The following is a 55,928-nucleotide window of genomic DNA, read 5'->3' as shown; positions in this document are numbered from 1 at the left end:
GCATGCATCTGGTTCCCGAGGAGCGCGCGCACCGGCGCACCATCGACGAGCACACCGTCTGCGACGCCATCGAGGGCATCGGCGACGCCGCCCGGGTCGCCGAATGGTCGGCCAGGTTCGCGCTGCTGGGCGAGCCCGGCCGGCTCACCCTGCTGCTGGCGGTCCACCACGGCGGCCCGATCGCCGTCACCGACCTGGCCATCGCCACCGGGATCTCCGACACCGCGGTCTCGCAGATGCTGCGGCTGCTGCGCGCCTCGGGCACGGTCACCCCGGACAAGGACGGCCGCGTGGTCCGCTACCGGCTCACCGACGCCCGGACGGCCGCGCTGCTCGACTCGCTCGGGTCATCCGCCGTCAAGACGGCAGGTGTGGGCGCCGAGTCGGCCACCGCCCACGGGTGACGAACCGCGCCGCCGTGGGGCCTCAGCTCCCCTGCTCCTCCTCGACGCTGCGGTTCCACTCCCGCTTCGTCGACTGCCAGCCGTCCTCGTCCTGACCGGTGCGCCAGTAGCCGGAGATGGAGAGCCGGTCCATCGGGATGCTGCGCTCGACCCGCAGCAGTCGGCGCAGCTCCTTGACGAAGCCGGCCTCGCCGTGCACGAACGCCTCGGGCAGGCCGGTCGGGAAGTCGAGCCCGGAGACGGCGCGGACCAGGGCCTCGCCGATCCGTCCCTCGCCCCGGTGCAGCCAGGTGATCTCGGCGTCGGCCGGGGTGGGCAGCTTCTGCTCCTCCTCGGGACCGGCCACCTCGACGAAGACATGCGCCCTGGCCCCCTCGGGCAGCTGCTCCAGGGCGGCGGCGATGGCGGGCAGCGCGCTCTCGTCGCCGACCAGCAGGTGCCAGTCGGCGTCGGGGGAGGGGGCGTAGCCGCCGCCGGGTCCGCCGAAGTGGATCTCGTCGCCGGGCTGTGCCCGCGCGGCCCAGGGCCCGGCCACTCCCTCGTCGCCGTGGTGGACGAAGTCCACCGTCAGCTCGCCCGTCTCCGCGTCCCAGCGCCGCACGGTGTAGGTACGGGTCACCGGCCAGTCCTCGCGCGGCAGTTCGGCGCGGATCAGCGCCGGGTCGAAGGGCTCCGGATAGACCACGCCCGGGCGCGGGAACTGGATCTTGATGTAATGGTCGGTGAGCCCCCTGGTGGCGAAGGCCGCGAGGCCCTCGCCGCCGAGGACGACCCGGATCATGTGCGGCGTGAGCCGCTCGACGCGCTCCACCCGGCCACGGTGGGTCTGCTGCGGTCGGCGCTCGGGTCGGCCTGCCATAAACACTCCCTGGGAACTTCGAACCTGTGATCCCCATAGTGCAGGGGATGGCTCGGCAATTTCCGAAACCTTACCTTTCCGCGTATTTCCAGCCAGGGAGACTGTGCTCATGTTCGCGATGCTCGACCAGCTCGCGGCCCTCGGGCCGTTCTTCGCCCTGCACAGCCACCACGGGGACGCACCCGCCCGCCCGCCGTGGCAGGAGCTGCGCACCCTGGTCGAGGACCCGCGGCTGCTGCGCGAACGCGCGGACGGTGTGCGGACCCGCCTCGCCGCAGCCGGAGCGCAGAGCCCCGCCGCCGTCGAACTGCGCGTGGCCGCCTCGGTGACCCAGCTGGGACTGACCGCCAGGCTGGTCTCCCCGGCCCTGGCCGTCGCCGTGCTGTCCGGCGCCTGGCCGCGGCCGGACCTGGAGCTGCTCCGGTGGCAGCCGGTCCCGGGCGGAGCGTTCCCGCTCTCCTTCGACGCCGCCGCCTTCGCCCCCGGCACACCCGACGACCTCGTCGACGGTCCGGTGAGCGCCCTGGTCCAGGCCACAGCCGCGCTGTCGGTCTCGCCCAAAATCCTCTGGGGCAACGTCGCCTCCGCGGTCAACGGCGCCGCCACCGTCCTGGCCGGCGGCCGTCCGGACCTGGCTGCCGAGACCCGTGCCGCGGCCGGCCTGCTGCTGGCGCGGCCGGCCCTGCGCGGCACCCACGCGCCGGACGCCACCGTCGGGAGCGGGTTCCGGCGCCGCAGCTGCTGCCTGATCTACCGCGCCGCTCCCGGCAGGGCCGGCGCGTTGTGCGGGGACTGCGTCCTCGCCCGCTGACCGGGACCGTCGGGATGACTCTGGACAGCAGCGGTGGGTTGCCAGGCATGCAGGGGGCCGACCCACACGGCGGTGATGCCGCTGATGTAGCGGGCGCCGCACACGTCGGTGGGGACGACGAGCTGCGGTCCGGCGGCGTCGAGCGGACGGGAGTCGATCCTGGTGGCCAGCAGGATCTGCTGGCCGCTGAACTCGGGGTCGATCTCGGCCCAGGACAGCAGCACGAAGTGCCCGTCGGCGCCGGTGATGGTGATCAGATGCCCCAGCCGGCCCTTCCGGTTCGCGGACACCAGGTGCAGCCCGGCCGCCCGCAGCACGTCCCAGAGCTTCGGCCCCTCGAAGGCGTGGTGCTGCGGCCCGCTGGTGCGGCAGTCGAAGCTGACCTCGGCCCGGTGCGCGGGCAGCTCCCGCAGCTGCTCCACCGTCAGTTCCCGGGGCTGGGCGAGGTGTCCGTGCAGGCGGACAGCAGGGGTGGGACGGCTCATGGCTGGGGTCCCCTCTCGACGCGCGCGCCGTACGGCTGAGAGGCAGGTACCCGCCGCCGGGTGCATCGAATCGCGGGTACGGCACCCCAGGGGGTCATTGCCTGGTATATGCAAGGGCTGTGCGGCATCCGCCCTTGCAGATGCCGCACAGCCGGGAAATGTCGGCGCGTCAGACGGTGGCCAGCGAGACCTCGGTGGACTTGATCAGCGCGGTGACCCTGGTGCCCACGGTGAGGCCGAGGTCGGCGACGGCGTCCTTGGTGATCGCCGCCGTGATCTCGCCGCCCTCGACCGCGATCTTGACGGTGGCCATCGCGCCGCCGGTGGCGACCTCGGAGACGGTGCCGGGGATCTGGTTGCGGATGCTCAGACCGGTGACCGGCCCGGTGGCCAGCGAGACCTCGGTGGACTTCACCATGGTGCGCACCGCGGTGCCCTCGGCCAGCCCGAGTTCCTTGACGGCTTCCAGGGTGATGGCCGCGGTGATGTCCTGGCCGCCGGTCAGTCTGGTCCGCACCGTGGCCATCACCTCGCCGGGGGTGACCGAGGTGACGGTGCCGGGGATCTGGTTGCGGATACTGAGGCTCATGGGGGGCCGATCCTCACGTCGAGGGGAAATGTCAGCTGTTGATCTGCTGTGTCCCCTTTACCGTAGCGAGCATCCACCCCCTGCGCGCGGGACGACGCCGCCCCCGCCCCGGAGAGGGCGGAAACGGCGTCGCTCCGGCCGACTTCAGCAGGTGAGATTACTGCCGGGCGAGACCCCGAGGATCGCGGCGTAGGACTGGTACTTGGTGACCCGGTCCTGCATCTCGGCGGTGTTCTGACCGTTGCACTCGATGCTGCCGTTGATGCTGCGGATCGTCTCTCCGAAGCCGGCGCCGTTGACCATGGCGTTGTGCGCGGTCATGGTGCCGGGGCCGTTCTGGGTGTCCCAGTACCAGAGGGCGGTCTTCCAGGAGATCGCGGCATCGGTCGCGACCAGGCTCGGGCTGTCGAGCAGGTCGATCCCGAGGGCGTCACCGGCCGCCTTGTAGTTGAAGTTCCAGCTCAACTGCAGCGGGCCGCGGCCGTAGTAGGAGGACGTTCCGGCCGGGCAGCCGTAGGGCTCGGAGGCGAGGCAGTAGGTGCCCCAGTCGGCGGTGTTCTGCTCGACGATGTAGACCAGCCCGCCGGTCTCATGGCTGACGTTGGCCAGGAACGCGGCGGCCTCCTGGGCCCGGACGGTGGTGCTGCCGGTGGCCGCGAACGCGGGGTACGCGCTGAGCGCGGTGACCAGGCCGCTGTAGGTGTAGAAGGAGTTCCGGCTCGGGAACATCTGGTTGAACTGGGCTTCGCTGACCGGGAATCCGGTGGTGGCGGGCGGTGTGGTGGTGCCGCCGCCGGAGGTGCAGCTGTACGGGGACCAGTACCAGGTGCTGATGACCGGGTCGTAGCCCGGGTTGTCATGGGTGGCCTGGTAGTAGAGGCCGTTGCTGTACTGGACGATCGTCCCCGCCGTGTACGAGGTGCCGGCCACCCAGGCGGGGTAGGAGCAGCCGCTGGCCGGCGTGGTCGGCGGCGTGGTCGTGCCCCCGCTTCCGCAGGCTCCCTGGTCCTTCCACACGCCCGCGGATCCACCGGGGGTGTCGTTCTGGGTCCACCACTGGGCGAGCCAGTTGTGGCTGTTGTACGAGGCGACGTTCCCGTTGGTGTAGACGGTCGTCGAGCTCCATCCTGCCGCGCAGCTCACCGTGGCGGCGGAGGCCGTGGGGAGTACGGCGGCGACGCCGAACGCGATGGCGAGGGCGGAAAGCAGCGCGAGTAAGCGGCGCTGTCGGGGCATGGGTCACTCCTTCGTGCGGGTGGGGCCGCACGTCATGGGGGACGGTTTCGTCCCCTTGGAAGCGCTCTCAACGGGGACGTGGTGAAGACTCAACCCTATTGGTCTATACCTGTCAATGGCAGGAGGGCTTGACTTTCCCACGTCCCCGGGAACATGCGCCGGAGCGGACCGCTGCTGGGGCGTCGCCCCTACGGGATCCAGGGGGCCTTGTAGGTGCCGGTGTCGGCCAGGAAGGCGGTGAAGTCCTCGGCGGCCCACTCCTCGGAGATCCTGCCGTTGTGCAGCCGGTAGAGGTCGGTCGCGTCCCAGCGCACCGCTCGCCCGCTGGCGGGGATGCCCAGCAGGGGCCCGGTCTGCGTACCGGTCACGACCAGGCGGACCACGACCTCGTCGCCCTGGCCGAAGATGTCCTGCACGGAGGCGTGCAGGTCCGGCAGCGAGGTCACCACCGCGGTCATCAGGCCGGTGACGTTGTCGCGCCCGGCGACGGTGCCGACCGTCCCGCCATGCCATTTCATGTCCGCGGTCAGGTACTTCGGCGCGTGGTCGCCGTGGTGTCCGTCGAGGACGTCCCGCATGAACGCCTCCACCACGGCCTCGTTGGCCCGGACCTCCCGGGAGTCCCGGCCGACGCTCTGGGTGTCGGCCGCTTGGGCGCCGGCTGTCCGGGTGCCGGTCGTCTGGGCGTTGGCCGCGGAGCCCGTGACCGTCAGGCCGCCGACGGCGACCGCGGCCAGGGCCGCTCCCAGGGCGATGCGTTGCCGCTTGTTCATGACGCTCTCCTTGGTTCTGCACCCCGGTGCCGGGGTCGCTGATCCGACTGAAATCACTTTAACACTCAAGTCATATGAGTGCGTAAGACTTGCTAGGAGACGTCCAGGTGGCCAGCTTTAACTTGACTGTTCATGTGAATGGGGCTTGCAGCAAAGGACCCCGCCGCACGATCTGCGGCGGGGTCCTTCGGGGGCCGGGTCAGCGCGCCGGCGAGTCGATCCGCTGCACGATCCGCTCGGCGTCCTGGCCGAGTCGGCGCAGTCGCTCGGCGGAGAGGCTGTCGATCACCAGGTGGCGCACGAAAGCCACATGGCCCGGCGCCGCCTCCTCCAGCTTGTGCATCCCGGGCGGCAGCAGAATGGCGTTGGTGAAGCGCCCGTCGGTCGGGTCCGGCTCACGCCGTACGTAGCCGCGGGACTCCAGGCGCTTGGCCAGGTGGGACAGGCGCGACAGCGACGCGCTGGTCCGCTCGGCCAGCTCGCTCATCCGCATGGTCCACTCCGGCGCCTCGGCGAGCATCGCCATGGCCATGTACTCGATCATGCTCAGGTCGGCGTCGCGCTGCAGCTGGCCGTCGATGGCCCAGGGCAGCCTGGTGATCAGGCGGACCACCGACAGCCACGAGGTCAGCTCGCCCGGCGTGAGCCACAGGTCTGCCTGCTCATCGGTCTGTGGCGAGTGCTCGGTCGTGGTCATTCTGCGAGAGTACCAATCCCTTGTGGTTGCTTGACTCTTCAAGGTGTCCGGTCGGACCTGACGCTCAGCCGGCGAGATCGGCATGCATCTCCCAGACGAGGATTTCGGCGGGCTCGGAGGCGCTGACCCGCTGTCCGCCGGTCGCCGTGAACCGCACGGCGTCGCCTGCGGCGAGCGGGCCGGCGCCTTCCAGGTCGACCGAACCGCGGGTGACGAACAGGTGCAGGTACGGCGCCTCGGGCAGCTGCACGGGCTGTCCGGGGTTCAGCCGGGCCGCGTACATGGCCGCATGACGGTTCCTGATGCGGATGGCGGCGGCGCCGTCGTGCTTGGCCATGCCGGAGGCGACGGTGACCAGGCCGCCGGAGAGGAGCTCGCCGTCGATCTCCAACTGCTCGTAGCCCGGCGTGATGCCGGCCTCGTCGGGCACGACCCACATCTGGACCAGGTGGACCGGGTCGGTGTGCGGCGCACCGCCGAGCCGCCAGGAGTCGTTCTTCTCCGAGTGCTGGATGCCGGTGCCGGCGCTCATCCGCTGGGCGAGGCCCGGGTAGATGACCCCGGAGTTGCCGGTCGAGTCCTGGTGCACCAGCGATCCCTCCAGTACCCAGGTGACGATCTCCATGTCCTGGTGCGGATGGGTCTCGAAGCCGGTGCCCGGCCGGATGACGTCCTCGTTGTGGACCAGCAGCAGGCCGTGGTGGGTGTTGTCCGGATCGTAGGGCCGGCCGCCCACCCAGAAGGAGTGTCGGCCGTGCAGCCAGGAGAGCCTGGTCTCCGACCGGTCGCCGGCGCGGCGCACGTCGACCAGTGGTGTCTGTGTGGTGTTCATGGGGGCACGTCCTCTCGGCCAGTCCGGGTTTACCTATATTAACATGAATATTCAAGTTATTGAGAGGTCTTGACTTGGCAGATCCTGTGGGCAGGTCTAGGGTTAACTTGAACAAGCAAGTTGGAACCTCGTCATCATCAAGACAGGAGACCAGCGGCCATGAACATCGCACTCACCGGAGCAACAGGCTTCGTCGGATCCCACGTCCTCACCGAACTGCTCGAACACGGCCACCAGGTGACCGCGCTCGTCCGTGATGCCGCCCAGGCGGACGCGGTCGCCGCGCGCGGCGCCACCCCGGCCGTGGTCGACCTCCACGACCGGGCGACGCTCGTGCGCCTGCTCGGCGACGCGGACGGGGCCGTCCACACCGCCAGTCCCGGGGACGCCACCAGCGCGGACCTGGACTCCGCCGTCGTCGACGCGGTGATCGACGCCTACGCCGGAACCGGCAAGCCCTACCTGCAGATCAGCGGTCTGTGGGTCTACGGCGCCAATTCCTCGATCGACGAGGACTCAGCCTTCGACGCGCCCGCGCTGGTGGCCTGGAAGGAACCGATCGAGCGGCGGGCACTGGAGGCGAAGGACGTGCGCACGGCCGTCATCGTCTCCAGCGTCGCCTACGGCGACGGCGGCGGAGGGATCCCCGGACTGCTGCTCGGGTCGCCCCGGGACGAGGCCGGGAAACTGGTCATGGTCGGCACCGGGCGGCAGCACTGGTCCACCGTGCACGTGGCCGACCTGGCGGAGGTCTTCCGACGCGTTCTGGAGGACGAGTCGGCGCGTGGCTACTACGTGATCGGCAACGGTCAGAACCCGACGGTGGCCGAGCTGACCGAGGCCGCCGCCGTCGCCGCCGGCGCCCCGGGAGCGGTCCCCGGTTCCGACGACGAGGCGCGGGCGCGGCTGGGCGACTACTTCGCCGAGGTCCTCCTGCTCGACCAGACCGCCGTCGCGACCAGGGCCCGGACCGAGCTGGGCTGGTCCCCGTCGCGCCCGTCCCTGGTCGAGGAGTTCCGCAACGGCAGCTACCGCAACTGACCGCTCCTTCCGAGGGGCCCGCCGGCAACCGGCGGGCCCCTCGCGCTGAAAGCGTTCTGAAAGGTAGCCCCCGGTAGCTTCCGCCGTGAAGTTGACGGGGCCGTCCGGCCATGAGCTACCTGGAGGACCGTATGGACACGCTGAGCACGTGGGTGACCCGACATCGACTGCTGGTGGGGTTGCTGTGGCTCGTGGTCACGGTGGTCGGCGTCGTGCTGGCGCCGTCGGTGTCGGGCCGGCTGGTGTCCGGCAACCACCTCAGTGGCGCCGCGTACACGGCCGACCAGCAGATCGCGAAGCAGTACGGGGGAGCCACCTCGGACCCCGGTGTGCTGGTGCTGAATCTGCCGTCCGGTCAGACCGTGCAGTCGCCCGGAGTGCAGACCGAGCTCAAGGCCGTGGATGCGGCGGTCGCCAAGGCGGCACCCACCCTGCGGACCGTGTCCTACGCCACGACGGGCAGTCAGACGCTGGTGGGGACGGGTGGCACCAGCACGATCGTGTTGGCCTACCCGCCGCACGACGGTGACGACATGGACACCACCGCCGTCGACGCACTGACCGGCGCGGCGAAGGCGGCGGCGCCGAACCTGACCGTCCACGGCACCAGCCTGAAGTCGCTGGCGGCGGGGAACACCACCTCGGGCAACTCCAGCGTGCTGGGCGAACTGCTGGTCGGCGCGCTGGGTGCGCTGCTGGTGCTGGCCTGGGTGTTCGGGTCGTTCCTGGCGTTCCTGCCGCTGATCATGGCGCTGGTCTCGGTGCTGACGATGCAGCTGCTGATCTACGGGTTGACGTTCGTGATGCCGTCCTCCTCGCCGATCGGCCCCTCGGTGCAGTACATCGTGGCTCTGCTCGGGCTGGGGCTCTCCATCGACTACTCGCTGCTGATCGTGACCCGCTGGCGCGAGGAACGGGCGGCGGGCCGGTCCAACGACGAGGCGGTGCGCGAGGCCATGAAGCGCGCCGGGCACTCGGTGTGGTTCTCCGGCCTGGTCGCCTCGCTGGGCCTGTTCGCGCTGATCGTCGTCCCGAACTCCGTGGTGCGCGGCATCGGCATCTCGGGTCTGTTCATTCCCTCGACGGCCACGCTGGTCGCGCTGACCCTGCTGCCGGTCGTGCTGTCCAAGATCGGCCCGAAGGTCGACTGGCCGCGTCGCAGCTCCACGCGCGGCGCCAGCCGCTTCTGGACCAGGTGGTCCGTCGGGGTCATCAAGCACCGGGTGGCCGCGGCCGTGGTCGGCCTGGGCATCCTGTGCGGGCTGGCCGGGGTCGCCGCGACGATCAACATCTCCCAGCCCACCAGCAGCGCACTGGCCAGCAGCGGCAGTTACACCGACGGCCTGGAGGCCCTGGAGGCCAACGGGTTCCCCAGCGGCACCCTGACCGCCGTCCCGGTCTGGGTGCCCCGGGCGGTCGACGCGGCCCCGATCGTCACCTCGCTGGACAAGGTGTCCAGCCTGCACGGCGCGGTCACCCCGACCGACGCGTCCTGGCGGGTCGGCGGCAGTGCGATCGTGATCGCGATCCCGCAGCACGAGGTCGGCAGCTCCCAGGGCGGCACCTCCCTCGGCGACATCCGGAACACCGTGCCCAAGGGCGCCCTGGTGGGCGGCGAAGGGGCGCTGAGCATCGACCAGGTCGACTCCACCTACGGCGCGTTCCCGCTGCTGTTCGCGATCGTGGCGGTCGTGACCTTCCTCCTGCTGGCCCGAGGACTGAAGTCGATCCTGCTGCCGGCCAAGGCGGTGCTCCTCAACGCCCTGTCGGTGGCGGCGTCCTACGGAATCCTGGTGCTCGTCTTCCAGCACGGCTGGGGGATGCAGGCCCTGTGGGGAACCAACTCCTACGGGGTGGTCGACAGCTTCGCGCCGGTGCTGATCTTCGGATTCCTGTTCGGTGTCTCGATGGACTACGAGGTGTTCATCCTGTCCCGGGTCCGCGAGGGCTACGACCGCGCCGGCTCCACCCACGACGGCATCGTGGAGGGGATCTCCCGCACCGGTCGGCTGGTCACCAGCGCCGCACTGATCCTGTTCTTCGCGCTCGCCTCCCTGTCGACGGCCAACGACATCACCGTCCGTCAGATCGCGGCGGGACTGGCCGCCGGCGTTCTGCTGGACGCGGTGGTGGTACGGATGCTGCTGCTGCCGGCACTGGTGTCGCTGTTCGGCAGGGCGAACTGGTGGCTGCCCGACTGGGCCACCCGCCTGCTGCGCCTCACTCCCGCGGGAGCTGCCCAGGAGCCGGAGCGGGTCCCGGTCCCGGCCAGGGACGCCTGAGCGATGCGGGTCCTGGTGGTCGAGGACGAACAGGCCATGGCCGAGTCCCTGACCTGGGGACTCGAAGCCGAGGGGTACGTCGTGGACGTCGCGGACAACGGTCCGGCCGGGCTGTGGCAGGCCCGCGAGACGCCCCACGACGTGATCATCCTCGATGTGATGCTGCCCGGCCTGGACGGCTACCAGGTGTGCCGGCGCCTGCGCGAGCAGGGCCTGTGGACCCCGATCCTGATGCTCACCGCGATGGACGAGGACCTCGACCACGCCGAGGGGCTGGACAGCGGAGCCGACGACTACCTGGCCAAGCCCTTCTCCTACCCGGTCCTGCTCGCGCACCTGAGGGCGCTGACCCGGCGCGGGCTCGCGGCGAGGCCGGCCGTGCTCACCGCCGCCGGCCTCGCCCTGGACCCCGCCAACCGCACCGTGACCCGGGACGGCACACGGCTCGATCTCAGCAGCCGCGAGACCGCCGTGCTGGAACACCTGCTGCGACGCAGGGGCCAGGTCGTCTCCAAGGCCGAACTCCTCGACCACTGCTGGGACACCGCCTTCGACGGCGGCCCGGCAGTGGTCGAGGTCCACATGCACCGGCTGCGCCGCAAACTCGACCCCACCGGCGCCAGGCCGGTCATCACGACCCTGCGCGGCCAGGGGTACCTGATCCACGGCGACACACCATGACCGCCCACCGGGCGCGGGCGCGATGCATCACCACGGCCACCGACTACTACCCCGACTGGGAACGCCTGGCCGCCGGCACCGTCGCGATCCTGCGTGCCGAAGCCGGACGCGACCCCCACGACCAGGCCCTGATCGACCTGGTCGGAGAACTCGCCACCCAGAGCGACCTGTTACGCACCCGCTGGGCCACCCACAACGTCCTCCACCACCCCGTGGCCCGGCACCCCCGCCTAGAGTCCTCCCCATCCGGCTGCCGCGTCAGTGAGCCGCTCGCGCACAACGGTGAGCGCCGGATTGGCCGGCGCGCCGCGGCGTACCGCGAGGTAGATGGTGTTGAGCGGAGGCGCCTCGGGGGAGTGGAGCTGGATGACCCGGCCTGCGGCCAAGGCCGGTTCGGCGATGTAGCGTGGCAGCGCCGAGATACCCGCGCCCGCTTCGACGGCAGCCAGGACCGCGCGGAGGTCGGGGGCGACGAGGGCGACGGGATTGGCGGGACGGTGGCCGAACTCGCTGCGCCAGTAACGCCGCAGGATGGGCAGGTCTTCCCCGTAGGCGACGAGCGGCAGCGCGGCCAGCGCGTCGGCCGGTGCGGTTTCGAGCCGGTCGGTGTCCAAGGTGCGGGCCAGGGACGGCGGGCCGACGAGGAGAAACTCCTCGTCGACGAACGGAACGGCGAGCATCGCGGGGTGCGTGGGCCGGATGGCGGAGACGACCAGGTCCAGCCGGTCTGCGGCCAGTTCGGTGAGAAGGTACTGGGCCAGGCCGAATGTCGCGTGGAGGTACAGTCCGCGGCCGGTGAGCGGGGCGAGCGCGGGCAGCACCCGTAGGGTCATGATCTCGGCCGCGCCACCGATCCGTACCGTTCCGCGCAGCGCCGGCTCGGCCTCCGTGGAGCCCAGGGCGTCACGGAGGCCGTCCAGGTGCAGGCTTACCCGGGTCGCGAGCGCTGCAGCGCGCGGTGTGGGGGTGACCCCTTTGCTGGAGCGGACGAAGAGCGGCTCCCCGATCTGCTCCTCGAGTCGGGCGAGTTGCCCGGTGACTGCGGGCTGTGTCACACCCAGCCTCTGGGCGGCCGCGGAGAGGGAGCCTGCTCGGTAGATCTCCAGGAATGTGGCCAGCAGGTCCAGGCTCGGCACGCGCACTTCCTTCTTTCGCCGGCACGTGCGGCCTGGCAGCTCACAGTGTAGGGATGACGTTCCGCCTCCTGGCGGGAGTGCGGGCTGACGTCGGGGTGTCCTTCAGCGCTCGGCTCGGGCGGCGAGGGCCTTGAGGACGGACTCGGCCGTGGCCGTGCTCGACTGCGGATTCTGCCCGGTGATGAGGTTGCCGTCGATGACGACGGTGGTGCTCCAGGGCGCACCCGTGCGCGGGACCGCTCCCCGGTCCCGCAGTCGGGACTCGACGAAGAACGGCGCGCTCTCGCCGAGGCCGCCCTGGTGCTCCTCCTCATCCGTGAACGAGGTCAGAGCACGGCCGGTGAACGTGAAGCTGCCGTCGGCGCTGGACGCACTGAGCAGACCGGCGACCCCGTGGCACAGGGCGGCGACGATCCCGCCCTGCCGGTCGGCGTCGTTCAGCAGCCGGCCGAGGTCGGCGTCCTGAGCGAGGTCGGCCATCGGCGCGTGCCCGCCGGGGATGTAGATCGCGTCGTAGTCGCCGGCCCTGACATCGGACAGGGTCAGCGGTGTGGCGAGTTCGTCGATGATGCCGGTGAGGTACGTCTGGAATTCCTCCGCGGCCGCCGCGGAGACACCGCCCTGCTCGCTGAGGCTGAGCGCGTCGACGGTGGGCTTCGCGCCGCCCGGGGTTGCGATGTCCACCTCCACGCCGGCAGCCTTGAGGACGCGGTGGGAGGCGACGACCTCCTCGGCCCAGTAGCCGGTGTGCTGGGTGGATCCGTCAGCCAGCTGCAGAGCGTCGGCGGCGGAGATGACCATCAGGATCTTCGACATGGATGCGCCTACTTGTCGGTGGGGAACGGGGTGTCACACGGTGAGCCGCGTGCTGCCCGATGTCGGGCGGCTGAGGGGACAACCCCAGAATCCATCACCGATCATCCATCGACATTCCGAATGCCATAATGGTTCTTATGGAACCTGGTCCGGCGGCAGGCCGGGCATCGGAGTAGTTCGAGCTCTGGAGTTCCATTCCATGGAGTCGGGCTGGAGGCGGAAGGGAAAGGCATAGGGGTTCGACTCCCCTGGAGTTGGCGAGCGAGCCGGGGTCCGGGGCGGCGGTGGCGCGGGCTGTCGGTGTGAAGTCCGGGGGGACGTGTCGGCCCGTACGATGGCGGTGTCCGTTGGCCGCTTGGGAGGCGCGCGATGAGCACGATGTACCCGGAGTACGCGCAGTGGCTGCGGCAGGTACGGCGGTCGATGAAGCTGCCCAAGGCGGTCAAGTTGCTGTTCGACCAGGGGCGTCTGTACATGTCGCCGGTGACGGAGGCCCACAGCGTGGCGGATGACTCGATCCGCCTGCAGTTGGCGGAGCAGCTCGCCGGTGAGTCGGGACTGCACGTCACGCGGGACAAGGGGGTGCTGCCGGAGCTGGACGGCTATACGCCTGAGCCGGACGTATTGGTGGTGGACGCGGGGGTGCTCGGTCCGGGGGACGCTTTCGTCGGGCAGGAGCATGTGCACTTCGTTGCCCAGAGCGTGTCGCGTTCCACGGTCGGTCAGGACTACGGGCGCAAGCTCAACCAGTACGCGGCGCGCGGCATCCCGGTGTACCTCATCGTGGACGTGCTGACCGGGGAGTGCGTCCTGTACCGGGAGCCGAAAGGGGACGAGTACACCTCGGCGGTGCCCTACCGCTTCGGCGAGGAGGTAGGTTTCACCCTCGCCGGGGTCGCCGTGACGGTGCGTACCGACTTCAAGAGAATCCGCTGAGTGCTGTCAGTCCCTGAGCTGAGCCGGTGCGCCTTGGCATGCTCTCCTCGTGTGGGGATCGTGGGTCACCTCCGCGGATGTGGAGCGGACCTGTAGTAGACCTTGGCCGTGCGGTGGTGGCCCTGCCGCACGGAGGAGACCTGGTCGCACAGCCGGAGCGCGGAAGCGCCAACCACCGTGTGCTCAGGAGGTGTTCAGCGACGATTGCGGCGATTGCGCACCAGGCGGACGACGTAGGCGGGGGCTGGTATCCGTCGCGCCGGTCCCTGGTCGAGGAGTTCCGCAACGGCAGCTACCGCAACTGACCACTCCCGGTTCCGGCGACTCGATCGTGACCCTCCGGCTGGCAGGAACAGTCAGGAGCGGGGGCCCAGGGCGTGCCGGATCACTTCCTCGGCGAAGGCCACAGCCGCGGGCGCGGCGCCTTCGCGGCCACGCACGGCGCCACTGGCGCTCAGTCCGTCGATGATCAGCGTCAGCCTGTCGGCCAGCCCGCGCGGGTCGGCGGCGCCCGCCTGCTCGGCCAGGTCGACCAGCCCGCCGTGCACCCGGTCGTAGTAGGCGACGGAGACGGCGTGGGCCGGGTGGTCCTCATCGGGGAACTCGGCGTGGGTGTTGTGGGCCGGGCAGCCGCGGTAGTCCGGTGCCATGGCCTGTTCGGCGGTCCAGCTGATGATCGCGACCAGCTGCCCGGCGGGGTCGTCGGGCAGCTGGTCGGCCACCAGATCCCGGACCTGGTCGAAAGTGCGGGTGTACCGCTCCAGGTAGGCCACCACCAGGTCGTCCTTGGTGGGGAACTCGCGGTAGAGCATGGCCTTGCCGCAGCCGAAGTCATCGATGATCTGCTGCATCCCGACCGCGTGTACGCCGTGCCCGTCGAACAGCCGGGACGCCACGTCGAGGATCTGTTCCCGGACTTCCGGGTTGCGTTTGCGGGGGGACATATACGCGGAATATAGCAGACCGCCCGGTCCAAATCCATCGGTTGACACCGTACGACCAGCAGAGTTAGTTTCGGACCGATCGGTCTATGGACTGATCGGTCCGATATTTTGCTGAGGGAGCCCCATGGATCTGCAACTTGCCGGCAAGACCGCTGTCGTGACCGGGGGAAGCAAAGGCATCGGCCTTGAGGTCGTGCGCCTGCTGCTCGCCGAGGGCGTACGCGTCGTCACTGGCTCGCGCACCGTCACTCCGGAGCTCAAGGAGACCGACGCCGTGCCCGTCATCGCCGACCTGTCCACAGTGGACGGCCCGGCGCACCTGATCAACGCGGCCGTCGCGGAACTGGGCGGCATCGACATCCTGGTCAACAACGTGGGCGTCGGTGACTCCGGGGACCTGGCCAAGGACGCACTGCTGAGCCTGGCCGACCTCCCGGAGGAGCAGTGGGAGCGCTCGTTCAACCTGCACTTCTACAGTGCACTGCGAGCCATCAAGGCCGCGCTGCCGACCCTGACCGACCGCCGTGGTGTGGTCGTCAATGTCTCTTCCATCGCGGCCCGGGACCTGTCCGCCGGACCGATCAACTACGCGGCGGCCAAGGGCGCGCTGAACGCGCTCACCAAGGCCGTCGCCGCCCAGTTCGGCGACCAGGGTGTACGGGCCATCACCATCTCCCCCGGCCCGGTCAGTACGGGTGTGTGGAGCGACCCGGACGGATTCATGGGCACGCTCGCCAAGGCCCAGGGCATCACCGTGGAAGCGCTGCAGGCCGAGTCGCTGTCGACCCTGGGAGCGTCCACCGGGCGGGTGTCGACCCCGGAGGAGGTCGCGCGACTGATCGTGTTCGCCGCCTCCCCCAACAACATCACCGGCCATGACCTGGTGGTCGACGGCGGAGTCCTCAAGACACTGTGACGCGTCAGAAGCGTCCGGCCACCGGCGCTCCAGCGGTGTGAGAGGCTGGGCGGTGTGAACCGGTTGGCTGGTGTGACCTCGCCTTATCTGCTTCAGCACGCGGACAATCCGGTCGACTGGTGGCCCTGGGGGCCGGACGCCTTCGAGGAGGCGCGGCGCCGGGACGTGCCCGTACTGCTGTCCGTCGGGTATGCCGCGTGCCACTGGTGCCATGTCATGGCGCACGAGAGTTTTGAGGACGCCGAGCTGGCCGCGTACCTCAACGGGCACTTCCTGCCGGTGAAGGTGGACCGGGAGGAGCGGCCCGATGTCGATGCCGTGTACATGGAGGCGGTGCAGGCGGCGACCGGGCAGGGCGGGTGGCCGATGACGGTGTTTCTGACGCCGGGTGGGGAGCCGTTCTACTTCGGGACGTACTTTCCGCCGCAGCCCCGGCACGGGATGCCGTCGTTCCGGCAGGTGCTGGAGGGGGTCGCGGCGGCGTGGCGGGAGCGGCGCGACGAGGTCGCCGAGGTGTCGGCGCGGATCGTCGCCGACCTGGCCGGGCGGAGCGATCTGTACGGGGTCGCCGGGCAGCGCCCGCCGACCGAGGCGGAGCTGCATGAGGCTGCCGTCGCGCTCGGGCGGGAGTACGACGACAAGCGGGGCGGTTTCGGCGGGGCGCCGAAGTTCCCGCCGTCGATGGCGCTGGAGTTCCTGCTGCGGCACCATGCGGCGACCGGCTCCGCCGAGGCGCTGCGGATGGTCGAGGGCAGCTGCGCGGCGATGGCGCGCGGGGGGATCTACGACCAGCTGGGCGGCGGGTTCGCCCGCTACGCGGTCGATACGGAGTGGGTGGTTCCGCATTTTGAGAAGATGCTCTATGACAACGCCCTGCTGCTGAGGGTCTACCTGCATCTCTGGCGGGCCACCGGCTCCGAGCTCGCGCGCCGGATCGCGCTGGAGACCGCCGACTTCCTGCTCGCCGAACTCCGCACCCCCGAGGGCGGGTTCGCCTCCGCCCTGGACGCCGACAGCGCCGGCCCGGACGGCCACAACCACGAGGGCGTCTTCTACGCCTGGACGCCGGCCCAGCTCACCGAGGCGCTCGGCCCGGAGGACGCGGCGCGGGCCGCCGCGCTGTTCACCGTCACGGCCGCCGGGACCTTCGAGGACGGTGCGTCGGTGCTCCAGCTCCCGGAGGACCCCGACGACGCCGACTGGTTCGCCTCGGTGCGGGCCCGGCTGCTCGCCGCCCGCGCCCGGCGCCCCCGGCCGGCCCGCGACGACAAGGTCGTCGCCGCCTGGAACGGTCTGGCGATCGCCGCCCTCGCCGAGACCGGCGCGCTGCTGGAGCGCCCCGAGTACCTGGAGGCCGCCCTCGCCGCCGCCGACCTGCTGGTCGCCGTCCATCTCACGCCGGAGCCGGAGGCACGGCTGCTGCGCACCTCGCGCGACGGCCGCCCCGGCGCCAACGCCGGCGTGCTGGAGGACTACGCCGACACCGCCGAGGGCTTCCTCGCGCTCTACTCGGTGACCGGGGACGACAGTTGGCTGACGCTCAGCGGCGTGCTGCTGGAGACCGTCCTCACCCGCTTCGTCGACGAGGAGTCGGGCGCGCTCTACGACACGGCCTCCGACGCCGAGCAGCTGATCCGCCGTCCGCAGGATCCGACCGACAACGCCGTCCCCTCCGGCTGGACCGCAGCGGCCGGCGCTCTGCTCGGCTACGCGGCCCTCACCGGCTCCGAACGCCACCGCACCGCGGCGGAGCAGGCGCTCGGCGTCGTCACCGCGCTGGGCCCCCGCGCCCCGCGCTTCATCGGCTGGGGCCTGGCCGTGGCCGAGGCACTGGTGGACGGCCCGCGCGAGATCGCCGTGGTCGGCCCGGCCGACCACCCGGGGACGGCGGCCCTGCGCCGCACGGCGCTGCTCGCCACGGCGCCGGGCGCGGTGCTCGCGGTGGGCGAGCCGGGAGCGACGGCGGTGCCGCTGCTGGCAGAGCGACCGCTGCGGGACGGCCTGCCCACGGCGTATGTCTGCCGCCACTTCAGCTGCGACGCCCCGGTCACCAATCCCGTGGCGCTGGCGGAGATCTTGTAAGAACATCGAGCGCATGGTCTGGGAGATCACGCACGACGTCGATGCCTTCTTCAGCGCCACAGACGCCTATCTGACGGCGGATCCGGTGCGGAACACCGTGCTGCTGACCGTGGCCGACACGGTGCGGTCGCGGGGGCCTTACGCCTACGGCGGGGACCTGCCGGCCCGGTTCGGATGGTGGCGCGCGCAGGACGGCGCCGTCGAGGGGGCGTACGTCCACACGCCGCCGTACCGGCCGACGCTGGGGCCGATGGCCGAGGAGACGGCACGGGCCCTGGTGCGGAAGTGGCGCGCGAGCGGGGCCGCGGTCCCCGGTGTGTCGGGCGGTGCCGCGCTGGTGCGCGTGGTCGGCGGGGAGTGGGCGGCCACCGGCGGGGGCTGGACCGTGTTCCGGGACCAGAGGCTGTTCCGGCTGGGCGAGTTGACGCCGCCTCAGCCCGAGCCGCCCGGCTCCGCGCGGTTGGCGGACGCGGCGGACGTCCCGCTGGTGGTGCGTTGGTTCGAGGACTTCTCCGAGGCGATCGGTGAGGGCAGCGGGAACGTCCCCACTCAGGCGCAGAACCGGGTCGCGACGGGACGGCTGGTGCTCTGGGTGCTGGACGGGACGCCGGTGAGCATGGCCGGCTTCTCTCCCGTGATCGCCGGGCAGGGCCGGGTCGCCCCCGTCTACACCCCGGCGGAGCTGCGCGGACGCGGCTACGCCGGGATGGCGACGGTCGCCGCGAGCCGCGCGCTGATCGCCGCGGGCGCCGAGGAGGTGCTGCTCTACACCGACCTGTCCAACCCCACCAGCAACGCCCTCTACCAGCGCCTCGGCTACCGTCCGGTCGAGGACGTCACCGTGCTGGACCTGCACGACTGACGGGGCACGACTGGCGGTTGACGGGGCACGACTGGGGGTCAGTCGCGGAAGGCTTCGGCCACCGCGTCCAGCGCCTGTTCGCAGAGGTCTGCGACGTTCCCCTCGCCGCCGTTGCGGTACCAGTGCTCCACCGCCTCGCCGTACACGGCGAGGGTGGCCGAGACCAGGGCGCGCAGGCCCAGGTCGTCGTCCGGACGGCCGGTCCGCTCGGCGAGTACGGCGACGACGAGATCCCGCGAGCGGATCATCTCCAGGGCGCTGCGGCTGCGGATCGCGGGGACCTCGTTGAGCAACCGCATCCGCAGCATCATCTCCTCGCCCGCCGCCCCGATGACCTGGCGCAGGGCCGGCAGGATCGCCTCGCGCATGGACTGCATCACCGGCTCGTCCCGCGGCCTGGCGCGCAGCGCCGCCTCCATCACCGGGTCGTAGTCGTCACTGATGATCAGGTCTTCCTTGGTGGGGAAGTACCGGAAGAAGGTGCTGGGCGAGACATCGGCGTCGGCCGCGATCTGGTCGACGGTGGTGGCGTCGTAGCCCTGGGTGCTGAACCGGCGGAAGGCCGCCGCGCGGATCGCGCGGCGGGTCTTCAGCTTCTTGCGCTCCCGCAGCCCCAGCGGGGCGGCGAGGAGCTCCTCCAGGCCTTCCGCGGACGCGGCGGCGGGGCCGGAGGGGCTGCTCAGGGACTTCGGCGGTGCGGGGGTCATGACACCGATTGTGCTTGATCGGGCGCGGCGTTGGCGATGCCCGGGCCCTCGTCGGCCGCCCGTCCCGGCATCCGCAGGGCGACCACCACCGCGGAGAGGACGGCGGTGATGGCGCAGATCAGCAGGACGCTGGTCATCCCGTGCAGGAAGGCGCTGTGCGCCGAGGCGGCCAGGGCCGGGGAGTGCAGCTGGTCGGCGACGGCCTGGGCGGCGGAGACCGAGCCGCGCGCGGCGTGCGCGGCGGGGGCCGACAGGCCGGTGGTGTCCAGGTGGTTGGTGTAGATCCCCGCGAGCAGGCTGCCGAGCAGGGCGACGCCGATGGCGCTGGCCGACTGACGGAGCGTCTGCAGCAGTCCGGAGCCGACCCCGGCCCGGTCCTCGGGCAGCGCGGCCATCGCCGCGCCCATCGCCGGGACCATGGTGAAGCCCATCCCCAGGCCGAGGACGCTCAGCCAGATCGCGGTCCAGCCGTAGCCGTCGGCGAGGGTGGTGCGGCTGCCGAGGAACAGCGCGGCGGCGACCAGCAGCAGTCCGCCGGTGACCACCCAGCGCACGGACACCCTGGCGACCAGCCGCTCGGCCAGCCGCGCGGCCACCAGCAGTCCGCCCATCAGCGGCATCAGCCGCACCCCGGTGCCGAGGGCGTCGTTGCCGAGCACCGGCTGCAGGTACTGCGGCAGTACGAACAGCGCGCCCATCAGGACGAAGGTGACCAGCACTGTGGCCAGGGTGTTCCAGCGGAAGGCGCGGTCGGCGAACAGGCTGAGGTCGAGCATCGGGTGCGGCTGCGAGCGCTCCCGCAGCACCAGTCCGGCCAGCAGCAGCACCGAGGCGACCAGGGTGCCGATGATCAGCGGGCTGCCCCAGCCGTCGGTGGGGGCCTGGATGAAGGCGAAGGTGAGCGCGGCCAGCCCGGTGACGCCGAGGGCGGCGCTGAGCAGGTCCACCCGGGGGACGGCGGGGTTGCGCGACTCGGGGACCAGCAGGACCAGTGCCGCGATCCCGACGGCGATCATCGGAACGTTGATCAGGAAGATCGAGCCCCACCAGAAGTGGTTGAGCAGGACCCCGCCGAGGATCGGCCCGAGCGGCATGCCCAGGGCCGCGCCGGTGGTCATCACCGCGACGGCGCGGGCGCGCTCGTTGGCCGGGAACAGGCTGGGGATGATCGCCATACCCAGCGGCATGATCAGCGCGCCGCCGAGGCCCATCACCGCGCGGACCGCGATGAGGGTGCCGGGGGAGTTGGCGAAGGTGCCGACCAGCGAGGCGGCACCGAACAGCACCAGGCCGCTGATCAGCATCTTCCGCCGTCCGAAGCGGTCGCCGAGCAGCCCGGCGGGGAGCATCGCCGCGGCGAAGACCACCAGGTAGGCGTCGACGATCCACTGCAGCTGACCGGTGTTGGCGTGCAGCTGGACGGCCATGTCGGGCAGGGCGACGTTCAGGATGGTGCTGTCGAAGCCGAGGACCAGGACGCTGAGGCAGATGGCGGCCAGCGCCCACCAGCGGCGCGGAACGGTGGTCGGTGGTTCGGAGGCCCGAAGTTCGGAGGTCGACATGGCAGGCTCCATCAGTTGAGTGATTCTGTCTTATGACAGTAACTCTCAAAAGATTGGAGCAGTCAATATGCGGTTGTGGGGCGAGCGCGGTGAAGCGCGGTTTCAGGCCACGGCCGAGTACGCCACCAGGGAGACCCCGACGTACTGGACGATGAAAGCTGCCAGCGTGCAGAGGTGGAACACCTCGTGGAAGCCGAACCAGCGCGGTGAGGGGTTTGGCCGCTTCAGGCCGTAGACGACCCCGCCGACGCTGTAGAGCAGCCCGCCGACCACCAGCAGCACCACCACCGCGATGCCGCCGGTGCGCAGGAAGTCCGGCAGGAAGAACACCGCAGCCCAGCCCAGGGCGATGTAGCAGGGGGTGTAGAGCCAGCGTGGCGCGCCGACCCAGAAGACCCGGAAGGCGATCCCGGCCAGGGCGCCGGCCCAGACCAGCCAGAGCAGCAGTTCCCGGCGGCCGCCGCTCAGCAGCAGGATGGTGAAGGGGGTGTAGCTCCCGGCGATGATGAGGAAGATGTTGCTGTGGTCGAGCCGACGCAGCACCGCCTCGCCGCGCGGGCCCCAGGTGAAGCGGTGGTAGAGCCCGCTGATGCCGAAGAGCATCCAGGCCGAGGCCGAGTAGACGGCGCAGGCGATCCTGGCCTGGGTCGAGTCGGCCAGGCAGATGAGGACGATCCCGGCGGCGATCGAGGCGGGGAACATCCCGGCGTGCAGCCAGCCGCGCAGTTTGGGCTTGTCGGTCATGGGCTCACCCTACCTACGGAACCGTAGGTTACTTATCAGTAGATGGTGTGAATCCTCACTCATAGGTTTCCGGAAGTCCTGTTTCGCTGCCGTGGATGCGACGGATTTCCTGATTCGTCTCCCCTGGGAGCGAGATCTTTGTGCGCTGGGTCACATTGGGGGGACAGGGGCGGTATGTCGCATTCGGAATATCGGCGTTACGCTGCCAGAACCCTCAACCCCGTCATCGAATCAAGGACGATTCGGTGCGAAACGGAGCGATCGTGCCTTACGAGAACTCTGCCCTGGCCACCTCCGCGCCCACGCAGCACAAACCGTTGCTCGCCTGGGTCCAGGAGATCGCAGAGCTCACCCAGCCCGACCGAATCGAGTGGTGCGACGGCTCTGAAGCCGAGTACCAGCGCCTGTGTGACCTCCTGGTCGACAAGGGGACATTCACCAGGCTGAATCCGGAGAAGCGCCCCAACTCCTACTACGCCGCCTCCGACCCGAGCGATGTCGCGCGCGTCGAGGACCGTACCTTCATCTGCTCCGAGCGGGAGCAGGACGCCGGACCCACCAACAACTGGAAGGCCCCCGCCGAGATGCGGGCCGTCTTCGGTGAACTGTTCGAGGGTTCGATGCGCGGACGGACGATGTATGTCGTGCCCTTCAGCATGGGCCCGGTCGGATCCCCTCTCGCCGCGTGCGGCGTCGAGATCACGGACTCCGCGTACGTCGCCGTCTCCATGCGCACCATGACCCGGATGGGACAGGCCGTCCTGGACTTCCTCGGTGAGGACGGCGAGTTCGTCAAGGCCGTGCACAGCCTGGGCGCACCGCTCGCCGAGGGGCAGGCGGACGTCGCCTGGCCCTGCAACACGACCAAGTACATCTCGCACTTCCCGGAGACCCGCGAGATCTGGTCGTACGGCTCCGGCTACGGCGGCAACGCCCTGCTCGGCAAGAAGTGCTACGCCCTGCGGATCGCGTCGACCATGGCGCGCGACGAGGGCTGGCTGGCAGAGCACATGCTGATCCTCAAGCTGACGCCGCCCCAGACGTCTTCCGGCCAGGGTCAGCCGGTCTACCTCACCGCAGCGTTCCCCAGCGCCTGTGGCAAGACCAACCTGGCGATGCTCCAGCCCACGATCCCGGGCTGGACGGTCGAGACCATCGGCGACGACATCGCCTGGATGCGCTTCGGCGCCGACGGCCGGCTCTACGCGATCAACCCCGAGTTCGGCTTCTTCGGCGTCGCCCCGGGCACCGGCGCGGACACCAACGCCAACGCGGTGGAGTCGATGTGGGGCAACACCGTCTTCACCAATGTCGCGCTGACCGACGACGGCGACGTGTGGTGGGAGGGCCTCACCGAGGAACCCCCGGCGCACCTCACCGACTGGCGCGGCAACAGCTGGACGCCGGAGAGCCCGACCCCGGCCGCGCACCCCAACGCGCGGTTCACCGTCCCGGCCTCGCAGTGCCCGATCATCGCCCCCGAGTGGGAGGACCCCGCCGGGGTGCCGATCTCGGCGATCCTCTTCGGCGGACGCCGCGCCAGCGCGGTCCCGCTGGTCACCGAGTCCTTCGACTGGCAGCACGGCGTCTTCCTCGGCGCCAACGTCGCCAGCGAGAAGACCGCGGCGGCCGAGGGCACGGTCGGCGAGCTGCGTCGCGACCCCTTCGCGATGCTGCCGTTCTGCGGCTACAACATGGGCGACTACTTCGCCCACTGGGTGAAGCTGGGCAAGCAGGCGGACGCCGCCAAGCTGCCGAAGATCTACTACGTGAACTGGTTCCGCAAGAACGCCGACGGCAAGTTCGTCTGGCCGGGCTTCGGCGAGAACAGCCGCGTGCTCAAGTGGATCGTCGAACGGCTGCAGGGCGGCGCGGACGGGGTGACCACCCCGATCGGCGTGCTGCCCACCCGCGCGGCGCTGGACCTGGACGGACTCGACATCGACGAGGCCGACCTGGACCTGCTGCTGAGCGTGGACCCGGAGATCTGGCGGCAGGAGGCCGCACTGATTCCCGGGCACCTGGAGCTCTTCGGCGAGCACACGCCGAAGGAGCTGTGGTCCGAGTACGAGCGGCTGGTCGAGCGGCTGGGCTAGCCAGCCGCCGGCACCGCCAGTGCCGCCGCATGGGCATCCATGCGGCGGCACGCCAGCATCGCGGTGGTGGTGTCCTGCAGTGCGGCGGCGACCACCAGCAGCCGCCCGGCCAGTGCATGGGCCTGCTGGTGCAACTGCCTGCTGCCGACGCCCACGGGTCCTGACCGGACGACGGCTGCGGCCCGGTCCGACACGGCCGAGACCTCGCTGATCCTGGCGTCGATCTGCTGGAGCGCAGCGTCCAGCTCGGCCTGCTCTGCGCCGTCCCCGGCGGCACGCCGGACCGCCTCGGTGGCGGCGTACAGCGCGGCGAGATGCCCGACCAGCCGGGAGTCGCGCCGCGAGGCCGGTGCGGTGCTGCTGTGCGCGCTGCTGTTGTGGACCGGCGTCGGCGATCCGGGCTGGAGCCGGATCGGCGCGCGCCGGTAGGCGGGAACAGTCTTGGGCTGCTCGTACATGGGGCGCCCTCTGGGCATGCGATGACGAAGTGCGGGATCCCATCTTAACTTGGACTGAGTCCAGACTGGACGGCATCCCGCACCCCGGTTCGCGCGGTTCTGTTTCGAGCAGTCCGGTCCGCTACGGCTGGCTGTAGCCGTCCAGGAAGGTGCCGATGCGGGTGACCGCCTCGGCCAGGTCCTCGGAGCGGGGGAGGGTGACCAGGCGGAAGTGGTCCGGCTCGGGCCAGTTGAAGCCGGTGCCCTGGACCACGTAGATGTGCTCCTGCTTCAGCAGGTCCAGCACCATCTGGGCGTCGTCCTTGATCCGGTAGACCTTGGGGTCCAGCTTCGGGAAGGCGTAGAGCGCGCCCTTGGGCTTGACGCAGGAGACGCCGGGGATGTCGTTGAGCAGCTTCCAGGCCACGTCCCGCTGCTCCAGCAGGCGGCCGCCGGGGAGGATCAGGTCCTTGATCGACTGCCGACCGCCGAGGGCCGCGGCGATGGCGTGCTGGGCCGGCATGTTGGCGCACAGCCGCATGGTGGCCAGCACACCCAGGCCCTCGATGTAGCTGCGGGCGTGCTCCTTGGGGCCGGAGATGGTCATCCAGCCGGAGCGGAAGCCGGCCACCCGGTAGGCCTTGGACAGGCCGTTGAAGGTGAAGCACAGCAGGTCGGGGGCGAGCAGCGCGGTGGGCGTGTGGGTGACGCCGTCGTAGAGGATCTTGTCGTAGATCTCGTCCGAGTAGATGATCAGGTTGTTGCGGCGGGCGATCTCGGTGAGGCCGCGCAGCAGCTCGTCGTCGTAGACGGCGCCGGTGGGGTTGTTCGGGTTGATGATCACGATGCCGCGGGTGCGGTCGGTGATCTTCGCCTCGATGTCGGCGAGGTCCGGGTACCAGTCCGACTCCTCGTCGCAGCGGTAGTGCACGGCGGTGCCGCCGGACAGGCTCACCGAGGCGGTCCACAGCGGGTAGTCCGGCGCGGGGACGAGCACCTCGTCGCCGTCGTCCAGCAGCGCCTGCATGGCCATCTGGATCAGCTCGGAGACGCCGTTGCCGATGTAGACGTCATCGACCGTCAGATCCTGGAAGCCCAGGTCCTCGTAGTGCATCACCACGGCGCGGCGGGCTGCGAGCAGCCCCTTGGAGTCGCCGTAGCCGTGTGCGGAGGCGAGGTTGCGCAGGATGTCCTGCAGGATCTCGGGCGGTGCCTCGAAGCCGAAGGGCGCCGGGTTCCCGGTGTTCAGCTTGAGGATCCGGTGACCCTGCTCCTCGAGGCGCATGGCTTCGTCGAGGATCGGTCCGCGGATGTCGTAACAGACATTGGCGAGCTTGCTGGACTGGATCACCTGCATGGCTCGGTACTCTACGGGGCCGGAGTGCTGGATGCCTTGTGGTTTTCGTCATGCGGGGCGGTGTCGCCGCCACTGCCGGTGCGCTGACGTGGGAACTTCACCGGGAGTTTCACCCCGGAAGGCAGCTTCACCTTCGCGGGGAGCCTGACCTTTGCGGGCAGCCTGACCTTGGACGGCAGCTTGACCCTGGCGGGAAGCTTCAGCTTCGGGGGGAGCTTCACTTTCGCGGGCAGGCGCACCCCGCCGGGCAGTTTCAACTTCGCCGGGAGCTTCAGGCCCGTAGGCAGCTTGAGGCCCGCCGGGAGCTTCACCGCGCCTCGCCTCGCGGTGTCCGCCTGCACGGCGTCCGCGTCCGCGTCCTGCGGGGTTCCCGGGCCCGCGGCGCCAGCCGCTGGTGTCTCCGCGGGGAGTCGCCCCCCGGGAAGCCGGAGTGACCGGAGTGAGGTGAGCGAGGGCCCGCCTCGTGCCCGCCAGGTGCTCGCGGCCCGGGCGCCCAGGTCCTTGGTCGGCTCGACCAGGTAGACCAGGACCAGCCGTCCGCTCTCCGCCCACCACTCGCGGGCCCGCACCACCGCCGCGGCCGGGACCACCGCGAACACCGCGGCCAGGCCGGGGATCCAGCCCAGCGCCACGCACCAGACCAGGCTGACCAGCGCGCCCAAGGCGGGGTAGCCGAAGTAGGCCAGCGGTCCGCCCGCGACCTCCCGGGCCACCACCAGCCCGCGGAACAGGCCGGAGAGCACCCCGCCGGCCATCAGCGCGCCCCAGCCGACCAGGAACCGGTGCAGCCGCCCCGAGCTGGGGTAGAGCCGACGGTGCCGGGCGAGCAGCCGGACCACCGTGCCGACCAGCAGCAGCGCGGCGAAGTCCTCGCAGCCCAGCGCGGTCCAGCTCTCCTGGGCGAAGCGGGTGAAGCGCAGTCCGGGCAGCAGCACCGGCACGCCGAGGGAGCTGGGTATCAGCAGCTCGCCGTAGTTCTGGGTGAACCAGAAGAGCAGCGAGTCCGTCCCGAACACCAGCACCAGCAGCAGCGTCACCAGGCCGCCCGCGTAGGCGACCTTCCGTCCCGTCAGCGCGCGCGACACGGCCGCCCGCAGAGGGGAGGGGCGCTGCTCGATCATGGCCATGAGCCGGACTCTAGTGCCGGACGATCCGTCTGGACACCCGTTCCCAGACAATCTGAAGCTGCGAATTTGCCGTGACATCTTGGTACTGAATCAGGACATTGCCAGAGTGGGATGTATGGTTCCGGCGATCTAGGATCACCGGATCGGTACTACGGGGCGGGCGGGGTGTGGGGCGAGTGGCGCGGCTGCGGCGATGGCTGGTGAACCTGGTGGTTCTGGCCTGCGCGATAGGACTACTGGGGGCGGTGGGGGCCGAGCCCTCCGGCAACGGCGCATGGCATGAGCGATTCATCACGGATTCGCAGGGCCGTGCTCTGATCCTCTACGGACTGAACACCTCCAGCAGCGCCAAGAAGTCCGCCGACGGAATGCCCTGGATCAAACAGGCCGATGTGGCCCAGGAATACAACACACTGGGCACTGATTTCGTGCGCTTCCTGATCCAGTGGAGCCGGGTCGAGCCCGAGCCCGGGGTCTACGACGACCGCTACCTGGCCGATGTCCGACAGCGCATCAGCTGGTACCAGGCGCAGGGCTACCAGGTGCTGCTGGACATGCACCAGGACGTGTACGGATCCGCGGTCGGCGGCGACGGGGCCCCCGCCTGGGCCACCGACAGCGGCGGCCTGGCCGCGACGGTGCAGAGCACGTCGGAACTGACCTCCGTCCAGCCCGGGGTGACCCACGCCTTCGACGAGTTCTGGGGCACCCAGTCCGGCCACCCCGAGTACCAGCAGCACTATGTGGCGGCCTGGACCCATGTCGCCTCGTACTTCGCCAAGAACAGCACCGTGCTCGGATACGACCTGATGAACGAGCCCTGGGGCGGCTCGGTGCAGGGGCCGGCGTTCGAGACGGGGCCGCTGGCGCACCTCTACCAGCAGGCCATCGACGCCATCAGGACCGTGGACCCGAACCACTGGGTCTTCGTCGAGCCCGAGGCGGCCACCGCCAATTACGGCCTCCCCAGCGCCCTGCCCAAGCTGAACGACCCGAGGACGGCCACCCCGGGCGCCGAGGCCAGGATCGGCTACGCGCCGCACCTCTACCCGGCGCCCATCGACGCCGGGGGCACCTACAACGGCACCAACGCCTATCTGACGGACCGTACCCTCGCCTCCTGGCAGAAGCAGGTGCAGCGCACGGCCGCGCGGATGGACGCGCCGGTGCTGATGGGCGAGTGGGGTCTGGACGCGACCCAGGACGGGGCGCACCTCTATGTCGACCATGTCCAGGCGCTGCTGGACACCATGATGATCGGGTCGTCCTACTGGTCCAGTGATCCGGGCAGCTGGTCGCCGTGGAAGGCGCCCGGCAAACCCTCCGACATCGCGAGCGTGCTGGCCACCGCCTACCCGCGGGCCATCGCCGGGCAGCCGGTGGACTTCGGTTACGACAAGTCCACGCTGGAGCTGACGGTCGACTGGAACGACAAGGCGGGCGTCACCGGCAGCACCGACGTCTACCTGCCGCCGGGGGACTTCCCGTACGGCGGCGACGTCCAGCTCAACGGGGACTACACGCAGAAGTGGGACGCCAAGCGGCACATCCTGTCGCTGACGGTGAAGGCGACGCCGGGCGTGACGCACCACCTGCTGATCACGCCGACGGCGCCCGACTCCGGCCAGAGCTCGATCGGCTGACGCCCCGCCCGGTGTCCTGCCCGGCACCCCGTCTGACGCTGCGTCCGGGGGTGGCGGCGGTGCGCCGGTGGTCGTCGACCACCGGTACGCCGTCGACCAGGACGTAGGGGATGCCGGACGGCGCGGCGCGCGGCTGCTCGTAGGTCGCCCCGGCCGCCACCGTCTGCGGGTCCAGCAGCACCAGGTCGGCCCGGTGGCCCTCGCGGACCAGGCCGCGGTCGGTCAGGCCCAGCCGCCGGGCCGGGCCTGCGCTCAGGTGCCGTACGCACTCGGCCAGCCCGAGGACGCCCTCCGTACGGACGTAGTGGCCGAGGTAGCGCGGGAAGGTGCCCCAGGCCCGGGGGTGCGGGCGGTCGCCGACCAGCAGGCCGTCGCTGCCGCCGGTGTGCGCGGGATGGCGCATGATCGCCCGGACGTTCTCCTCGTGGCCGACGTGCTGCAGGACGGTGGTCCCCAGCCCGTCCGTGCGCAGCAGGTCGACATAGGCGGTGAAGGGGTCGACGCCGTCCCTGGCCGCGAGCTGGCTGACGGTCAGCCCGACCGCGGACCGCAGCTCGGCCGTGCGCACCCCGCTGACCTGCACGGTGTCCCAGTCGGCGACCACGCCGTGGCAGCCGTCCGAGCCGTGCTGCTCCAGCGCGGCGCGGATCTCGGCGAGCGCGGCCGGGGCCGCCAGCCGGCGCAGGGTCTCCTCGGGGCCGCCGGCCGTGGCCCAGCCCGGAAGCAGCGCTGCCAGGGTGGTGGACCCGGGGAGGTAGGGGTAGCTGTCCAGGGTCAGGTCCACGCCGTCGGCGAGGGCGGCGTCCAGCAAGTGCAGCAGCTCGCCCGCCCGGCCCGCGTTGACCTGGAAGTTCATCGTGGCGTGGGCCAGGTGCAGGGCGCAGCCCGACTGCTTGGCGACCTCGGTCATCTCCGCGTACGCCTCCAGCGCGTGGGCGCCGTAGGAGCGGTGGTGCGGGCAGAAGTAGCCGCCGCGGGCGGCCACGGTCCGGCACAGCGAGACCAGTTCGGCGGTGCCGGCGTACATGCCGGGGGAGTAGCTGAGCCCGGCGGACAGACCCATGGCGCCCTCGGCCAGGGCCTGGTCCAGCCGACGGTTCATCAGCTCCAGCTCGGCCGGAGTGGCGGCGCGGTCCTCCCAGCCCAGCACCAGGGCGCGCAGGGTGCCGTGCGGGACCAGGTAGGCGGCGTTGACGGCCAGTCCGTCGCCGTGGGGTCCGGCGTCCAGCCGGTCCAGGTACTCGCCGACGCTGCGCCAGGACCAGTCCAGGCCCTCGGGGTCGCCGTTCCAGCCCGCGAGCTGGACCCGCAGTCCGGCGAGGGTGGGGTCGTCGACCGGGGCGTAGGAGAGGCCGTCCTGACCGAGGACCTCCAGGGTGACGCCCTGGGCGGCCTTGGCCTCGTGCGCCGGGTCGGTGAGCAGGGCGAGGTCGGAGTGGGCGTGCATGTCGATGAAGCCGGGGGTGAGCGCCAGGCCGTCGGCGTCGAGGATGCGGCCGGTGGTGCCAGGGCGGCTGATGACAGGACGCCGGCCGGGGTCGGTCTCGCGGTGGATCATCGTGATCCGACCGTCGCGGACGAGTGTGTCGGCGCGGTACGGGGTGCCGCCGGAGCCGTCCACCACCAGCGCGCCGCGGACCAGGAGGTCCTGGTACGGGAGCGGAGGGGTCGGGGCAGCCATCAGAAGAAGGTCCGGATCAGGTCGACCACCGTGCCGTCCGCCTCGACCTCGGGGATCAGCTGCCACTTCTCGAAGGCCGTGCAGGGGTGCGAGAGGCCGAGCCCGACCCAGTCGCCGACCTGGACCTCGGTCCCCGGGTCCACGGCCACGAAGGTGTGCTGGTCGGCCAGCTTGCTGACGGTCAGTCCGGTGGCCGGGCGCTGCGCGCCGTTGGCGGGGTCGCGGACCAGCTCGGGCAGCGGCAGGCCGAGGTCGTAGGGGAGGTCGCGCTTGCCCGCGTTGAGCAGGGCGAGTCCGGGCTCGGGCCGGGAGACGACCTGGGCCCAAAGCCGCAGCGCGGGCCGCAGCCGCTCGGCCTCGGCGGCGTCGCGCAGCGGCGAGATCGCGGCGTAGTGCAGCGCGTCATGGGTGACGTAGGCTCCGCTGCGCAGCAGCCGCAGGACCGGCCGGGAGAGCCGCAGGGCCGGCTCCGTCAGCGCCTCGGCGACCAGGTCGAAGTGCTCGCTGCCACCGGCGCTGACCACGATCTCCTCGGTGGCGGTCTCCTCGACACTGCCGAACAGACCGGCGGCGTCGGCCCGGTGGGCCAGCTCGACCAGGTCGGCCAGCCAGGCCCGGACCTGGGCGCGGTCGTCGACGGTGGCGATGGCGCCCTCGTACCCGGCGACTCCGACGAGCCGCAGCCGCTCGCTCGCTGCGGCGCGGCGGGCCAGCTCGACGGCGGCCGCGACGCCGCGCACGCCGGTGCGGGCGCCGTCCGCGCCCAGCTCCACGACCACGTCCACCGGGCGGGTGCCGGTCGGCAGCGCCGCCTCCATCAGCTCGATGCCGCGCACCGAGTCGACGTAGCAGACGAAGTGGAACTCCGGATCGGCGTCCAGCTCCGCGGCCAGCCAGGCCAGCGCGGCCGGGTCGACCAGCTCATTGGCCAGGAACACCCGCGACACCCCGAAGGCCCGGTACATCCGCAGGTGGGAGGGCATGGCCGCGGTGATCCCCCAGGCGCCCAGCTCCAGCTGGCGCCGGTAGAGCTGCGGGGCCAGCGGGGTCTTGCCGTGCGGGGCGAAGGCCAGACCGTGGGCCGCCGTCCAACGGGCCATCAGGGCGAGGTTGTGGCGCAGCGCGTCCGCGTCCAGGGTGAGCAGCGGGGTGGTGAAGCCGTCGTCGAAGAGGTTCGGCTTGGCCGCCACCAGTTCGGCGACGGTGCTCTCCGCACGGGCGGGCGGCATGCCCTTGAACCGCCAGTCGAGGACGGTGCTGCCGAGCTGCTCCAGCGCGAGGTGGTTCACGATGCTCCTGACGGGGTGTTGCGGCAGACGCAATGCTGGTTGCATATCCTGCCTCAGAGCAGATCGCCCGTACAGATCCGACCCAGCGCCGAGGAGCAGCACCGCCATGAGCAAGAGCGTCGTCCGCACCGACCAGGCACCGACCCCGATCGCCAGTTTCTCCCAGGGCGTCGCCAAGGGCGGGCTGCTCCAGGTCGCGGGCCAGGTCGGCTTCGACCCGGCCACCGGGACCCCGGTCGGTCCCGGCCTGACCGAGCAGATCGAGCAGACCCTCCGCAATGTCCAGGCCGTGCTGGAGGCGGGCGGCGCCGGCTGGAACGACGTGGTCATGATGCGGGTCTATCTCACCGACACCGCGCACTTCGCCGAGCTGAACGCCGCCTACGACGCCTGGTTCGCCAAGGCCCTCCCCGAGGGCGGCTTCCCGGCGCGCACCACGGTCTACGTGGGCCTCCCGGCCGGACTGCTGGTCGAGATCGACGCCCTGGCTGTCACTGGCTGAGGCTAATCTGAAGGCCTCCGGGGGAGAGGGGGCGGCCGTGCTGGGTCCGTATGTGTTCACCGTCGTTGCCGGTTGCGCGGCCGGGGCCGGAATCTCTGCCCCGGCGCGGCGCGAGGCCGCCAGGTACACCGAGCGGCTGCCCTCTCCCGTCCGGCTCATGGGTCTGTGTGTGGTTGCCCTGGGGACCACCGCGGCGGCGGCCGGGTACCACTGGCACGTCCTGGCACTGCTCTGGGCCGCAGCCTGCGCCGTGCCGCTGGCCCTGGTCGACGTCGCCGAGCACCGGCTGCCGCGTCGGCTCACCTACCCCTCGGCGGCCGGGTCCCTGCTGCTGCTCGGCGCGGCCGATCCCGCCGGGGACCGCACCGGTTCCGCGCTGCACGCCCTCTACGGGGCCGCCGCACTGGGCGCGGTGTTCTGGCTGATGGCGCTGGCGCTCCCGTTCGGCCTCGGCGACGCCGCGCTCGGGCTGACCGTCGGCGCCGTGCTCGGCTGGTACGGCTTCGCGGCCGTCTTCACGGGCGTGCTGCTGGGCTTCCTGCTGGCCGCCGGCTACGGCACGGCGAAGCTCGCCGCGCGCCGTGCGGGGCGTCGCGACGAGCTTCCCTTCGGACCGTTCCTGCTGCTGGGCACGCTACTGGCGATAGCGCTCAGCCACTGAGTGGACTACGCCATGGCGTGGACGAAGACGCCCTCGTTGTTGGCGAACTGGTTGCCGTTGCTGGCGTCCCAGTTGGTCGACCAGGTCATCACCCCGCCGATGGTCGGCCAGGTGGTGCTGGGCTTGAAGGTGCCGCAACCGGTGCCCTTGGCCAGGCAGTTGAGGGCGTTCTCGACCACGCTGGGGGCGACGTAGCCGCTGCCGGCCGCGCTGGTCGAGGCCGGGACGCCGATGCCGACCTGGCTGGGGCTGAGCCCGGCCTGGATGGCGGTGCAGGCCATCGAGGTGATGAAGTCCACCGTGCCCTCGGAGTAGACCCCGCCGTCGCAGCCGTTCATCGAACCCGAGTTGTAGTACTGGGTGTTGACGATGGTGAGGACGTCCTTGACCGCCAGCGCCGTCGCCAGGTAGTCCGAACTGGCGGTCAGCATGTCGATGGTCTGCGGGGCCATGGTGAGCACGAAGCCGGAGCCGGCCTTGCTCGCCAGCGAGTGCAGGGCCTGCGCCATGTAGGTGGAGTTGAGGCCGTTCTCCAGGTCGATGTCGACGCCGTCGAATCCGTACGTCTGCATCAGCGAGTAGGCGCTGTTGGCGAAGTTGGTCGCGGCGGTGGAGCTGGCGACGGAGATGGTGCCGTTCTGGCCGCCGACGGAGAGCACGACCTTCTTGCCGGCCGCGTGCTTGGCCGCGATGTCGGCCTTGAACTGGGCGTCGGTGTAGCCGCCGAGCTTGCTCTGCAGGGTCGAGTCCAGCGAGAAGGTGATGCCGCCGGTGTTGCTGGCGTCGGCGGTGGCGAAGGAGACCGCGATGATGTCGTACTGCGAGCTGACGTCGCTGATCTTCTGGTCGGTGGCCCCGTTGTCGAAGTCCTGCCAGTAGCCGGTGACCAGATGCTTTCCGGTGCCGGTGCTGCCGGTCGAGGTGGCGGTCGGGGTCGGTGAGGCCGTGGTGGCGGTCGGCGTGGGGGAGGCCGACGCGCTGGCGCTCGCGGACGCCGTCGGGCTCGCCGACGCCGACGCCGAAGCGCTGGCCGAGGTGGTCGCGCCCGCCGCGCCGCTCAGCACCACGTCGTCGGCGTAGTACGCCGCCTGCCCGTACCAGCCGTGCAGGTAGATGGTGACGCTGGTGGTCGAGGCGCCGGTCGTGAAGCTGGTGCTCAGCTGGTTCCAGGAACTGCTGTTCGACCAGGTGCTGACATCCGTCGTCCCGTCACCGCTGGTGCCGAGGTAGACGTAGGGGCCCTGGACCCAGGAGCTGAGCGAGTACGAGGAGTTGGGCTGGACGCTGATGGTCTGGGTGCACTGCGCGTCGTCGCTGCTCGTGGGGGTCGCGACGAGGGCGTGGGTGCCGGAGTGGACGGTGGAGGTGGTGACGGCACCGCCGCTGCAGGTCCAGTTGGAGAGCGTGCCGGTCTCGAAGCCGGGGTTGGCCACCAGGTTGGTGGTGGCGGCGCCGGCGCCGCCGGTGAAGGCGACGAGGCCGGTCAGACCGAGTCCGACGGCCGTTGCACAGGCGGTTACTGCGCCGATGGCGCGGCGAGGGGAAGCCATGGATCTGTCCTCAGGGTGTGGGGGAGGGAAGACAGGGAGTGAAGCTTGACCCACAAGTTGGACTAGACCAGTTGGCATGTCAAGACCACCAGCTGCTGCTTAAGGTTCCGTTAAACCAACCTTGATCAGGCAGTTGACGGAGCAAAAAGGTACAGACCACACTCGGAGGGAGTCCTCCTGAATGCGGTCTGTACCAAGTCGTGCCTATTCAGCCCTCGCTGGAGGCTGACCAGATATTGATGTCCGCGTCGGTCGCGTAGCGGTCGATCTCGGCCAGCTCCTCCGCGGTCAGGGCCGGGCCCTGCACCGCGGCGATGTTGGTCTCCAGCTGCGCCACCGAGGAGGCCCCGATCAGCGCCGAGGTCATCCGCGGGTCCCGCAGCAGCCAGCTGAGCGCCAGCTGGGCCAGCGACTGGCCGCGCTTGGCGGCGATGTCGTTGAGCGCGCGCAGCTTGAACAGGGTCTGCTCGTTGAGCGCCCCGGGGTCCAGCGACTTGCCCTGCGCGGCCCGCGAGTCCTCCGGGATGCCGTGCAGGTAGCGGTCGGTGAGCAGGCCCTGCGCCAGCGGCGCGAAGCCGATGCAGCCCGCGCCCTCCTGCTCCAGGACGTCGAGCAGTCCGTCCTCCTCGGTCCAGCGGTTCAGCATGGAGTAGGAGGGCTGGTGGATCAGCAGCGGAACGCCCAGGTCGCGCAGGATCGCCGCGGCCTTCCGGGTGTTCTCGGAGTTGTAGGAGGAGATCCCGACGTACAGCGCCTTGCCCTGCTGGACGGCGGACGCCAGCGCGCCCATCGTCTCCTCCAGCGGGGTCTCCGGGTCGAAGCGGTGCGAGTAGAAGATGTCGACGTAGTCCAGGCCCATCCGCCGCAGCGACTGGTCCAGGCTGGCGGTCAGGTACTTGCGCGAGCCCCACTCGCCGTACGGGCCCGGCCACATGTCGTAGCCGGCCTTGGTGGAGATCACCAGCTCGTCCCGGAACGGGCGGAAGTCCGCGGCCAGGTGCCGGCCGAAGTTGGCCTCCGCGGCCCCGTACGGCGGGCCGTAGTTGTTGGCCAGGTCGAAATGGGTGACGCCGAGGTCGAAGGCGCGGCGCAGGATCGCCCGCTGGGTCTCCAGGGGCTTGTCGTCGCCGAAGTTGTGCCACAGCCCGAGTGAGATCTCCGGCAGCTTCAGCCCGCTGCGGCCGGTCCTGCGGTAGTTCATCGAACCCTGGTAGCGGGTCTCGGCCGGCTGGTAAGGAGCTGGGATCATGAGTGGGTGCCTCTCCGGAGGGCGCATTTTGTCAGACGAATGAACAATAGTCCGAGCTGTGGACGGTCGCCCTCCGGGCCCGCAGGCCCGCGGGCCCCGGCAGCCCGGCGCGATTCACCTACCCTCAGCAGCCGGGAGTAGGGTGATCCCCCGGGGGCGGGCTGGTGCTGACGCTCGCCTGCCCGGAAGGTCGCAGCAGACCGAAGGGTCGCAGCAGAGGGGCGCAACAACCATGGACCTCGGCAGGGTCATCCGCCGCACACCGGTGCTCCGACAGTTGACCTACGGGCTCTACGGCCGCCGGGTCGAGGCGCATCTGGACCGGACCGCGGTGCCGCGCCATGTCGGGGTGATGCTCGACGGCAACCGCCGCTGGGCCCGGGCCGCCGGAATGTCCACCATGGACGGACACCAGAGCGGCGCCGACAAGATCCCGGACTTCCTCGGCTGGTGCGAGGAGGTCGGCGTCGAGGTGGTCACCCTGTGGATGCTGTCCACCGACAACCTCAGCCGCCCCAAGGAGGAGCTCGTCCCGCTACTCGGCATCATCGAGCAGGCGGTGCGCGACCTCGCCGCCACCGGGCACTGGCGGGTCCACCCGGTCGGCGCCCTGGACCTGCTGCCCGCGAGCACCTCCGCGGTGCTCAAGGAGGCCGAGCAGGCCACCGCCCACCACACCGGGATACTCGTCAATGTCGCCGTCGGCTACGGCGGCCGCCACGAGATCGCCGACGCGGTCCGCAAGCTGCTGCAGGAGCAGGCCGCGCTGGGCACCTCGGTCGAACAGCTGGCCGAGATCATCGACGTCGAGCACATCGCCCGGCACCTCTACACCAGCGGCCAGCCCGATCCAGACCTGGTCATCCGGACTTCCGGCGAGCAGCGCCTGTCCGGTTTCCTGCTCTGGCAGAGCGCGCACTCCGAGTTCTACTTCTGCGAGGCGTACTGGCCGGCCTTCCGCAAGGTCGACTTCCTCCGGGCCCTGCGCGACTACGCCAACCGCCAGCGCCGCTTCGGCGGCTGACCCGCAGTTCGCCTAGGGGGTGGCCGGTGGATCAGGGCGGCGTCGCGGGCCCTGGCACCAGCGCTCGCCGCGTTGTCGTCGGTCGCCAGTGCTCCGCAATGGCTCCCTCCTCCGCCTTGCGATCGCAGGCACCAGACCCCGCTCCTTCATCCGCCCTGATCCACCGGCCACCCCCTTGTCCAACATGCGAAGAACGGCTGATGACGATGATGCGTCAGTTCGTTTCGGTCGGCATGGGTTCGGGCGACCTGGGGAATAACCGGGTCAGACCGTGACCTCGGCCATCGGGGCCCGAAGGTCCGGCGAACCGCGGATGACAGCAGGTTGTCCGCCCGGGAGGCCCTGTGGTCAGCTCCAAGAGCCGCCGGAGTGAGCAAGACCGGCGCACGTACGTCCTCGACACCAGCGTTCTGCTGGCCGACCCGAACGCGATGACGCGATTCGAGGAGCACGAGGTCGTGCTCCCCGTGGTCGTGGTCACGGAGTTGGAGGCCAAGCGGCACCACCCGGAACTCGGCTACTTCGCCCGCCAGGCGCTGCGCCTGCTGGACGACTTCCGGGTCCGGTACGGACGGCTCGACGCCCCCATCCCCGTGGGCGACGTCGGCGGAACGATCCGGGTCGAGCTGAACCACACCGATCCGTCCGTCCTCCCGGCCGGTTACCGGCTCGGGGACAGCGACAGCCGCATTCTGGCGGTCGCCCGCAATCTCCAGGCCGAGGGCTACGACGTCACCGTCGTCTCCAAGGACCTGCCGATGCGGGTGAAGGCCAGCTCGGTCGGCCTGCTCGCGGAGGAGTACCGCGCCGAACTGGCGATCACCTCCGGCTGGACCGGTATGCACGAGCTCACCGTCTCCGGCGAGCAGGTGGACTCGCTCTTCGAGGCCGGGCACGCCGAGACCGTCGACATCCCCGAGGTGCGCGAGCTGCCGGTGCACACCGGCCTGGTGATCACCTCGGAGCGCGGCAAGGCCCTGGGACGGGTCACCGCGGACGGCAGGGTGCGCCTGGTGCGCGGCGACCGGGACGTCTTCGGCCTGCGCGGCCGCAGCGCCGAGCAGCGGATCGCGCTGGATCTGCTGCAGGACCCGGACATCGGCATCGTCTCGATGGGCGGTCGGGCCGGCACCGGCAAGTCGGCGCTGGCGCTGTGCGCCGGACTCGACGCCGTGCTGGAACGCCGGCAGCACCGCAAGGTGATGGTCTTCCGGCCGTTGTACGCGGTGGGCGGGCAGGAGCTGGGCTACCTGCCCGGCTCCGAGTCGGAGAAGATGAGCCCCTGGGCCCAGGCGGTCTTCGACACCCTCTCCGCGGTGACCACGCCGGACGTGATCGAGGAGGTGCTGTCCCGGGGGATGCTGGAGGTCCTCCCGCTCACCCACATCCGCGGGCGCTCGCTGCACGACGCCTTCGTGATTGTGGACGAGGCGCAGTCGCTGGAGCGGAACGTGCTGCTCACGGTGCTGTCCCGGATCGGCCAGGGGTCGCGGGTGGTGCTCACCCACGACGTGGCGCAGCGGGACAACCTGCGGGTGGGGCGGTACGACGGGGTCGTCGCGGTGGTGGAGAAGCTGAAGGGGCATCCGCTGTTCGCACATGTGACGCTGAACCGGTCGGAACGGTCGCCGATCGCCGCGTTGGTCACGGAGTTGCTGGAGGACAATCACAGCTGAGCGCTTCGTACCGGGGCGCGGGGAGCTGTTCGCCGGGCGGTGCACGGGAGTGCATGGCTGGGCGCGCAGTTCCTCGCGCCCCTTGTTGTGCCTCGGCTCGGAGGCAAAGTTGTCCGATCGTAACCATGGCATCAGGTGTCCCACAGGGGTTCGGCAGAACTTCCTGCCTCATCCGCCATGTGAGCTTCGCCACGTAACTGGGAATTGCCACGGGCCGTCCGGGTCGGGCAAGGTATGGGTCCTGTCAGGCCCCGCGTAGGACAAGACTGACCACTCGTCAGAGTGAAAGGTCCGGTCGTGCGCCGCCCGAGTTCCATGGCGTCTTGTTCCCACCCGAGGCGCTCCGGGCCCGTGTCTCCCGTGACCACTGCAGGGGGGAGGCCAGCGTCAGGGGTGGAGATCGTCCGTGCGGTCACCAATCGGGCGACGCTGGAAGGAAACCGTGTGAACCGGATTTCGGTTCGGGGTGTGGCTGTGGCCTCCGCCACCGCCGTCACTGCCGTCGGAGCCGTGGTCGGCGTCGCCAATGGCGACACCAAGCCCACCGTGCAGACAGCCGATGTCGCAGGATCCACTCTTCTCGCCGACATCCCGTCGGGCGAGCAGGCCCAGACGGTGAGCGAGAACATCGCTCTGCAGGCAGACGCCCAGCAGGCATCCGCCACCGCCGCCGCGCAGAAGGCCGCCGCCGAGGCCGCACGGATCAAGGCCGCCCAGGTCGCCAAGGCCAAGTCCGACGCGGACAAGGCCGCCGCCGCCGCGAAGGCCGCCAAGGCCCGTGCCGACGCGCAGGCCGCCGCCAGCCGCGCCGCCGCCCGTGCGGCCGTCACCCAGACCTACACCGTCGGCTCGGCGCAGGCCATAGCCCAGTCGATAGTCCCGGCCTCGCAGTTCACCTGCTTCAGCAACATCGTCGAGCGCGAGAGCGGCTGGAACTACACCGCCACCAACGCCAGCTCGGGCGCGTACGGCCTGGTCCAGGCCCTGCCGGGGAGCAAGATGGCCTCGGCTGGAGCGGACTGGCGTACCAATCCGGCGACGCAGGTGAAGTGGGGCCTGAGTTACATGGACTCGCGCTACGGGAGCCCCTGCGACGCCTGGGCCTACTGGCAGGTCCACCACTCGTACTGACGAGTAGCCCAAAGGCCGCCCCAGGGCCGCGCAGACATGTTGAAGCCCCCGATCCCTGTCCGATCGGGGGCTTCCATACATCTCCCACGGAACGGCCGCCGTGTGCGGAGCGGCCTCGATGCTGGTCGTCCCCCGATCCATGTCCGGCTAAACCCATAAAGCCAAGAATGACCGGATTTTCCTATCACCTGTCGAAGGATGACCGGCTCAGCCTTCCGGTGGGCCGCCCCCGCGTCGGCTGAGGGCACCGGGTACCGTTCGGATCACGGACTCCATCGGCTTCATGGGGCCCTCATCGGGTGCGAAGGGGCGGGGCGGCGATGCCAGGCGAGCAGCAGAGGGGACCGGTGGGGTGGGGAGCGTCCCTGCTCTCACGGCTCACCGCGCGGCTGGAGCACCGGCGTCGCGAGGTCGAGGCCGAGGTGAAGGTCGCCGAGCACCGCAATGACCCGCCGCCGGTGACGGCCCTCCCTGCGGTGGAGAACGGCCTGGCGAGCTACCCGGCCCGTCCCACCAGCCCGACCGAGGCCGTGCCCTGGTCGCTCCGGGTCACCGCCGAACTGATGTGGCGGCTGCTGATCGTCGGCGCCGGCGTCTACGTGCTGTTCCGGGTGGTCCAGACGCTGCGCGTGGTCGCCCTGGCCTTCGTCGCGGCGATGCTGATCAGCGCGCTGCTTCAGCCGACGGTGGCCTGGCTGCGGCGGCACGGGGTGCCCAGGGGGCTGGCCGCCGCGATGACCTTCATCGGGGGCCTGATCGGCATCGGCCTGGTCGGCTGGTTCGTCGGCTGGCAGGTGACCACCAACCTGAACGAGGTCACCGGCAAGGTCCAGAACGGCATCTCGCAGATCCGCACCTGGCTCACCCACGGGCCGATGCATCTGACCGACAAGCAGATCAACGGGTTCGCCGGGCAGTTGTCCAAGGCGATCGGCACCAACAGCGACCAGATCACCTCCTTCGGCTTCTCCACGGTCGGCATCGTGATCGAGATCCTGACCGGGGTGTTCCTCGCGGCGTTCTGCACCTTCTTCCTGATCTACGACGGCGAGCGGATCTGGGGCTGGCTGCTGCGGCTGTTCCCGCCGAGCGCCCGGCGTGGGATGGCGGGGGCCGGGCCGCGGGCCTGGTCCACGCTGACCGCCTACGTCCGGGGCACGGTGCTGGTGGCGTTCATCGACTCGGTGTCGATCGGCATCGGCATCTATCTGCTCGGAGTGCCGCTGGCGCTGCCGATCTCGGTGCTGATCTTCCTCGGCGCCTTCGTCCCGCTGGTCGGCGCGCTGGTCACCGGCACGATCGCGGTGCTGATCGGGCTGGTGACCAACGGGGTGTTCACAGCGGCGATGGTGCTGGTGGTGCTGCTGGCAGTGCAGCAGATCGAGGGCCATCTGCTGCAGCCGCTGATCCTGGGCCGCGCCGTCCGGGTGCACCCGATCGCGGTGGTGCTGTCAGTGACCATCGGCTCGATCGTCGGCGGCATCGGCGGCGCGGTGGTCGCCGTCCCCCTGGTCGCCGTAACCAACACCACCGTCGGCTACCTCAAGACCCGCCAACACGTAGACGAAGACGTCCGCGCCGCACTCGTCGCGGCTGAAGCTGCGGCGGCGGAGCACCATCAGGGGCGCGAGGAACTGCGCGACCAGCCCACGCAGACGTAGAGCCCTTCGCGCTTACGCTGGACACCATGAGCAACTTGGAGACCGCGCCACAGACGCGCGTGTGCGGCGGACGTGAGGACGTCTCCGCCGAGCCGGTGCATGAGCTGCTGACAGGCAAGCAGGTGTCGCTCGGCGGCAGCACCGTGGTACGGCGGCTGCTGCCGAACCTGGGCCGGCGGATGGTCGGGGCCTGGTGCTTCGTGGACCACTACGGCCCCGACGACATCGCCTCCGAGCCGGGGATGCAGGTCGCCCCGCATCCGCACATCGGCCTGCAGACGGTCAGCTGGCTGCACGACGGGGAGGTGGAGCACCGCGACAGCCTCGGCAGTCTGGCCACGGTGCGGCCGCGCGAGCTGGGGCTGATGACGGCGGGCCGGGCCATCGCGCACTCCGAGCAGTCCCCCTCCCCGCACTCCCCGCTGCTGCACGGCGCGCAGCTCTGGGTCGCCCTCCCCGACGCGCACCGGCACACCGAGCCGAGCTTCGACCACCACCCGGTCCTGCCCGAGGTCACCGCACCGGGGCTGCACGCCACCGTGATCATGGGCGAGCTGGACGGCGCCCGCTCACCGGGGCGGACCTACTCGCCGCTGGTCGGCGCCGACCTCACGCTGGCCGCCGGCGCCTCGGCACGGCTGCCGCTGCAGCCCGACTTCGAGTACGCGGTGCTGGTGATGGACGGCGACGCCCGGGTGGACGGGGTGCCGGTGGAACGCGGGTCGATGCTCTACCTCGGCTGCGGCCGCAGCGAACTGCCGCTGCGCGCCGCCGCGGACAGCGGTCTGCTGCTGCTCGGCGGCGAGCCGTTCGAGGAGAAGCTGGTGATGTGGTGGAACTTCGTGGCCCGGACCGGGGACGAGATCGCCGATGCCCGCGCGGACTGGATGACCGGTGACCGCTTCGGCCAGGTCCACGGCTACGACGGCCCCGCGATCCCGGCCCCCGAGCTGCCCCCGACTCCCCTGAAGCCCAGGGGACGGGTCAGGTAGTCGTCGGCCGGGCGCGCTCGGTCTGCCGCCCGGCCAGGGTCCCGGTGAGCAGGTCGAGAGCGCGGGCGAGTTCGCCGCCGTCGCCGATCGCGGCGAGGAGGCGGGTCTGGTCCGCCTGGACCTTGTGGGCAGCGCGCTGGTGCAGGATCCGGCCGCGGGCGGAGAGGTGGAGCAGGACGCGCCGGCGGTCGTGGGGGTCGGCCCGGCGGTAGACCAGGTTGTCGGCGACCATGCGGTCGACGAGCTTGGTCAGGCTGGGCGCCGGCAGCAGCGCGTACTCGGCGATCTCGGCCATCGGATGGCCCTGGTCGTCGGCGATGACCGACAGCACCCGCCACTGCTCCACCGAGCAGCCCTCGTCGGCCAGCACGGCGGCGAGCCGGTTCACCAGACGGCGCTCGGCATGGCTGAGGAGGTGGGCGAGATCGGGTGGCGGCTCGGTGGTCATGAGCGCCGGCGTCCTTCCGGTAGGTCTACTGTTCAACCGTCTACGGTTCAACCAAAGTAGGGCTTCTGTGGCGGGATCGGGGCCCGGATCAAGATCCCCGCCCCCGCGCGACCCGCACGGAGGTAGTCACATGCAGCTGGGGCCGCTGCGACGGCACGGCGGCGATGCGGTGGTCGTGGCCCTGGTGGTGCCACTGCAGGGGCCGGCGGGGATCTTCGGCCCGTCCTGCGAGCTGTCCGCGCGGCTCGCCGCGGAGGAGATCAACGCTGCGGGCGGTGTGCTGGACCGCGAGGTGCGGCTGGTCGTGGTGGACGGCGGGGCCGCACCGGAGCGGGTGGCGGCCGAGGTCGAGGCGCTGGTGTCGCTCGGCGCGGTGGACGCCGTGGCCGGATGGCACATCTCGGCGGTGCGCAAGGCACTGGCGCCGCGCGTCGCCCACCGGGTCCCCTACATCTACACAGCCCAGTACGAGGGCGGTGAGCGGACCCCCGGGGTGTTCCTCACCGGCGAGACCCCGGCCCGGCAGCTCCTGCCCGCGATGCGGCTGCTGGCCGAGGCGACCGGGGTGCGGCGCTGGTGCACGGTGGGCAACGACTACGTCTGGCCGCGCGAGACGGCCCGCGCGGCGCGACGCTACGCGCGGGCCTGCGGGGGCAGGGTCCGCGACGAGGTCTTCGTCCCCCTGGGCGCGCACGACTTCGGCCCGGCCCTGCGCCGGGTGGAGCGCTGCGAGGCGGACGCGGTGCTGATGCTGCTGATCGGGGACGACGCGGTGCGCTTCAACCGGGCCTTCGCCGACTGCGGCCTGCACCAGCGGTGCCTGCGGCTGAGCACGCACATGGACGAGAACATGCTGCTGGCCACCGGGGCGGACGCCACCAGCGGACTGTGGGCCACGTCCGGGTTCTTCGAGACCCTGGCGACCGAGGAGAGCCTGGACTTCAGCCGCCGCTACGCGCTGCGCTTCGGGGTGGAGGCGCCACCGATGGGCAGTCTGGGGGAGTCGTGCTTCGAGGGCCTGCGGCTGCTCGCGGCGCTGGCCGAGCGGGCCCGGTCGCTGGACGTCGGCGCCATGCGCAGGGTGAGCGGGACGGTCGCCTACGAGGGGCCGCGCGGCACGCTGCGGCTGCAGGGGAACCACCTGCACCAGCGGGTCTACCTGGCCAGGGCGGACGCCTTCGACTTTGACATCGTCGCCCAACTCTGACCCCCCGTCCCTGCCGCTGACCTGACCGATCCGGCCCTGCGGCCCGGGCGTTGACACTACCTGGTCGCAGAAATACTTTCCAGGGGAATGGTTTCATGGGATGGTTGTCCTGGACCCGACAGGGCCGTCGGCAGCGCCCGCGCCACGCGAGGCTGTCGGTTGCCCGAATCCCGTAATTCTTCCGGTGTCGCGATTTCGGAATGAAGAGTTTATCGTTCCCTGAATTCTACGCGCGTCGAAATGCAAATTCCTATTGCCCTCCCATTTAAACGACGCGAAACGAACGAGAAACAACAGGGCGGGAATCTTCCCTCACCGCCCCGGAGCCTCCGGGGGTGTGACCCCGCGTGCAGAATGAGGGAAGACCCGTGACGGACACGCTCGACAACCAGGCGCCGACACCCCCTCCCGGACCCGCTGAACCGACCGGAGGGCCGTCCGGCGACACCGCCAGGCAGTACAACGGCTGGACGAAGAACAGCACCCTGGAGGACTACTCGCTGCGCTACGCGCCGAAGTCCTTCCGCCGCTGGACCCCCTACGTGGTGGCGACCACGGCCCTGGGCGGCATCGCCTACCTCGCGGACTTCGCCATCGGCGGCTCCATCGCGATCACCAACGGCTTCGCCAGCGCCATGGTGGCGATCCTGGCCGCGGCCGTGACCATCTTCCTGACCGGCATCCCGATCTCGTACTACTCGGCGAAGTACTCCATCGACATGGACCTACTGACCCGCGGCGCGGGATTCGGCTATCTCGGCTCGACCCTGACCTCGGTCATCTACGCCAGCTTCACCTTCATCTTCTTCGCCCTCGAAGGCTCGATCATGGCGCAGGCCCTGCAACTGGGCCTGCACGTCCCGCTGGCCGTCGGCTATCTCATCGCCTCGCTGATCATCCTCCCGCTGGTGGTCTACGGGATGACCGCGCTGTCGAAGATGCAGGTGTGGACGCAGCCGGTCTGGCTGGTCCTGATGGTCGCCCCCTTCGTCTCCATCGCCGTCCAGGACCCGCACAAGTTCTCGCAGTTCACCCACTTCGCGGGCAACTCGCCCACCGGCTCCTCGATCAGCCTGATCGGTGTCGGCGCAGGCGCCGGCGTGGCCCTGTCGCTCATCGCCCAGATCGGCGAGCAGGTCGACTACCTGCGCTTCATGCCCGACAAGACACCCGAGAACGCGAGGAAGTGGTGGGGCGCGGTCCTCAGCGCCGGACCCGGCTGGGTGGTGCTCGGCGCGCTCAAGCAGATCGGCGGGGCCTTCCTCGCCTTCTACATCGCCGGCAGCATCGGCCTGTCCAAGGCCGACCAGCCCATCCAGCAGTACCTCGCCGGGTTCCACACCTTCGCCGCGCCCGTCGCGCTCGGGCTGGCCACCTTCTTCGTCATCCTCTCCCAGATAAAGATCAACACGACGAACGCCTACTCCGGTTCGCTGTCCTGGTCCAACTTCTTCTCCCGGCTGACCCACCGTCACCCCGGCCGCGTCGTCTACATCTTCCTCAACGTCGGCATCGCGCTCGCGCTCATGGAGGGCGGCGTCTTCGGCGTCCTCAACACCATCCTGGGCTTCTACTCCAACGTCGCCATCGCCTGGATCGGCGCGGTCGTCGCCGACCTGGTGATCAACAAGCCGCTCAAGCTCAGCCCGTCCTACATCGAGTTCAAGCGGGCCCACCTGTACAACTTCAACCCGGTCGGCTTCGGCTCGATGCTCATCGCCTCCGCGGTCAGCATCGTCGCCTACTTCAACGCCTTCGGCTCCTACGGCAAGGCGTTCTCGCCCTTCATCGCCCTGGTCATCGCCATGGCGCTGTCCCCGCTGCTGGCGTGGCTCACCAAGGGCAAGTACTACATCGCCCGCACCGACGACCTGCCCGAGCCCCTGTTCACCGACGACGGCCTGCTCTCCGCCGCCACCCTCACCTGCACGGTCTGCGCGGAGGACTTCGAACGCCCCGACATCGCCGGCTGCCCCTTCCACCAGGGCGCCATCTGCTCCCTGTGCTGCAGCCTGGAGAAGGACTGCCACGACGCCTGCAAGACCACGGGCAGCGGCGGCCCGGTCCCCCTCGCGATGCCCACCGTCCTGTCGTCCACGGACAGCTGAACGCGCGTGCGGGGAGGGGCCGAGCGGATGACTCGGCCCCTCCCCGTCAGGGCTTGCGGGCGATCAGCAGGTAGGCGTCGTTGACGGCCGGGTCGTCGGCGTAGGGGAGCTCGGTGTCCCCGGCGAAGGCGGGCCACCAGGCGGTGGGCGTGGCGACGCCGGGGGCCAGCAGCTCCAGCCCGTCCGCGAAGGCCTCGACCTCGGCCCGGTTGCGCGGCTGGATCCGGACGCCCGCCCCGCGGTAGGTGTCCGCGCCGCGGTTGACCGCCTCCGGGCTGCTGTCGGCGGTGGCGTGCGAGAGCACCAGGTAGCTGCCGGAGGCCAGCGGCTTCAGCAACTCCCGGACCAGGGCGTACGGTTCGTCGTCGTTGGGGACGAAGTGCAGGACCGAGATCAGCTGCAGTGCCACCGGGCGTTCCAGGTCGAGCGCCGGCCGCTCGCCGGTCAGGCAGGTATGGCTGAGGATCTGCTTCGGTTGCCGCAGGTCCGCCTCGATGTAGTCCACCCGGCCCTCGGCGGTGGTCCCGGTGAGCAGCGCCCGCGCGTGGGCGAGCACGATCGGGTCGTTGTCGGTGTAGACGATCCGGGCGTCCGGCCGGATGCCCTGGGCGATCTCGTGCACATTGGGCGTGGTCGGGATACCGGTGCCGATGTCGAGGAACTGGTTGACCCCCTGCTTGGCCAGGAACTCCACCGCGATCCGCATGAAGGCCCGGTTCATCCGGGTCACCGTGCGCAGCCCGGGGTAGGCCGCCAGCGCCTGCTCGGCGACCTCGCGGTCCACCGGGAAGTTGGTCTTTCCGCCGAGCAGGTAGTCGTACATCCGTGCGGACTGAGGGCGGTCCGTCCGCAGGTCCACCGGGCGGATCGGTTCGAGACGTACGGCTGTGCTCATCCAGCCCGACGCGCTATCGGTCATTGCCGACCACCCTTGTCCGTCCGTGACCGCCTTCGGCCGCTTCGCAGTCGCTCCGATCATATCTGGCGGTCGGTTCCCCCATTTCCCTTATTGGTCCAGACCCTTGACGGAGTGATTGGTCTGTACCACATTGAGTGGCAGGTACCTGCCCAACGCATGCGCATGCGCTCACGTCCCCCTCATCCCCCACTTCGGGAGGACGCACCATGCACCCATCCATGCGCCATTCGCGACGGCTCGGTATGACCGTCGCCACCGTCGCGGCGGCCCTCGTCGGGCTGTCCGCGTCGCTGCTGGGCACCTCGGCCGGGGCCGCCACGGTGACCCCGGCGGCCAACACCACCGGCGCGGCCGCCACCAGCGGCGGGTTGAAGATCGGGTACTTCGACCAGTGGTCGATCTACCAGAACGCCTTCTATCCCAAGAACCTGCAGACCGAGGGCATCGCGCCCAAGCTCGACTACCTGATCTACGACTTCGAGAACATCGACCCGACCTCGCACACCTGCTTCGAGGCCAACTCGGCCGCCTCGCAGGACGAGACCAACCCCAACGCCGGTGATGGCGCGGGCGACTCATTCGCCGACTACGGCAAGTCCTACGACTCCAGCATCAGCGTCGACGGCACCTCGGACGCCTTCAACATGCCGATCGTGGGCAACTTCCACCAGCTCCAGGAACTCAAGGCGAAGAACCCCAATCTCAAGATCCTGCTGTCGATCGGCGGCTGGACCTACTCCAAGTACTTCTCCGACGCCGCGGCGACCGACGCCTCCCGCAAGGCCCTGGTGTCGTCCTGCATCGACATGTTCATCAAGGGCAACCTGCCCTCCCAGAACGGCTACGGCGGGACCGGCACCGGCAAGGGCATCTTCGACGGCTTCGACCTGGACTGGGAGTACCCGGGCGGCGGCGGCCACACCGGCAACCACTCCAGCACCGCCGACAAGGCGAACTTCACCGCGCTGCTGGCGGAGTTCCGCAGCGAGCTCAACACCCAGGGCACGGCCGACGGCAAGACCTACGCGCTCAGCGCCGCGCTGCCGTCCGGTCAGGACAAGATCCAGAGCATCGAGACCAACAAGATCGGCCAGTACCTGACCTTCGGCGACGCCATGACCTACGACATGCACGGCGGCTGGGAGCCCACCGGGCCCACCAACCACCAGGCGCCGCTGTACTCCGGGCCGAACGACCCGATGACCGCGATCGCCCCCGGCACCGCCAAGTACTCGGTGGACGAGGCGGTGAAGGCGTACACCGTCGGCGACTCCCAGTACGGCATCACCGGCGGCTTCCCACCGGGCAAACTCACCCTGGGCATCCCCTTCTACTACCGCGGCTGGACGGGGGTCACCGCGGGCAGCAACCACGGCCTGTTCCAGACCGCGACCGGTCCGGCGGCCGGCGCGACCGACTCCGGGAACGTCGCGGGCGTACGCATGTACAAGGAGCTGACCGGGGTGGTCGACAACGCGGCCGACACCTTCTGGGACCCGGCGGCGCAGGCCGCGTACTTCTACGACGGCACCAACTTCTGGAGCGGTGAGGACGCCCAGTCGATCCAGGCCACCGCCAACTACCTGCACTGCAACGGCCTGGGCGGCACGATGATGTTCTCGATGTACGACCTCGACCCGGCAGCGACGCTGTTCAACGCCACCGTGGCCGACACCAACGGCTCAGCGACCAGCTGCCCGGCCCCGACCACGGCGCCGCCGACGACAGCCCCGCCCACCACGGCCCCGCCGACCACCGCCCCGCCGACGACGGCGCCGCCGACCACCGCGCCGCCCACCACGGCCCCGCCGACCACCGCACCACCCTCCAGCGGCGCGGTCGTCAATGGCGGCTTCGAGACGGGATCGCTGTCTCCCTGGACCTGCTCCGCAGCCGGCGCAGCCACCGTCCAGAGCAGCACCGTCCACAGCGGCAGCCACGCTCTCACGGCGACGCCGACGTCCGCTGACACCGCCCAGTGCCAGCAGACGCTGACGCTGAAGGCCAACACGGCCTACACCCTCACCGGGTGGATCCAGGGCAACTACGTCTACCTGGGTGTCAGCGGCGGAGCCACGGCCAGCACCTGGGCCAGCCCGGGCTCCACCTGGCAGAAGCTGACGGTCACCTTCACCACCGGCTCGTCCACCTCGGTGACCCTCTATATCCACGGGTGGTACGGCCAGAGCGCCTACTCGGCCGACGACATCAGCGTCGCCTGAGTTGAGCCGTCGGGTGTCGGCTGACAGATATCAGCTGCTGTCAGCCGACACCTGACCGCCCGGCCCTGACCGCTGCCCCCACGAGCGATCAGGGCCGGGTCATGCCCAGCACGTCCAGCGCGGCGTCCAGCTGCTGCTCCGTCAGCTCGCCCCGCTCGACGTACCCGCGCTCCAGCACCACCTGACGGATCGTCTTCCGCTCCGCCAGTGACTGCTTGGCGACCTTCGCCGCTTCCTCGTAGCCGATGTACCGGTTCAGCGGGGTGACGACGGAGGGCGAGGACTCGGCCAGCTCCCGCATCCGCTCCACGTTCGCGGTGATGCCGTCCACGGTGCGGTCCGCCAGCAGCCGGGCGACGTTGGCGAGCAGCCGGACCGACTCCAGCAGGTTCCTGGCGATCACCGGCAGCATCACATTGAGCTCGAAGTTGCCTGCGGCGCCGGCCGTCGCCACGGTCGCGTCATTGCCGATCACCTGCGCGGCGACCATCACCACGGCCTCGGGGATCACCGGGTTGACCTTGCCGGGCATGATCGACGACCCCGGCTGGAGGTCGGGGAGGTTGATCTCGCCCAGCCCGGTGCGCGGCCCGGACCCCATCCAGCGCAGATCGTTCGCGATCTTCGTGAACCCGACGGCGACAGTGCGGAGCTGACCGCTGAGCTCCACCAGTCCGTCCCGGGCGCCCTGCGCCTCGAAGTGGTTCCGCGCCTCGGTCAGCGGCAGCCCGGTCGCCCGGGCCACCTCGGCGATCACGGCGGCCGAGAACCCGGGCGGGGTGTTGATTCCGGTGCCGACGGCCGTCCCGCCCAGCGGCAGCTCGGCCACCCGGGGCAGCGTCGCCCGCAGCCGCTCGACGCCGTACCTGACCTGGGCGGCGTACCCGCCGAACTCCTGCCCCAGGGTCACCGGCGTCGCATCCATGAGATGCGTCCGGCCCGACTTCACCGTCCCGGCGAACTCCGCCGCCTTGCGCTCCAGCGCCTCGGCGAGGTGCTCCAGCGCGGGGACCAGGTCGTGGGTGACGGCAGCGGTGGCCGCGATGTGGATCGAGCTGGGGAAGACGTCATTGGACGACTGACTGGCGTTGACGTGGTCGTTGGGGTGGACCGGCGCCCCCAGCCGCTCGGCGGCCAGCGTGGCGATCACCTCGTTGGCGTTCATGTTGGACGAGGTCCCGGAACCGGTCTGGAACACGTCGATGGGGAACTCCCCGTCCCAGCGTCCCTCCGCCACCTCGTCGGCCGCCTCGGCGACGGCCTTGGCCACGTCCCCGTCCAGCACCCCGAGCTCGGCGTTCACCCGAGCCGCCGCCGCCTTGATCCGCGCCAGCGCCCCGATGTGCGCCCGCTCCAGCCGCTGCCCCGAGACGGGAAAGTTCTCCACCGCCCGCTGCGTCTGCGCCCCCCACTTGGCGCCCTCGGGGACGCGCACCTCACCCATCGAGTCATGCTCGATTCGGTAGCCGCGCTCGTTCTGTCCGTTTACACCCATGTCCATGACCTCCGTCTACCCACAGCGACGGGAGGCGAGCGGGTGTTCCCCTGGATGGGGGTGGGTGCGGCGGGGGAGGCGGGGCGGCGTAGCCGGTTGTTTGCGGCAGCTGCGGGTGGCGCCATGTAAGCCACCCACAGCTGCCGCGACCTGCGGAAACGCCCCGCCTCCCCGACCCCCGAACCCGCCCCGACGGCTACCGCACCGGAATGCTCGTGATCAGCGGCTGCGCCGCTGCCCCCGGGTCGGTGAAGAAGTCGTTGCCCTTGTCGTCCACGACCACGAACGCGGGGAAGTCGACGACCTCGATGCGCCAGACCGCCTCCATGCCGAGCTCGGCGTACTCCAGGACCTCGACCTTCTTGATGCAGTCCAGGGCGAGCCGGGCGGCGGGGCCGCCGATGGAGCCGAGGTAGAAGCCGCCGTGCTTGGCGCAGGCGTCGGTGACCTGCTGGGAGCGGTTGCCCTTGGCGAGCATGACCATGGAGCCGCCCGCCGCCTGGAACTGGTCGACGTAGGAGTCCATGCGGCCGGCCGTGGTGGGGCCGAAGGAGCCGGAGGCGTAGCCCTCGGGGGTCTTGGCCGGGCCCGCGTAGTAGACCGGGTGGTCCTTGAGGTACTGCGGCATGCCCTCGCCCGCGTCCAGGCGCTCCTTGATCTTGGCGTGGGCGATGTCGCGCGCGACGACCAGCGTCCCCGTCAGCGACAGCCGGGTCTTCACCGGGTGCTTGCTGAGCTCGCTCCTGACCTCGCTCATCGGCTGGTTGAGGTCGATCCGGACGACGGCGTCGTCCAGGTGTTCGTCGGTGGTCTCCGGGAGGTACTTGGCCGGGTCGGTCTCCAGCTGCTCCAGGAAGACGCCCTCCGCCGTGATCTTGCCCAGGGCCTGGCGGTCGGCCGAGCAGGAGACGGCCATGGCGACCGGCAGCGAGGCGCCGTGCCGGGGCAGCCGGATGACGCGGACGTCGTGGCAGAAGTACTTGCCGCCGAACTGGGCGCCGATGCCGATCTTCTGCGTCAGCTCCTGTACCCGCGCCTCCAGTTCCAGGTCGCGGAAGCCGTGGCCGGTGGGGGAGCCCTCGGTGGGGAGGCTGTCCAGGTAGTGGGCCGAGGCGTACTTCGCCGTCTTCAGGGCGAACTCGGCGCTGGTGCCGCCCACCACGATCGCCAGGTGGTACGGCGGGCAGGCCGCCGTCCCCAGCGAGCGGATCTTCTGCTCCAGGAAGGCCATCATCGACGACTCGTTGAGGATCGCCTTGGTCTCCTGGTAGAGGTACGACTTGTTGGCGCTGCCGCCGCCCTTCGCCATGAACAAGAACTTGTAGGCGTCGCCGTCGGTCGCGTACAGCTCGACCTGCGCCGGGAGGTTGCTGCCGGTGTTCTTCTCGTCCCACATGGTCAGCGGGGCCATCTGCGAGTAGCGCAGGTTGAGCTTGGTGTAGGCGTCGTAGATGCCGCGGGAGAGCGCCGCCTCGTCGCCGCCCTCGGTGAGGACGTTCTGGCCGCGCTTGCCCATCACGATCGCGGTGCCGGTGTCCTGGCACATCGGCAGCACGCCGCCGGCCGCGATGTTGGCGTTCTTCAGCAGGTCCAGGGCGACGAAGCGGTCGTTGGGGCTGGCCTCGGGGTCGTCCAGGATGCGGCGCAGCTGGGCCAGGTGCGCCGGGCGCAGCATGTGCGAGATGTCGTGCATCGCCTCGGCCGCGAGCAGGCGCAGCGCCTCGGGCTCGACCTGCAGGAAGCGCCGTCCGTTCGCCTCGAAGGTGGAGACGCCCTCGCTGGTGAGCAGCCGGTACGGGGTGGGGTCCGCGCCGAGCGGCAGCAGGTCGGTGTAGGCGAAGTCCGGCATCGTGGGTCCTCATTCTTCGGCGATCGGAGCTCGGCGGCGGGCTCCGAGCTCCGGCAGCCGTGGCGGAGCCTCCCCTAGGGTACTGATCAGGGTTGCCGGGGCTGTCATGGAGGGTGGCCGGGTGACTATCCTCACCCTGTGGACAACTCACCCGTGCCGAAGCCCGCGCCGACGCCCGTTCCGGATCCGTTGAAGAAGCCCCACGCCGACCCGGCGGAAGCCGATCTGCGTGCTTCCGACGCCGACCGTGAGCGCGTCGCCGAGGCTCTGCGTGAGGCGTACGCCGAGGGGCGGCTGACCGCGGAGGAGCACGGCGAGCGGGTGGACGCGGTGTACGCCGCGAAGACCCTGGGTGAGCTGGTGCCGCTGACCCGGGACCTGCCCTCGCACCATGCCACGCAGCAGTCGATGCCCACAGCGGCCGCCGTTCCCGGCGCCGTCGCGCAGCCGGGGCTGCGGCCGGGGCAGTCCCCGCTGCCGTCCCGTTCCGAGCCCGAGTCCATGGTGGCGATCTTCGGCGGGGCCGAGCGCAAAGGACGTTTCCGGGCCGGGCGGATGCTCAAGGCCGTCGCCGTCTTCGGCGGGGTGGAGATCGACCTGACCGAGGCGGTGTTCGACGCTCCGGAGCTGGTGATCCACTGCACCGCGGTGTTCGGCGGCGTGGAGATCAAGGTCCCGGATCACGTCACCCTGCGCGGTGGCGGCGCCGGGATCTTCGGCGGATTCGACGTGAAGCAGCAGGAGAGCCCCGATCCGCACGGTCCGGTGGTCACCATCAAGGGTGCCGCGGTGTTCGGCGGGGTCGAGGCGAAGCGTCGCAAGCCGAGCAAGCTCGCAGCAAAAGCACGGGAGAAGGCGCGCAGGTTCCTGGACGCCGGCGAGGGCTGACGAACCCTTGGTCGGATTGTGTGCGCAATGCATGAATCGGTCGGTGGCGGGGTAGTTCTGGCCTCACACCGCAATGCCCAGCCTGGCCGAGCCGAGACTCGCAGAGCAGCTCGCACAGCAGGCAGGGCGACCGAGCATTCGCCACTGTCGTCAGGAGTGCGTCGTGCTTCATCCGATACAGGCCCGTATGGACGACTCCCGTGCGCACGTCGCACACGTCCCGGCACAACGCGGACCGGCGGATGACAGTCCATGGCATTCCAACGCGGCCTGCCGCCGCGACGAGGCAGGCCTGTTCTTCGCCCCGTCGAAGGAGCCGACGGCGGCCCGGCTGGCGCGCGAGGAGCAGGCGAAGCGGGTCTGTGCCCGCTGCCCGGTGCTGCTGGAGTGCCGGGAGCACGCGCTGCTGCAGCCCGAGCCGTACGGCGTCTGGGGCGGTCTGACCGCCGCCGAGCGCCGGGTGGTGCTGGCCCGGCGCCGCCGCCGGGAGCAGGAGCTCCGGGAGGCGGCGCGGGTCGGCAGCCAGATCGCGGCCGCGGGCTGAGCTTCCGTCAGTTCCGGCCCAGTACCTACTGGGTGGCGGGCCTAGCGGGCACGATCGAAGTCGATCGCGCTGTAGGCGCGCAGCTTGGACAGCTTGTGGGTGCTGTCGATCTGCCGGATCGTGCCGCTCTTGGACCGCATCACCAGTGAACTGGTGGTCGCCGTCTCCGACTTGTAGTGCACGCCGCGCAGCAGCTCGCCGTCGGTGATGCCGGTGGCGACGAAGAACACGTTCTCGCCGCTGACCAGGTCGTCGGTGTGCAGTACCCGGCCCAGGTCGTGCCCGGCGTCCAGCGCCTTGCGGCGCTCCGCCTCGTCCTTGGGCCACAGCCGGCCCTGGATCACACCGCCGAGGCACTTTATGGCGCAGGCCGCGATGATGCCCTCGGGCGTCCCGCCGATGCCCAGCAGCAGGTCGACGCCGGTGCCTTCGCGTACGGCCATGACGGCGCCGGCCACGTCGCCGTCCGAGATGAACTTGATCCGGGCGCCGGTGGCCCGGATCTCCGCCGCCAGCTGCTCGTGGCGCGGACGGTCCAGCAGCACCACGGTGACGTCCTCGGGCGCGGAGCCCTTGGCCCTGGCCACCGCGCGTACGTTGTGCTCGACCGGGGCGGTGATGTCGACGAGTCCGGCCGCGTCCGGGCCCGCGACCAGCTTGTCCATGTAGAAGACGGCGCTGGGGTCGAACATGGTGCCCCGGTCGGCGACGGCGAGCACCGCGACCGCGTTGGACATGCCCTTGGCGGTGAGGGTGGTGCCGTCCACCGGGTCGACGGCGACGTCGCACTCCGCACCGGTGCCGTCGCCGATCCGCTCGCCGTTGTAGAGCATGGGCGCGTCGTCCTTCTCGCCCTCGCCGATGACGACGACGCCGTTCATCGAGACGGTCTGGACGAGGGTGCGCATGGCGCGTACGGCCGCGCCGTCGGCGCCGTTCTTGTCGCCGCGGCCGACCCAGCGGCCTGCCGCCATCGCGGCGGCTTCGGTCACTCGGACGAGTTCCAGGGCGAGGTTGCGGTCGGGTGCCTCCGGGGAGACCTCCAGCGAGGAAGGAAGGTGATGGTTCTGGGACTGACGTTCGGTCATCGGTTGCGTACCTCTCTGTACGACGACGGCCGGATGAGGGTGCCTTGAGCCTATCCGTGACCTGCGCAGGTGTCTGTGGCCTGGGGCACCTCCCGCCTCAGGGGCGCGGCTCGGGGGCCCGGATTGCGGCGGTTCGGCACCCCGGTGCGGACGGCCCCGCGGGGCATGGGCCACCATGGAGGCGTGGCAACAGAGAGCGCGCCGGCGCAGACCGGGACAGCACTGACCAAGACCCAGAAGCGGCCGGGCATGGCCGGGAAGTCCGTGCGCGACATGATCCTGTCGCTGCTCGCGGTGATGGCGGCGGGCTTCGTGATCTACTACTTCATTCCGCACAGCGGCGGCAGCGGGGTGCACCCGGTCGAGTACCAGGCCGCCCTGACCTCGGCCCAGCGCGCGGCCCCGTACCAGGTGCTGGCGCCGGCCGGCCTGCCGGCCGGATGGAACGCCACGGCCGTCGAGTACGACGGCGCCGACCCGCAGAACTCCCAGTGGACCCTCGGCTTCATCGACCCGGCCAAGCAGTATGTCGCGGTGCGCCAGAGCAACGGCCCGGCCACCGCGTTCCTCGCGGACGCGACGACCAACGGCGTGAAGCAGACCCCGACCAGCACCGTCGACGGCAAGGTCTGGAGCCACTACCAGGGCGACCGCTACCGGGCCCTGGTGCTGGAGACCGGCAAGGTGACCACGGTGGTGACCGGTACCGAGTCCTTCGCGAACCTGGAGAAGTTCGCGGCGACGCTCAAGTAGTCCCTGGATGTGCGAATGTCCCGGCCGTCACCATGGCCGGGACATTCGCATCTGTGCGTCAGGGTCAGACCGTGGTGACGGCCTCGTCGAAGGCCAGCCGCGGGTTGCGCGGGTACCAGGCGTCGGCGCCCGGCTTGCCGATGTTGATGACGGCCAGCACGGAGTGGTCGCCGTCCGGGAAGAAGTCCTTGTTGATGCCCGCGGCGTCGAAGCCGGTCATCGGGCCCGCGGCCAGGCCGGCGGCGCGGATGCCGACGACGAAGTAGCCGACCTGCAGGGCGGCGTTGAAGGAGCTGGAGGCCTCACGGGCCGGGCGCTCAGCGAAGAAGAGGTCCTTGGCCTGCGGGAAGACCGGGAACTGGGTCGGCAGCTCCTCGTGGAACTCATGGTCGGCGGCGACGATGGCGACCAGCGGGGCGGTGCCGGTCTTGGCCTTGTTGCCGTCGGCCATGTGGCCGACCAGGCGCTCGCGGGCCTCGGTCGAGCGGACCAGGACGATGCGCAGCGGCTGCTGGTTGAACGCGGTCGGGCCGAACTTGACCAGGTCGTAGATCGCCTGGATCTGCTCGTCGCTGACCGGCTCGTCGGTGAAGGTGTTCGCGGTGCGGGCCTCACGGAACAGCAGATCCTGGGCGGCGGCGTCGAGTACCAGAGCGTCAGACATGATTCACCTTTTGAATGTGTACCTGTGTGTGGACGGACGGCAGGGTCGCCGCTGTCAGGTGTCTCAACATAGGTGAAGGTTCAACTATTTCCCAAGGCGATTCCGGGGCAGGTGATGTGGATCACTCCAAGGCCGGCCGCCGTCACTCCTCGGCGGACTCCTCCTCGCCCTCCGCCAGGGCAGCGTCCAGCCGGGCCCTGGCGCCGTCCAGCCAACGCTCGCACACCTTCGCCAGCTGCTCCCCGCGCTCCCACAGGGCCAGCGACTCCTCC

General features: G+C 70.4%; 51 protein-coding genes and 1 pseudogene (1 of these 52 running past the window's edge). 25 read left to right on the top strand and 27 right to left on the bottom strand.

Annotation, left to right across the window (positions count from 1 at the left end; translation table 11 throughout):
* The first annotated feature begins 2 nt into the window (after positions 1-2).
* A complete protein-coding gene (locus ABH941_RS36245) occupies positions 3-404 on the top strand; it encodes an ArsR/SmtB family transcription factor (protein WP_370134660.1) in 402 nt (133 codons plus the stop codon).
* A 22-nt stretch (positions 405-426) separates the two neighbouring features.
* Here the strand turns inward: ABH941_RS36245 and ABH941_RS36240 are convergent, their stop codons facing one another.
* Complete coding sequence (locus ABH941_RS36240; RefSeq protein ID WP_370134658.1) at positions 427-1,263, bottom strand: siderophore-interacting protein; 837 nt, start codon at positions 1,261-1,263, stop codon at positions 427-429.
* 109 nt (positions 1,264-1,372) lie between these two features.
* Between ABH941_RS36240 and ABH941_RS36235 the strand changes: the two genes are divergently transcribed.
* Entirely contained in the window at positions 1,373-2,074 is a 702-nt protein-coding gene (locus tag ABH941_RS36235) for a (2Fe-2S)-binding protein (protein ID WP_370134656.1), read from the top strand.
* Here the strand turns inward: ABH941_RS36235 and ABH941_RS36230 are convergent.
* The 6 genes from ABH941_RS36230 to ABH941_RS36205 all read right to left on the bottom strand — a co-directional run bounded on the left by ABH941_RS36230 (position 2,014) and on the right by ABH941_RS36205 (position 6,686).
* The gene (locus ABH941_RS36230) at positions 2,014-2,559 is read right to left on the bottom strand and encodes a hypothetical protein (RefSeq protein ID WP_370134653.1); all 546 of its coding nucleotides are present in this window, start codon (positions 2,557-2,559) and stop codon (positions 2,014-2,016) included. The two genes, ABH941_RS36235 and ABH941_RS36230, sit on opposite strands and share 61 nt — an antisense overlap.
* A gap of 169 nt (positions 2,560-2,728) precedes the next feature.
* Complete coding sequence (locus ABH941_RS36225) at positions 2,729-3,148, bottom strand: molybdopterin-binding protein (protein ID WP_370134650.1); 420 nt, start codon at positions 3,146-3,148, stop codon at positions 2,729-2,731.
* A 144-nt stretch (positions 3,149-3,292) separates the two neighbouring features.
* Positions 3,293-4,384 (bottom strand): glycoside hydrolase family 19 protein, encoded by a 1,092-nt coding sequence (locus ABH941_RS36220; RefSeq protein ID WP_370134647.1) that lies wholly within the window; start codon positions 4,382-4,384, stop codon positions 3,293-3,295.
* Positions 4,385-4,572: 188 nt separating this feature from the next.
* Entirely contained in the window at positions 4,573-5,157 is a 585-nt protein-coding gene (locus ABH941_RS36215; protein ID WP_370134644.1) for an ester cyclase, read from the bottom strand.
* A 199-nt stretch (positions 5,158-5,356) separates the two neighbouring features.
* Complete coding sequence (locus ABH941_RS36210; RefSeq protein ID WP_370134641.1) at positions 5,357-5,854, bottom strand: MarR family winged helix-turn-helix transcriptional regulator; 498 nt, start codon at positions 5,852-5,854, stop codon at positions 5,357-5,359.
* A gap of 64 nt (positions 5,855-5,918) precedes the next feature.
* Positions 5,919-6,686 (bottom strand): pirin family protein, encoded by a 768-nt coding sequence (locus ABH941_RS36205; protein ID WP_370134638.1) that lies wholly within the window; start codon positions 6,684-6,686, stop codon positions 5,919-5,921.
* A 159-nt stretch (positions 6,687-6,845) separates the two neighbouring features.
* Between ABH941_RS36205 and ABH941_RS36200 the strand changes: the two genes are divergently transcribed.
* The 4 genes and pseudogenes from ABH941_RS36200 to ABH941_RS36185 form a co-directional block, all read left to right on the top strand.
* Positions 6,846-7,727: an NAD-dependent epimerase/dehydratase family protein gene (locus ABH941_RS36200; RefSeq protein ID WP_370134636.1), complete on the top strand. Its 882-nt coding sequence runs from the start codon at positions 6,846-6,848 to the stop codon at positions 7,725-7,727.
* A gap of 152 nt (positions 7,728-7,879) precedes the next feature.
* Positions 7,880-10,009 (top strand): MMPL family transporter, encoded by a 2,130-nt coding sequence (locus ABH941_RS36195; RefSeq protein ID WP_370134632.1) that lies wholly within the window; start codon positions 7,880-7,882, stop codon positions 10,007-10,009.
* 3 nt (positions 10,010-10,012) lie between these two features.
* Positions 10,013-10,690, top strand: a complete 678-nt coding sequence (locus tag ABH941_RS36190) for a response regulator transcription factor (RefSeq protein WP_370134629.1) — start codon at positions 10,013-10,015, stop codon at positions 10,688-10,690.
* Positions 10,687-10,896 (top strand): annotated as a pseudogene (locus ABH941_RS36185) (transcriptional regulator); the annotation flags it as partial. The gene ABH941_RS36190 and the pseudogene ABH941_RS36185, both read left to right, overlap by 4 nt.
* Positions 10,897-10,920: 24 nt before the next feature.
* Here the strand turns inward: ABH941_RS36185 and ABH941_RS36180 are convergent.
* Entirely contained in the window at positions 10,921-11,826 is a 906-nt protein-coding gene (locus tag ABH941_RS36180) for a LysR family transcriptional regulator (RefSeq protein ID WP_370134625.1), read from the bottom strand.
* Positions 11,827-11,928: 102 nt separating this feature from the next.
* A complete protein-coding gene (locus ABH941_RS36175) occupies positions 11,929-12,642 on the bottom strand; it encodes a type 1 glutamine amidotransferase domain-containing protein (RefSeq protein ID WP_370134622.1) in 714 nt (237 codons plus the stop codon).
* A gap of 369 nt (positions 12,643-13,011) precedes the next feature.
* Here ABH941_RS36175 and ABH941_RS36170 point away from each other — a divergent pair, with 369 nt between their 5' ends.
* A complete protein-coding gene (locus ABH941_RS36170; protein WP_370134618.1) occupies positions 13,012-13,578 on the top strand; it encodes a Uma2 family endonuclease in 567 nt (188 codons plus the stop codon).
* Between the two features lie 356 nt (positions 13,579-13,934).
* Here the strand turns inward: ABH941_RS36170 and ABH941_RS36165 are convergent, their stop codons facing one another.
* Positions 13,935-14,522, bottom strand: a complete 588-nt coding sequence (locus ABH941_RS36165; RefSeq protein WP_370134615.1) for a TetR/AcrR family transcriptional regulator — start codon at positions 14,520-14,522, stop codon at positions 13,935-13,937.
* Between the two features lie 124 nt (positions 14,523-14,646).
* On the opposite strand from ABH941_RS36165, the gene ABH941_RS36160 reads away from it, so the two are divergent.
* The 3 genes from ABH941_RS36160 to ABH941_RS36150 are packed head-to-tail and all read left to right on the top strand — an operon-like array spanning position 14,647 to position 18,382.
* Positions 14,647-15,438 carry an SDR family NAD(P)-dependent oxidoreductase gene (locus ABH941_RS36160; RefSeq protein ID WP_370134612.1) on the top strand — a complete coding sequence of 264 codons (792 nt, stop codon included), beginning with the start codon at positions 14,647-14,649 and terminating at the stop codon, positions 15,436-15,438.
* Positions 15,439-15,492: 54 nt separating this feature from the next.
* Positions 15,493-17,520 carry a thioredoxin domain-containing protein gene (locus ABH941_RS36155; protein WP_370134608.1) on the top strand — a complete coding sequence of 676 codons (2,028 nt, stop codon included), beginning with the start codon at positions 15,493-15,495 and terminating at the stop codon, positions 17,518-17,520.
* Between the two features lie 13 nt (positions 17,521-17,533).
* Positions 17,534-18,382: a GNAT family N-acetyltransferase gene (locus ABH941_RS36150; protein WP_370134605.1), complete on the top strand. Its 849-nt coding sequence runs from the start codon at positions 17,534-17,536 to the stop codon at positions 18,380-18,382.
* Positions 18,383-18,420: 38 nt separating this feature from the next.
* On the opposite strand, the gene ABH941_RS36145 is transcribed toward ABH941_RS36150, so the two are convergent.
* The 3 genes from ABH941_RS36145 to ABH941_RS36135 form a co-directional block, all read right to left on the bottom strand.
* A complete protein-coding gene (locus ABH941_RS36145; protein ID WP_370134602.1) occupies positions 18,421-19,089 on the bottom strand; it encodes a TetR family transcriptional regulator in 669 nt (222 codons plus the stop codon).
* Positions 19,086-20,651: an MFS transporter gene (locus ABH941_RS36140; protein ID WP_370134599.1), complete on the bottom strand. Its 1,566-nt coding sequence runs from the start codon at positions 20,649-20,651 to the stop codon at positions 19,086-19,088. Before ABH941_RS36140 ends, ABH941_RS36145 begins: the two co-directional genes overlap by 4 nt.
* A gap of 102 nt (positions 20,652-20,753) precedes the next feature.
* A complete protein-coding gene (locus tag ABH941_RS36135) occupies positions 20,754-21,395 on the bottom strand; it encodes a hemolysin III family protein (protein WP_370134593.1) in 642 nt (213 codons plus the stop codon).
* Positions 21,396-21,658: 263 nt separating this feature from the next.
* On the opposite strand from ABH941_RS36135, the gene ABH941_RS36130 reads away from it, so the two are divergent.
* On the top strand, positions 21,659-23,491 hold the full coding sequence (locus ABH941_RS36130) for a phosphoenolpyruvate carboxykinase (GTP) (protein ID WP_370134590.1): 1,833 nt from the start codon (positions 21,659-21,661) through the stop codon (positions 23,489-23,491).
* Here the strand turns inward: ABH941_RS36130 and ABH941_RS36125 are convergent.
* The 3 genes from ABH941_RS36125 to ABH941_RS36115 form a co-directional block, all read right to left on the bottom strand.
* The gene (locus tag ABH941_RS36125; protein WP_370134588.1) at positions 23,488-23,949 is read right to left on the bottom strand and encodes a hypothetical protein; all 462 of its coding nucleotides are present in this window, start codon (positions 23,947-23,949) and stop codon (positions 23,488-23,490) included. The genes ABH941_RS36130 and ABH941_RS36125 overlap by 4 nt on opposite strands.
* A 121-nt stretch (positions 23,950-24,070) precedes the next feature.
* The gene (locus ABH941_RS36120) at positions 24,071-25,285 is read right to left on the bottom strand and encodes a pyridoxal phosphate-dependent aminotransferase (protein WP_134001362.1); all 1,215 of its coding nucleotides are present in this window, start codon (positions 25,283-25,285) and stop codon (positions 24,071-24,073) included.
* 11 nt (positions 25,286-25,296) lie between these two features.
* On the bottom strand, positions 25,297-26,412 hold the full coding sequence (locus ABH941_RS36115; protein WP_370134585.1) for a hypothetical protein: 1,116 nt from the start codon (positions 26,410-26,412) through the stop codon (positions 25,297-25,299).
* 200 nt (positions 26,413-26,612) lie between these two features.
* Here ABH941_RS36115 and ABH941_RS36110 point away from each other — a divergent pair, with 200 nt between their 5' ends.
* Positions 26,613-28,055 carry a cellulase family glycosylhydrolase gene (locus tag ABH941_RS36110; RefSeq protein ID WP_370134583.1) on the top strand — a complete coding sequence of 481 codons (1,443 nt, stop codon included), beginning with the start codon at positions 26,613-26,615 and terminating at the stop codon, positions 28,053-28,055.
* On the opposite strand, the gene ABH941_RS36105 is transcribed toward ABH941_RS36110, so the two are convergent.
* Entirely contained in the window at positions 28,012-29,736 is a 1,725-nt protein-coding gene (locus tag ABH941_RS36105) for an amidohydrolase family protein (protein WP_370134581.1), read from the bottom strand. The genes ABH941_RS36110 and ABH941_RS36105 overlap by 44 nt on opposite strands.
* Positions 29,736-30,965, bottom strand: a complete 1,230-nt coding sequence (locus ABH941_RS36100; RefSeq protein ID WP_370134679.1) for an alanine racemase — start codon at positions 30,963-30,965, stop codon at positions 29,736-29,738. Before ABH941_RS36100 ends, ABH941_RS36105 begins: the two co-directional genes overlap by 1 nt.
* Before the next feature lie 166 nt (positions 30,966-31,131).
* On the opposite strand from ABH941_RS36100, the gene ABH941_RS36095 reads away from it, so the two are divergent.
* Positions 31,132-31,527 (top strand): RidA family protein, encoded by a 396-nt coding sequence (locus ABH941_RS36095; protein WP_370134579.1) that lies wholly within the window; start codon positions 31,132-31,134, stop codon positions 31,525-31,527.
* Between the two features lie 37 nt (positions 31,528-31,564).
* The gene (locus ABH941_RS36090; RefSeq protein WP_370134576.1) at positions 31,565-32,188 is read left to right on the top strand and encodes a prepilin peptidase; all 624 of its coding nucleotides are present in this window, start codon (positions 31,565-31,567) and stop codon (positions 32,186-32,188) included.
* A 5-nt stretch (positions 32,189-32,193) separates the two neighbouring features.
* Here the strand turns inward: ABH941_RS36090 and ABH941_RS36085 are convergent, their stop codons facing one another.
* Positions 32,194-33,738: a chitinase gene (locus ABH941_RS36085; protein ID WP_370134573.1), complete on the bottom strand. Its 1,545-nt coding sequence runs from the start codon at positions 33,736-33,738 to the stop codon at positions 32,194-32,196.
* A gap of 208 nt (positions 33,739-33,946) precedes the next feature.
* The gene (gene mgrA, locus ABH941_RS36080; protein ID WP_370134570.1) at positions 33,947-34,987 is read right to left on the bottom strand and encodes an L-glyceraldehyde 3-phosphate reductase; all 1,041 of its coding nucleotides are present in this window, start codon (positions 34,985-34,987) and stop codon (positions 33,947-33,949) included.
* A 232-nt stretch (positions 34,988-35,219) separates the two neighbouring features.
* On the opposite strand from mgrA, the gene ABH941_RS36075 reads away from it, so the two are divergent.
* The 5 genes from ABH941_RS36075 (at position 35,220) to ABH941_RS36055 (ending at position 41,471) form a co-directional block, all read left to right on the top strand.
* Positions 35,220-36,011 (top strand): isoprenyl transferase, encoded by a 792-nt coding sequence (locus ABH941_RS36075; RefSeq protein ID WP_370134568.1) that lies wholly within the window; start codon positions 35,220-35,222, stop codon positions 36,009-36,011.
* 344 nt (positions 36,012-36,355) lie between these two features.
* Complete coding sequence (locus ABH941_RS36070; RefSeq protein WP_134001341.1) at positions 36,356-37,687, top strand: PhoH family protein; 1,332 nt, start codon at positions 36,356-36,358, stop codon at positions 37,685-37,687.
* 468 nt (positions 37,688-38,155) lie between these two features.
* Positions 38,156-38,818: a lytic transglycosylase domain-containing protein gene (locus ABH941_RS36065; RefSeq protein WP_370134565.1), complete on the top strand. Its 663-nt coding sequence runs from the start codon at positions 38,156-38,158 to the stop codon at positions 38,816-38,818.
* Between the two features lie 320 nt (positions 38,819-39,138).
* Complete coding sequence (locus ABH941_RS36060) at positions 39,139-40,479, top strand: AI-2E family transporter (RefSeq protein WP_370134562.1); 1,341 nt, start codon at positions 39,139-39,141, stop codon at positions 40,477-40,479.
* A 26-nt stretch (positions 40,480-40,505) separates the two neighbouring features.
* Complete coding sequence (locus ABH941_RS36055; RefSeq protein WP_370134560.1) at positions 40,506-41,471, top strand: pirin family protein; 966 nt, start codon at positions 40,506-40,508, stop codon at positions 41,469-41,471.
* On the opposite strand, the gene ABH941_RS36050 is transcribed toward ABH941_RS36055, so the two are convergent.
* Positions 41,464-41,919, bottom strand: a complete 456-nt coding sequence (locus ABH941_RS36050; protein WP_370134556.1) for a MarR family winged helix-turn-helix transcriptional regulator — start codon at positions 41,917-41,919, stop codon at positions 41,464-41,466. The two genes, ABH941_RS36055 and ABH941_RS36050, sit on opposite strands and share 8 nt — an antisense overlap.
* Positions 41,920-42,049: 130 nt before the next feature.
* Between ABH941_RS36050 and ABH941_RS36045 the strand changes: the two genes are divergently transcribed.
* Entirely contained in the window at positions 42,050-43,126 is a 1,077-nt protein-coding gene (locus tag ABH941_RS36045) for a substrate-binding domain-containing protein (protein WP_370134554.1), read from the top strand.
* Between the two features lie 368 nt (positions 43,127-43,494).
* Entirely contained in the window at positions 43,495-45,234 is a 1,740-nt protein-coding gene (locus ABH941_RS36040; RefSeq protein WP_370134551.1) for a cytosine permease, read from the top strand.
* Positions 45,235-45,280: 46 nt separating this feature from the next.
* Here the strand turns inward: ABH941_RS36040 and ABH941_RS36035 are convergent, their stop codons facing one another.
* A complete protein-coding gene (locus tag ABH941_RS36035) occupies positions 45,281-46,153 on the bottom strand; it encodes an SAM-dependent methyltransferase (protein ID WP_370134548.1) in 873 nt (290 codons plus the stop codon).
* Between the two features lie 218 nt (positions 46,154-46,371).
* Here ABH941_RS36035 and ABH941_RS36030 point away from each other — a divergent pair, with 218 nt between their 5' ends.
* Positions 46,372-48,375 carry a glycosyl hydrolase family 18 protein gene (locus ABH941_RS36030; protein WP_370134546.1) on the top strand — a complete coding sequence of 668 codons (2,004 nt, stop codon included), beginning with the start codon at positions 46,372-46,374 and terminating at the stop codon, positions 48,373-48,375.
* Positions 48,376-48,463: 88 nt separating this feature from the next.
* Here ABH941_RS36030 and ABH941_RS36025 read toward each other — a convergent pair whose 3' ends face one another.
* Together ABH941_RS36025 and ABH941_RS36020 are read right to left on the bottom strand one after the other, a co-directional pair.
* Positions 48,464-49,870, bottom strand: a complete 1,407-nt coding sequence (locus ABH941_RS36025) for a class II fumarate hydratase (protein ID WP_370134542.1) — start codon at positions 49,868-49,870, stop codon at positions 48,464-48,466.
* A gap of 196 nt (positions 49,871-50,066) precedes the next feature.
* A complete protein-coding gene (locus ABH941_RS36020; RefSeq protein ID WP_370134539.1) occupies positions 50,067-51,719 on the bottom strand; it encodes a fumarate hydratase in 1,653 nt (550 codons plus the stop codon).
* A gap of 138 nt (positions 51,720-51,857) precedes the next feature.
* On the opposite strand from ABH941_RS36020, the gene ABH941_RS36015 reads away from it, so the two are divergent.
* Positions 51,858-52,607 (top strand): DUF1707 domain-containing protein, encoded by a 750-nt coding sequence (locus ABH941_RS36015; protein WP_370134537.1) that lies wholly within the window; start codon positions 51,858-51,860, stop codon positions 52,605-52,607.
* Positions 52,608-52,794: 187 nt separating this feature from the next.
* Positions 52,795-53,151, top strand: a complete 357-nt coding sequence (locus ABH941_RS36010; protein WP_134001239.1) for a WhiB family transcriptional regulator — start codon at positions 52,795-52,797, stop codon at positions 53,149-53,151.
* A gap of 41 nt (positions 53,152-53,192) precedes the next feature.
* Here the strand turns inward: ABH941_RS36010 and glpX are convergent, their stop codons facing one another.
* Positions 53,193-54,239 (bottom strand): class II fructose-bisphosphatase, encoded by a 1,047-nt coding sequence (glpX, locus tag ABH941_RS36005; protein ID WP_134001237.1) that lies wholly within the window; start codon positions 54,237-54,239, stop codon positions 53,193-53,195.
* A gap of 183 nt (positions 54,240-54,422) precedes the next feature.
* Here glpX and ABH941_RS36000 point away from each other — a divergent pair, with 183 nt between their 5' ends.
* Entirely contained in the window at positions 54,423-54,992 is a 570-nt protein-coding gene (locus tag ABH941_RS36000) for a DUF4245 domain-containing protein (protein ID WP_370134534.1), read from the top strand.
* 64 nt (positions 54,993-55,056) lie between these two features.
* On the opposite strand, the gene ABH941_RS35995 is transcribed toward ABH941_RS36000, so the two are convergent.
* Complete coding sequence (locus ABH941_RS35995) at positions 55,057-55,656, bottom strand: malonic semialdehyde reductase (protein WP_370134531.1); 600 nt, start codon at positions 55,654-55,656, stop codon at positions 55,057-55,059.
* A 142-nt stretch (positions 55,657-55,798) separates the two neighbouring features.
* Positions 55,799-55,928, bottom strand: the 3' portion of a protein-coding gene (locus ABH941_RS35990; protein ID WP_370134529.1) for an exodeoxyribonuclease VII small subunit. Its footprint extends 113 nt past the window's final position; the window shows 130 of its 243 coding nt (coding positions 114-243); its start codon lies off the right edge, out of view; its stop codon occupies positions 55,799-55,801.

This window comes from Streptacidiphilus sp. EB103A, from assembly GCF_041261405.1.
Classification (GTDB): Bacteria; Actinomycetota; Actinomycetes; order Streptomycetales; family Streptomycetaceae; genus Streptacidiphilus.
This window is presented reverse-complemented; position numbering and strand designations above follow the sequence as displayed.

Bases quoted from the DNA above. Each gene is read 5' to 3' on its own strand.
- ABH941_RS36085 (WP_370134573.1), bottom strand. From the start codon at position 33,738: ATGGCTTCCCCTCGCCGCGCCATCGGCGCAGTAACCGCCTGTGCAACG.
- ABH941_RS36235 (WP_370134656.1), top strand. From the start codon at position 1,373: ATGTTCGCGATGCTCGACCAGCTCGCGGCCCTCGGGCCGTTCTTCGCC.
- ABH941_RS36225 (WP_370134650.1), bottom strand. From the start codon at position 3,148: ATGAGCCTCAGTATCCGCAACCAGATCCCCGGCACCGTCACCTCGGTC.
- ABH941_RS36240 (WP_370134658.1), bottom strand. From the start codon at position 1,263: ATGGCAGGCCGACCCGAGCGCCGACCGCAGCAGACCCACCGTGGCCGG.
- ABH941_RS36125 (WP_370134588.1), bottom strand. From the start codon at position 23,949: ATGTACGAGCAGCCCAAGACTGTTCCCGCCTACCGGCGCGCGCCGATC.
- mgrA (WP_370134570.1), bottom strand. From the start codon at position 34,987: ATGATCCCAGCTCCTTACCAGCCGGCCGAGACCCGCTACCAGGGTTCG.
- ABH941_RS36030 (WP_370134546.1), top strand. From the start codon at position 46,372: ATGCGCCATTCGCGACGGCTCGGTATGACCGTCGCCACCGTCGCGGCG.
- ABH941_RS36140 (WP_370134599.1), bottom strand. From the start codon at position 20,651: ATGTCGACCTCCGAACTTCGGGCCTCCGAACCACCGACCACCGTTCCG.
- glpX (WP_134001237.1), bottom strand. From the start codon at position 54,239: ATGACCGAACGTCAGTCCCAGAACCATCACCTTCCTTCCTCGCTGGAG.
- ABH941_RS36220 (WP_370134647.1), bottom strand. From the start codon at position 4,384: ATGCCCCGACAGCGCCGCTTACTCGCGCTGCTTTCCGCCCTCGCCATC.
- ABH941_RS36120 (WP_134001362.1), bottom strand. From the start codon at position 25,285: ATGCAGGTGATCCAGTCCAGCAAGCTCGCCAATGTCTGTTACGACATC.
- ABH941_RS36170 (WP_370134618.1), top strand. From the start codon at position 13,012: ATGAGCACGATGTACCCGGAGTACGCGCAGTGGCTGCGGCAGGTACGG.
- ABH941_RS36055 (WP_370134560.1), top strand. From the start codon at position 40,506: ATGAGCAACTTGGAGACCGCGCCACAGACGCGCGTGTGCGGCGGACGT.
- ABH941_RS36145 (WP_370134602.1), bottom strand. From the start codon at position 19,089: ATGACCCCCGCACCGCCGAAGTCCCTGAGCAGCCCCTCCGGCCCCGCC.
- ABH941_RS36115 (WP_370134585.1), bottom strand. From the start codon at position 26,412: ATGGCCATGATCGAGCAGCGCCCCTCCCCTCTGCGGGCGGCCGTGTCG.
- ABH941_RS36215 (WP_370134644.1), bottom strand. From the start codon at position 5,157: ATGAACAAGCGGCAACGCATCGCCCTGGGAGCGGCCCTGGCCGCGGTC.
- ABH941_RS36060 (WP_370134562.1), top strand. From the start codon at position 39,139: ATGCCAGGCGAGCAGCAGAGGGGACCGGTGGGGTGGGGAGCGTCCCTG.
- ABH941_RS36045 (WP_370134554.1), top strand. From the start codon at position 42,050: ATGCAGCTGGGGCCGCTGCGACGGCACGGCGGCGATGCGGTGGTCGTG.
- ABH941_RS36175 (WP_370134622.1), bottom strand. From the start codon at position 12,642: ATGTCGAAGATCCTGATGGTCATCTCCGCCGCCGACGCTCTGCAGCTG.
- ABH941_RS35995 (WP_370134531.1), bottom strand. From the start codon at position 55,656: ATGTCTGACGCTCTGGTACTCGACGCCGCCGCCCAGGATCTGCTGTTC.
- ABH941_RS36075 (WP_370134568.1), top strand. From the start codon at position 35,220: ATGGACCTCGGCAGGGTCATCCGCCGCACACCGGTGCTCCGACAGTTG.
- ABH941_RS36105 (WP_370134581.1), bottom strand. From the start codon at position 29,736: ATGGCTGCCCCGACCCCTCCGCTCCCGTACCAGGACCTCCTGGTCCGC.
- ABH941_RS36160 (WP_370134612.1), top strand. From the start codon at position 14,647: ATGGATCTGCAACTTGCCGGCAAGACCGCTGTCGTGACCGGGGGAAGC.
- ABH941_RS36150 (WP_370134605.1), top strand. From the start codon at position 17,534: ATGGTCTGGGAGATCACGCACGACGTCGATGCCTTCTTCAGCGCCACA.
- ABH941_RS36135 (WP_370134593.1), bottom strand. From the start codon at position 21,395: ATGACCGACAAGCCCAAACTGCGCGGCTGGCTGCACGCCGGGATGTTC.
- ABH941_RS36050 (WP_370134556.1), bottom strand. From the start codon at position 41,919: ATGACCACCGAGCCGCCACCCGATCTCGCCCACCTCCTCAGCCATGCC.
- ABH941_RS36025 (WP_370134542.1), bottom strand. From the start codon at position 49,870: ATGGGTGTAAACGGACAGAACGAGCGCGGCTACCGAATCGAGCATGAC.
- ABH941_RS36245 (WP_370134660.1), top strand. From the start codon at position 3: ATGCATCTGGTTCCCGAGGAGCGCGCGCACCGGCGCACCATCGACGAG.
- ABH941_RS36165 (WP_370134615.1), bottom strand. From the start codon at position 14,522: ATGTCCCCCCGCAAACGCAACCCGGAAGTCCGGGAACAGATCCTCGAC.
- ABH941_RS36190 (WP_370134629.1), top strand. From the start codon at position 10,013: ATGCGGGTCCTGGTGGTCGAGGACGAACAGGCCATGGCCGAGTCCCTG.
- ABH941_RS36205 (WP_370134638.1), bottom strand. From the start codon at position 6,686: ATGAACACCACACAGACACCACTGGTCGACGTGCGCCGCGCCGGCGAC.
- ABH941_RS36200 (WP_370134636.1), top strand. From the start codon at position 6,846: ATGAACATCGCACTCACCGGAGCAACAGGCTTCGTCGGATCCCACGTC.
- ABH941_RS36020 (WP_370134539.1), bottom strand. From the start codon at position 51,719: ATGCCGGACTTCGCCTACACCGACCTGCTGCCGCTCGGCGCGGACCCC.
- ABH941_RS36035 (WP_370134548.1), bottom strand. From the start codon at position 46,153: ATGACCGATAGCGCGTCGGGCTGGATGAGCACAGCCGTACGTCTCGAA.
- ABH941_RS36095 (WP_370134579.1), top strand. From the start codon at position 31,132: ATGAGCAAGAGCGTCGTCCGCACCGACCAGGCACCGACCCCGATCGCC.
- ABH941_RS36210 (WP_370134641.1), bottom strand. From the start codon at position 5,854: ATGACCACGACCGAGCACTCGCCACAGACCGATGAGCAGGCAGACCTG.
- ABH941_RS36230 (WP_370134653.1), bottom strand. From the start codon at position 2,559: ATGAGCCGTCCCACCCCTGCTGTCCGCCTGCACGGACACCTCGCCCAG.
- ABH941_RS36010 (WP_134001239.1), top strand. From the start codon at position 52,795: ATGGACGACTCCCGTGCGCACGTCGCACACGTCCCGGCACAACGCGGA.
- ABH941_RS36100 (WP_370134679.1), bottom strand. From the start codon at position 30,965: ATGCCGCCCGCCCGTGCGGAGAGCACCGTCGCCGAACTGGTGGCGGCC.